The organism is Paraburkholderia sediminicola, from assembly GCF_046027355.1.
Classification (GTDB): Bacteria; Pseudomonadota; Gammaproteobacteria; order Burkholderiales; family Burkholderiaceae; genus Paraburkholderia; species Paraburkholderia sediminicola_B.
Genome location: NZ_JAQQEK010000003.1, coordinates 170,744 through 228,414, shown reverse-complemented (window position 1 = coordinate 228,414; position 57,671 = coordinate 170,744). Strand labels below are relative to the sequence as shown.

Sequence of the window (57,671 nt, the reverse complement as noted above, 5' to 3'; positions counted from 1 at the left end):
CGCGATACGCCCGGTCATCAGGGGACAGGACCGTTCGCTCGAAGAGATGATGTACGACACCGTGCAGATGGCGCTCGCCGATGCCGGTCTCACGATCGACGACATCGACGGTATCGTGGTCGCCTCGAACGATCAGTTCGACGGCCGCGCGATCTCGGTGATGATGGCCTCCGGGCCGGTGGGCGGCGTCGATCGCGACATCCTGTCGACGCCTTCCGCTTCCGAGCACGCATTCGTGATGGGCGCGCTGCGTGTCGCATCGGGCCACTATCGCACGCAGTTGGTGGTGTCGTGGAGCCCGACCGAGGCGTCGTCGTTGTCGGAAGCCGAACGGCTCGGCGCCGACCCGTACTTTCACCGCATCCTGCCGCTCGACGAATTGTCCGCGCATGCATTGCAGGCCGCCACGCTCGAAGCGCAAGTGCCCGGCGTGCGCGATCTCGCGGCGCGTGTCGCGGCGAAGAACCGTCACCACGGCGAACAGGCCCAACCGACCACGCGGCCGGCAGCGGGGACTGCGCGTTGGCCGCTCGCGCCGTCGATGACCTCGCAGCCGGTGACCGGCAGCGTCGCGATGATTCTCGCGTCGCCGGAATTCATCGAAGAGCGTGGTATCGCGAATGTCGCGTGGGTTCGCGGCATGGGCTGGGCGACGGAAACCGGCTTCCTCGGCGATCGCGAACTGGGCCGTGCGCCGGCGCTCGAAAGCGCGTCGCAACAGGCCTACAAGGCGGCGGGTATCAAAGATCCGGCCGCCGAGTTCGATGTCGCCGAAGTGACCGACGCAACGCCGTACACGGAATTGCTCGCCTATGAAGCACTCGGGCTCTGTGCACGCGAGCAATGGGCCGAGCAGATTCGTGCCGGCAAGTTTCAGCGCGGCGGCGCACTGCCGGTTAATCCATCGGGCGGCGTGCTCACACACAACCCCGTGTTCTGCAACGGTTTGATCCGTATCGCAGAGGTGGCTAATCAGGTACGCGGCCGCTCGGGTGACCATCAGATCGATAACGTGCGCTGCGGCCTCGCACATGCGGCAAGCGGCTTTGCAATGCAATATCAGGCGGCGATCGTGCTCGGCCGTGAACAGGGGGTGACGGCATGAGACAGGAACGCGTTGGCATTATCGGCATCGGGCAATCGGCGTTCAAGCCGCGTCGCGACGATGCCAGTTATCCGGATCTGGTCCGCGAGGCGGTCGTGCTCGCGATGGCGGATGCGAAGCTCGACTTCGAGCAGATCGAGGCGATCGTCTACTCGTTGTCACCCGATGCGATGGTCGGCATCGGCAATGCGGAACGTCTTGGCGTCGATGCGGTGGGCGCGCGCAACAAGCCGTTCCTGCGCATCAACACGGGCGGCGCCACCGGCATTTCGAGCGTGATCTCCGCGTATTACCACGTGGCGTCGGGCGCCTGCGACGTCGTCTTGACCGCCGGCGCGGACAAGGTCGGCGAATGCGGCGACTCGCAGACCGTGCTCAACAAGATCTGGGATCCGTCGTACGAACGTCAATTGCCGCTCGGCACGATCAACATGCTGGCGATGTCGGCGGTGCGCTACATGGAGCGCTACGGCATGACCCAGGAAGACATGGCGCGCGTCACGGTGAAGAACCGCCGGCACGCGTCGCTCAATCCGAACGCGCATTTGCGCAAGCAGGTGAGCATCGAGGACGTGCTGACCTCACGCTGCATCTCGTGGCCGATCAAGCTGATGGACTGCTGCCCGCAATCGAGCGGCGGCGCCGCGATGGTGCTCGCCTCCGAGCGCTATATCCGCGAGAACCATCTCGACGCGGTGTGGATCACGGGTCTCGCGCATTGCGCGGAGACCTACTGGCTCGGCGACCGGATGGCATCGAACCCAATCGCCGATCACGCGGATGCGTTCGCGCTGGGCCGCGCATTCGACCGCGCCTATCAGATGGCCGGCATCACGGATCCGCGCACGCAGATCGACGTCGCCGAACTGTACTCGCCGTTCAGCAACACCGAGTTTCATTCGATCGACGCCGCGCGTCTGTGCGAACGAGGCGAGTCGGTCCAGTTGATGCGCGAAGGCTACTTCGAACTCGGCGGCAAGGTGCCGGTGAATCCGTCGGGCGGCACGCTGTGCACAAACGCGATCGCGGTCACGGCGATGGTGCGCGCCGCGGAAGTCGCATTGCAGGTATGGGGCAGGGCCGGCGGCCATCAGGCAGCGGGCGCAAAACGCGGCGTCGCGAGCGGCAACGGCGGCGACCACCAGATTTTCGGCACGATGGTCATTGAGGCTTGAGAGGAGATACGAACATGGCAACAGAACTTTTGCGACGTAAAGAGAACTGGAACATCACTTACGACCACGCACTCGGCGAAACGGCCAGCTGGTTTTACGTGCAGATTCGCGATAACGCGAAAATTTACGGCCGTCGCTGCGCGGAAAGCGGCAAGGTGCTGGTGCCGCCGCGCGCGTTTTCAGACCAGACGCTCAAGCCGACCACCGACTGGGTCGAAGTTGGTCCCGGCGGCACGATCACCGGCTTCACGATCGTCTATGAGCCGTTCCAGAATCTGCCCGATCCGCCATATGCATTCGGCTATGTGCAACTGGACGGCGCCGATACGTCGATCGGCGGCTTCTTTACCGGCGTCGATCTGAGCGACGGAGATGCGGCTGCGAAAGAGTTGAAGATCGGTCGCCGCGTGATGACCCGCTTCTCCGAAGAACGCACGGGCGACGTGCTCGACTTCCGCTTCGAGCCGGAATGATCGAGCCAGGGCGATAGCGGTGCTGCCGCGGCGGACGACGTTCGGCTCCTCGCGCAGTCGCATCGCCTGAATGATTCATTGATTCACGTACGAAATGCACCGCCGCGCCTTGCGCGCGGGCAGGACTTCGTGCATTCGCAAAGCCTCGGCTACACAAAAAAAGAATCATGGAGACGACACAATGAAAAAACTTTTGCTGGCCGCACTGCTGATAAGTCCGGTCTGTACGGTGTACGCGCAAAGCAGTGTGACGCTGTACGGCCTGATCGACGAAGGTCTGACATTCAATAGCAATCAGGGCGGCCATCGCAACTACACGGCGGCGAGCAGCGTGATGCAGGGCAGCCGCTGGGGCGTGTTCGGCACCGAAGATCTGGGCGGCGGCCTGAAAGCGGTGTTCCGGCTCGAAAGCGGTTTCGACATCAACAACGGCTCGATGAGCCAGGGCAGCCGTCTGTTCGGCCGGCAAGCGTATGTCGGGCTCACCTCGAACTACGGCACGCTGACGATGGGCCGTCAGTACGACCCGGTAGTCGACTACGTGCAGCCGATCAGCCTCGTCGCGTTCATGGGGGCATACGGCGGCCATCCGCTCGATAACGACAATCTGCAGGACACGTACCGCGTCAACAACACGGTCAAGTACAAAACGCCGACCTTTGGCGGCGCGTCCGCCGAAGCCATGTACGCGTTCAGCAATACGGCAGGCGGCTTCAACCAGAACAGTGCATGGAGCGTCGGCGCCGGTTACGCGAACGGCGCGATCGCGCTCGGCGGCGGCGTGATCAAGCTCGATCATCCGGGCCTCGGCACCAATGGCGCGGTCGGTGCATCAGGTAGCGGCACGACGTCCGACTATGCCGCGCTGGCCAATACCTTTGTTGCCGGCAGCGTGCAGAACGAGTGGATCGCATCGGCGGCGGGTACATACACCTTGGGCGGCGCGATGTTCGGCATCGTGTATTCGCACGTGCTGTATGAGATGCCCAGCTCGAACGTGCGCTTCGATAACTTCGAATTCGACGGCTCGTATTACTTCACTCCGTTCCTGCGGCTGAGCGGCGCCTATACATTCACGCGCGGCAACGTCGACGTAACGGATGAGCAACCGCGCTGGCATCAGTTCAACCTGGTGCTCGACTACTTCCTGTCGAAACGCACCGATGTGTATCTGATGGGCGTGTATCAACGCGCGGCAGGCGATGCACAGACCGCACGGATTTATCCGATGGCCGCGTCGAGCAGCGTCAACCAGTACCTCGCGCGCGTCGCGATCCGTCACAAGTTCTGAGCGCCAACCATCCGCGCGGCGGCGCGAGCCCAAGGTTCGGCAGCCGCCTTTGCAAGAGTGTCGAGGAGAGCATCATGTCAGCGAACAGCAGTGAGCACACGTTGCAGGCAGGTTATGCGGCACCGGCCGACGAATATTCAGCCGACGCCAAACGACGCCTGGGCATTCGGGTCGTCATGTCGAGCTATGTGGGCAGCACGGTCGAATGGTTCGACTTCTTTATTTACAGCATTGCCAGTGCGTCCGTGTTCAATGTGCTGTTTTTTCCGGAACTGGGTTCGACCGGCGGCACGCTGGTCGCGTTTGCAACAATCGCGATCGGCTATCTGGTCCGGCCGCTGGGCGGCGTGATCTACGGGCATTTCGGCGACCGCATCGGCCGCAAGAAGATGCTGATCTCGAGCATCGTGCTGATGGGCGTCGCGACGATGCTGGTCGGCATCATGCCCACTTATGCGCAGATCGGCCTGTGGGCGCCGTTGTTGCTGATGGCGCTGCGCATGCTGCAGGGCCTCGCGGTGGCCGGCGAATGGGGCGGCGGTTTGCTGATGACGCTGGAACATGCGGGGCCGGGCAAACGCGGTCTGTGGAGTTGCGTGATCGGCATGGGCCAATGTTCGGGCTTGCTACTCGGCACGGCGGCGTTCGGACTCGTGTCGCGTTTGCCGGAAGCGCAATTGCTGTCCTGGGGCTGGCGCTTACCGTTTCTCGGCGCGGTGCTGCTGATCGCAATCGGCTTGTGGATGCGCCTTGGCATTTCGGAAAGCCCCGTGTTCCTCGAACAGAAACGCAAGGACGAAGCGCAACGCAAAGCACCGCGTCTGCCGCTCGCCCAGGTGTTGCAGACGCAATGGCGTCAGGTGCTGCAAGCCGCGCTGATGGTGTCGGGTCCGTTCGTGATTAGCGCCTTGATCAGCCCGTTCAGCATCGCCTATTCAGTGCAAGCCGGCTTCCCGCGCGTGATTGCGCTCAATGCGGCGACCGCCGCCGCGCTCTGCCAGGTGATCGGTATGTTCTGTGGCGGCTGGCTCTCCGACAAGGTAGGCCGCCGGCCGGTATTCATGGCCGCCGCCGTGCTGATGGCGACCAACATCTCCGCGCTGATGTATCTCGCTACGCTGCACGATAGCGGCATGCTGGTGCTCGGTTTCGCGCTGGCCGGCCTCGCGCACGGTTTCATGTTCGGGCCGCTGGGCGCCTTCATCACGGAACTCTTCACGACCAGCACACGCTTCACCGGCGCGTCGCTTGGTTATCAACTGGCGGGCGCGTTGGGCGGCGGCTTCACGCCGCTGATCGCCGGTGCGCTGCTAGCCGCGGGCGGCGGCGTGCCGCACGCGCAGTACGTGATCGCGTTCGGCGCGTTGTTCTGTCTCGTCAGTTTCATCGTCGCGCTGAAGTCGCGGGAAACCTATCGCGAAGACCTGAATGCGGTGGGCGCGGCATCTAGCGCCGGTTCCAGCGCATGAATCGCCGCGGTATCGAAGCGTGAGCATCGGCAGGATGCGTTCACAACGGCAATCACTTCATCACATGAGTTTTATGATGCGAGCACCTTTAAGCAGAAACCTGTTCGATCTTCTCTGCGAAATGGCGGCCCAGGCGCCGGACCAACCCGCGGTGATCGCAAACGACGAGCACGTCAGCTGGCGTGAACTCGAATTCCGCGCGCGGCGTGTCGCGGCTTGCCTCCAATCGTTCGGCGTGGCACGGGGCGACCGTGTCGGGCTGCTGCTCAGCAACCGGACCGAGTGGATCGAGATCTGTTTTGGCGCGGCGCTGCTCGGCGCGGTAACGGTCCCGGTCAGTACCTGGTCCAAACGCGCCGAACTGGATTTCCTGCTGCGCGACGCGGGTCTGAAAGTGGTGTTCACGCTCGAGCGTTTCGGCGACCAGAACTATGCCGCCGATCTTGCCGCGCTGATTCCTGAGCTTGCCGACGCGCGTCCCCGTAGTGCGCTTTGCGCCGCTTATCCCGCGCTGCAACAAGTTGTCTGCGTGGGCGGCGATGGCTTCGCGGGCGCTTCGCGTTACGCCGATCTCTGCCGCCGCGCCGCGCCGCTCGATACGGTTCCACCGCCCGGCGACGGCGCCTGCGCGACTGACGACGCGTTCATTCTCTACACGTCCGGATCGACTTCGTTTCCGAAAGCCGTTCGGCTAACCCATGGCGATGTAATTGAAAACGGCTTCAACATCGGCGAGCGGCAGGGGTATACCCGCGACGACCGCGTGCTGCTGAGCCTGCCGCTCTTCTGGTCGTATGGCTCCGCGAATGCGATGTGCGCGACCTTCACGCACGGCGCGACGCTGGTGCTGCAAAGCCGTTTCGAACCGGCGGGCGCGCTCGATCTGATCGAGCGGCATCAGTGCACCGCGTTGTACACGTTGCCGGCGGCGACTACCGCGCTGGTCACGCATCCCTCGTTTTCGCGTGAACGTACGCGCAGTTTGCGCACCGGCCTCACGATCGGCAGTGCGCAGGACATCGCGACGGCGGCGGATGTGCTCGGCATCCGCGAAATCTGCAATGTGTACGGGCAAACCGAAACGTACGGCAACTGCTGTGTAACGTGGCACCACACGCCGCTCGACGAGCGCAAGCACTGCCAGGGGCCGCCGCTGCCCGGCGTGCGGCTGCGTATCGTCGATACGGAAAGCGGTGAGCCGGTCGCGCAGGGCGAGCCCGGCATGATCGAGGTGGCGGGGCGCGTCACGCCCGGCTACACCGGCAAAAGCGAAACGCTGAACGCGGAATGCCGGACTGCGGACGGCTATTTACAGACCGGCGACATCGGCCGCATTGCGCAAGACGGCAGCCTGCAATTCATCGGGCGCAATACGGAGATGATCAAGCGCGCCGGCATCAACGTGGCGCCCGCCGAAGTGGAAGAAATTCTGCGGCAGCACGAAGGTGTCGCGCTTGCCGGTGCAGCCGGCGTACCCGACGCCGAGCGCGGCGAGATGATCGTCGCGTTCGTCGTGAAGGCGCCGGGCGCGACCGTGACGAGCGAGGAGTTGCGCGCGCATTGCCGGGCGCTTGCATCGAGTTACAAGGCGCCCGACCGCATCGAGATCTGTAGCGAACTGCCGGCCACGCCGACCGGCAAGGTGCTGCGCAAGGAGCTCAAGGCGATGGCGGCCGCGCTGCTGGCGGCCAAGTAGCCGGCGGCCGCGTGAGCGCGTTTTGCTGCGGCTTCGATAAGGGGAAGTGATGAGTATCGACAAGAACTTCCCGTTTGACCCGAACCACGCAGGCGCTTAACGTGAAGACACAACGATAGAAGCCCGCCCGCCGCCGCGCGGCCGGAAAAAGCTGATGAAACTGGAGGAAGACATGTCGACAGCCGCTCCCACGCGGTCGATCGCGGATTTGCCGGCGCAGCGCGCCGCCGCGCCGAAAACCGCCGCGCAACGCACCGCGCGTTATTTCAACACGGGCAACGCGTTCAATATCCAGCTGCCGCCCGTGCCGGACCATGCTTTCACCGCCGAACCGGCGCGCGCATTGAATCCCGCCACGCCGACCGGTTTGATCGATTGCGATCTGTCGTCGCAGTTGCAGATTCCAGTGCCGGCTACCACGCCCCTTTCGCTGGTGCGCTACGCGCGCATCCGCGCCGGCGAGACGCTGAATACCGAATTCGCCGCGAGCGGGGTGATCGTCTATGTGATGGTCGGCAGCGGCCAGACGGTTTGCGGCGACGAACGGATCGACTGGAATGCAGGCGACGTGTTCGTGCTGCCCGGCGGCATCCCGCATCGTTATCAAGCGGCGCCAGACGCCGACGCCGTGCTGTGGATCGTCACGAACGAGCCGCAACTTGCCTTCGAACATCTGCGCGCACCGGTCGACGGTGGCGCGCCGACTCCGGTCGTGCACTATCCGGCCGACGAAATCGAGCGCCAGATCGATCTGATCTACGACGTCGGCCGTGGCCAGGATATTGCCGGCTCAGCGCTGATTTTTTCGTCTGAGCGTCAGGAGGCGATTCGCAACGTGCTGCCGACGCTCACCGTCGCGATGAACTCGTTGCCGCCGGGTGTCGCGCAACGTCCGCACCGGCATAACTCGATGGCGGTTGCATTGATCATTCGCGGCGACGGTTGTTTCTCGATGATCGACGGCAAACGCAAGGACTGGTCGCAATGGGCGACCACGATCACGCCGCCGGTGGCCGTGCATTCACATCACAACGAAGGCGATCAGCGCGCGATGTTCCTGATCGTGCAGGACGGCGGCATCTACTACTACACGCGTGCGATGGGTTTCTCGTTCGCCGATTAGAACGCGAACCATCCACCCAATTCAGGAGACACAAACCATGTCAGTTCAAGCCGTCAATGCTTCCACCGCTACCGCTAATCGCTTCAAGGTCCGCAGGCTAGGCGATGCGCTGGGCGCCGAAGTGCTGGGCGTCGATATGCGCCATCGGCTCGATCCCGCCGCCTATCAGGAATTGCACGACATCTGGATGGAGCATCTCGTGCTGGTGTTCCCCGAGCAGCACGTGGACGACCAGCAGCATGTCGATTTCACACGCAGCTTCGGCGAGCCGGAGATATTCCATCAGGACATCATCCGCTCGAAGCGCGTGCGCGAGATCTTTCGCGTGTCAAACGTGGATGAGGAAGGCACGCTGATGCCGCCGGATCATCCCACCGCGCGGCAAGTGTCGCTCGCGCAGTTCTGGCACACCGACAGCAGTTATCGCGCGGTGCCGTGCACCGGCGCGCTGTTGCACGGAATCGAAGTGAGCCGCACCGGCGGCGAGACGCAGTTCACCAACATGTACGCCGTCTACGACGCGCTGCCTGACGCGTTGAAGAAGCAGGTCGAAGGGCGCCGCGCGCTGCACGACTTCGAGTTCCTGCAAAAGCAGAACAAGCTCAAGCCGCTCACCGACGCGGAACGCGCGGCGATGCCGCCGGTGTGGCAGCCGATGGTGCGCAAACACCCAGTGACCGGGCGCAAGTCGCTCTATATCAGCCCGATCTACAACGAAGACGTGGAAGGCATGCCGCGTGACGAGGCGCGCGCGCTGATCGCCGAACTCGCGGCATTCGCCGGGCAGCCGCGATTCGTCTACTCGCATCGCTGGGAGACGGACGACGTGGTGCTGTGGGACAACCGCTGCACGATGCACCAGGTGACTTCGTTCGAACCGACCGAGCGGCGCGTGATGCACCGCACGACGATCGTCGGCGATCAACCGGTGATCGCAGGCTGAATCCCAAGGACACACGACGCTTTCGAGGACTTTTCATGTCGACTACCGAGCTTCCCGTTTTCAAGCATGTCGAGTTGAACCCTGCATGGCTGGACCGTTTGCACGAAGACATCATCGAACCGGATCTGCCGATCATCGATCCGCATCATCATCTGTGGGAACGCGACGGCGGTTATCTGCTCGATGACTTGCTGGCCGACACCGGTTCGGGCCACAACATCACCGCCACGGTCTACGTGCAATGTGGTTACGCGTATCGCCACGATGGACCCGAGGCGTTCAAGCCAGTCGGCGAGACTGAGTTCGTCGCCTCGGTGGCCAACGAAGCGGCTCGGCGCGGCGTCAAGACGCGCGTTTGCGCGGGCATCGTCGGCTATGCGGATCTGACCTTGGGCGACGAAGTCGACGCCGTGCTGCAGGCGCATGTCGATGCCGGCGGCGGCAGGTTTCGCAGCGTCCGCCATATCGTCGCGCGGCATGAGTCGTTTCAGGCGAGCCTGCTGACGCCGCCGCCGCTGTTCCTGATGAACGACGCCACGTTCCGGCGCGGCGTGGGCCGGCTCGGCGCGTTCAACCTGTGCTTCGACGCATGGCTGTATCACACGCAGATCAAGGAGCTGGCGAACCTCGCGCGAGCCTTTCCGGAGCTTCCGATCGTGATGAACCATCTGGGCGGCCCGCTCGGCGTCGGTCCGTATCAGGGCCGACGCGATGAAGTGTTCCGTGAGTGGCTGGCCGCGATCGACGAACTCGCGCAGTGCCCCAATGCCTATGTGAAACTCGGCGGCCTCGCGATGGCGATTGCCGGTTTCGAATTCCATCGCGAGCCGTTGCCGCCTTCGTCCGGCGAACTGGCGAACGCGTGGAGGCCGTACATGGATGCGTGTATTGAACGCTTCGGCGCCGAGCGCTGCATGTTTGAAACCAATTCGCCGGTCGACAAGGGCATGTGCAGCTATCCGGTGATGTGGAACGCGTACAAGCGGATCGCCTCGGGCGCTTCGGCAAGCGAAAAAGCGGCGCTCTTTCACGACACCGCGACGCGAGTCTATAAGCTCGGGCACTAACAAGCCGTGCGGTAGAAAAAAGAGGTAGCGCCAGAGCGCATCTGGCGGCGGGTATTACATGCCGGCGTCTGAAAGGCGCGTGGCGAAAAAAATGACCGGCAGAGCGGGCCACGCCACAAAGGCGTGGCACCGCGAGTGCCCGGCAATACGGAGACGACGACACATGGGTACAGCATCCCCCCGCGCCGATTTCACCGGCAGGGAAAGATGGAAGGTCATCATCAGTTCGTCACTCGGCACGGCATTCGAGTGGTACGACTTTCTGCTTTACGGTGCACTCGCGCCGGTCATTGCGAAACAGTTTTTCTCCGGCGTCAATGAGACGGCAGCGTTCATCTTCGCGTTGCTGACGTTCTCGGCGGGCTTTGTCGCGCGGCCGTTTGGCTCGCTCGTGTTCGGGATGATCGGCGATCTGGTCGGCCGCAAGCGCACTTTCGTCGCGACGATCATGCTGATGGCGCTACCCACGTTTCTCGTCGGCTTGCTGCCCAACTACGCGACATGGGGCATCTATGCGCCTGCCACGCTGATCGTGCTGCGGGTGCTGCAGGGACTTGCTGTCGGCGGCGAATATGGCGGCGCGCTTGTCTATGTGGCCGAGCATTCCGAGCCGGCCAAGCGCGGCAAGGATACCTCGTGGCTGAGCGCGATGACGCCGGCCGGGATCATTCTCGCGTTGTCGGCCACGCTGGTAACGCGCACGATTTCCGGCGAGAGCGCCTTGGCGGACTGGGCGTGGCGGATTCCGTTTCTTGCCTCGATTGTGCTGTTCGGCATTTCGATGTGGCTGCGTCTGAAGCTGAAGGAATCGCCGGTATTCGAAGAGATGAAAGCGGCCGCGCGCGACAAGCGGCGGCCGGTGCGCGAAGCGTTCGGCGAATGGCGCCACCTGCGCACGGCCATTCTGCTGACGTTCGGCGTCAATACGGCGATCGGCGTGATCGCCTATACGTCCGAGTTTTACTCGCAGTTCTTCATGGCGCGCACGCTCGGCATCGATCCGGTCACGATCAACTGGGTGATGCTGCCGTCGTTGCTACTGAGCATTCCGATGTATATCGTGTGTGGCTGGTTGACCGATAAGTTGGGTCGCAAGCCGGTCTTTCTGATCGGCACGCTGCTCGCGGCTCTGACGCTGCAACCGGCATTCCGTTTGATGACGCACTACGGCAATGAAGCGCTCGAAGCCGCGCAACGTGCCGCGCCGGTGGTCGTGTACGCCGATCCCGCCAATTGCTCGTTGCAGTTCAATCCGGTGAGCGCGGCGGCGCTGAGTTCTTCATGCGATATCGCGAAGGGCTATCTGGCGAGCCGGATGGTGTCGTACGAGAATCAGACGTTGCCAGCCGGTTCGATGGCGTCGCTGCAGATCGGCAATACCAAGCTCCAGGCGTTCGACGGCGCCGGCATGCCGAAGGCCGCCTTCGCCGCGCGGGAAAAGCAGTTCCAGGCGGACGTTCAGAAGGCGCTGACGGCGAACGGCTATCCGGCGCGGGCTGATCCGGCGCACGTGCATCGCGGTGTGCTGATTTGCATCATGACGTATCTGCTTTCCCTGCTGGCGATGATCTATACGCCCGCCGGCGCCTGGATGACCGAACTGTTCCCGACGCGCATCCGCTATACCGCGATCTCGCTGCCGTACAACATCGGCGCGGGCTGGTTCGGCGGCTTCATGCCGAGCGTCGCGTTCGCGATGGTGGCGGCCAACGGCGGCGTGTACTTCGGGCTGTGGTATCCGGTCGGCTTGCTTGCATTGGCCGTGCTGATAGCGGGCTTCGGCTTACCTGATACGAAGGATCGCCGGCTCAATGCACCGATCGGCGATGACGAATCGAGCGATGCAGGGCGCGGTGTCGAGCACGCCGTCGAGCAACGCGCCGTGTGATGAAAAGCGGGGCGGCGCGCGGTCGCGATGGCGCAATTTTTGTGGAGACGAGATATGTCTGCGAGTCCGATGACGACAATGGATGACTTGCCGCTGACGCAAGACAGCGTGCACGGCATGAGCGACGCGGAGCGCACGCTTCGAATCGAACTGGCGGCCGCGTACCGGCTGGTCGATTACTTCGGCTGGACCGAGCAGATCTACGGCCACCTGACCGCACGCATTCCCGGTCCCGAGAACCATTTCCTGATCAACGCGTTCGGCGAGAACTATGACGAGGTCACGGCATCGAGCCTGGTGAAGATCGATGTGGACGGCAACGTGGTGTCGGGCGCGAACAGCTCGGTGAACTACGCGGGCTTCGTGATCCATTCGGCGATCCATATGATGCACGACGAGCGCAACCTGGTCGTGATGCATATCCATTCGCGCGCGGGCATGGCGATCGCCGCGATCAAGGAAGGCCTGCTGCCGATTTCGATGTTTTCGACCGTGTTCTACGAGAACATCGGGTATCACGACTACGAGGGTGCGTCGCTTTATCTCGACGAGCGCGACCGCATTGTGCGCTCGCTCGGCTCGGCGAAAGCACTGATCTTGCGCAATCATGGCTTGCTGGTGACAGGCGCGTCGGTGCCGGAATGTTTTCTGCGGTTGTACCGGCTGGAGCGGGCGTGTCAGATTCAGGTAGATGCCGCGGCCTGCGGGCCGCTCAATCTGATCAAGGCGGACGTGGCGGCCAGATCGCGCGCTGATCTCGGCGAATTCCAGGGCATGCAGCGCGTGCCGGAAGGGACGATCGAGTTCGCGGCACTCAGACGCAAACTCGATAGGATTGATCCGGGCTATCGGGATTAACTGCTCGGCCTCGAAAGCTGCGACTCTCGTTGCCTGAATTTTGCGGCGCTGGTTTCGTTGGTTCGATGGCTTAACGCAACCCGAGCGCGAGCTCCGCAAATTGCATGGCTCGCGCGTTCGCATCGCCGTAACGGTGCGCGATGTACAACGTGGTCGTGGTGTCGGTCTCATCGAGCGTTCTGAACACGACGCCGGGCACCGCGATGGTCTGCAACGTAGCCGGCACCAGGGCGATGCCGAGGCCTGTCGCTGTCAGCCCGATCAACGTCGACGCCTGCTGCGCTTCCTGCACCACCTGCGGCTCGAAGCCGCGTTTCGCGCACAGCGCGAGCGTCTGCTGCGACACCGCCACGCCCGCCGCGCGCGGATACGCGATAAACGGCTCGCCGCGCAAATCCTTGATCTTGATCGAGGCGGCTTTCGCCAGGCGGTGTCCTGCATGCATCGCGACAAGCAACGGCTCTTCCATCAACGGCGTGAAGACGAGTTCGGTCCGCGGCGTATTGTCCGGCAACCTCAACAGACCGACATCCAGCTCACGCTGTTCGATCGCCTCGATCTGCAACGACGACGACAGTTCGAGCAACGAGATATTCACCTTCGGCCGCTGCGTGCGGTAAGCATGAATCAGACGCGGAAAAAGCGGCGACAACGAAGACGCGTTCGTAAACCCGACCCGCAAGCGCCCCACCTCGCCGCTCACGGTCTCCCACACACTCTCTTTCGCATGCTCGATCCGCGCGAGGATAGCCCGCGCGTCGTCGACGAGCGCCAAGCCCGCCTCCGTCAGCGCAACCGTGCGGCGGGTGCGGTGAAACAGCCGCGCCCCCAGTTCCGCCTCTAGCGACTGGATCGCCAGACTCAGCGGGGCCTGCGTAATGCCCAGCCGCTCGGCGCTGCGGCGAAAATGCAGTTCCTCGGCGAGGACCACGAAAAATTCCAGATGACGGATATTCATTGATTTGCTCTGTAAATCAATAACCTTGGTTTAGAGAATAAATCAAAACTGTTTCCCGGGCGATACTGTCTTCCACCAACCTCACTACGGAGACAGCATGAACGGTGCGGAACTCGTTGATCGCCTGCGAGCGCGGCAGAAAATCATTGCGCTGGGCATTCGCGCCTCGCGCACCACGGACGCCGTCCGCTGGGCCAAGGCCGCGGGCTACGACACGATCTGGGTGGACATGGAACATAGTTCGCTGCCGGTCGACACCGTCTCGCAACTGTGCTCGTGCGCCGTCGATCTCGGCCTGATGCCGTGGGTGCGTGTGCCGGAGCGCGACTACGGCACGATCAACCGCGTGCTGGATGGCGGCGCGCTCGGCATCATCGTGCCGCGCGTGGAAACCGCGGAGCAGGCGCGCGACGCCGTGGTCGCGACGCGCTTTCCGCCGCTCGGCCAGCGCTCGCAATTGGCCACGCTGCCGTACGTCGGCTTCGAGAAATTGCCCGCTCGTGAACTCAACCGGCGTCTGAACGCCGCTACCGTGCTCAAGGTGCTGATCGAGAGCCGTGCCGGCGTGGAAGCGGCCGACGCGATCGCGGCGATCGAAGGCGTCGACGTGCTCGCGCTCGGTTGCAACGATCTGTCCGCCGATATGGGTCACACCGGCGAATCGGCGCATCCCGAGGTGGTGGCCGCGTGCCGCAAGGTGATCGCGGCGGCGCAGCGGCACGGCAAGGTGGTGATCGTCGGCGGGATGCCGGAATGCGCGGCGCTCGACGAATTGCGCCGCGACGGCGCGGCGCCGTTCATCTTTGGCGGCATCGACAGCGATGTTTATCTCGCAGCGCTGCGTGAGCGCGCCGAGCAGGCACGTCAACTCTAACTCGACACTCTCACTACTAGATCATGGCAGAGACCCCGCTGATTTCCACGCCGATGCGCGACTACGACACGCTCTCGCGTCCGTCGTTCACCATGCCCGCGCTCGCCTGCGACGCGCATATGCACGTGTTTGGCCCAGAAGACAAATATCCGAAGGTCGAGCATCCGCACTACACGCTGCCCGACGGCAAGCTCTCGCACTATCTGCAGATGATGAGCGTGCTGCGACTGAAGCGCTTCGTGATCGTGCAGCCGAGTTTTTACGGCACCGATAATCGCTGCATGATCGATGCGTTGCATGTGGCGGGTTCGATCGCGCGCGGCGTCGTGATGATCGAGGAGAACACCGGCGCGGCTACGCTCGACAGTTTTCATCATTCCGGTGTACGCGCAATCAGGCTCGATCTGTTCGCACGCGCCGGATTGCCGACCGCGGAGATCCAGCAATACATCACGCGCATGGCGCGTTTGTGCGCGAGCCTCGGCTGGCATGTGCAATTCTATGCGCCGGGTTGGGTCGTGCGTAATCTGATTCCGTTTCTCGCCGACGTGCAGAGCGATTTCGTGATCGACCACATGGGCTACATGCTGGAAGAAGATGGCCTCACTCAGGGCGATTTCGACCGCCTGTTGAGTTTGCTGAAAGACGGCAACTGCTGGCTTAAACTCAGCGCACCGTACCGCATCGCCAAACATCGCGGCTATGAAGCGGTCGCGCCCATGGCCGAGGCAATCATCAAGGCCGCGCCGCACAAAGTGATCTGGGGCTCGGACTGGCCGCACATTCCCGATTCGACGCGCGACACCGGCGAGTTGCTGAATCTGCTTGGCGCCTGGACCGATGATGCCGCGGTTCGCAAGATGATTCTGTCGGACAATCCGGCGCGTCTGTTCGATTACTAGAGAGCACGCAAGCTTATGGTCTATCAACCCGACGCTGCATTTGCAGGTCTCTTTCGCGCGTTCACGTCCGACCCGCAGAGTATCGGCGCGCATCTGACGCAGCGGATGGCGCAGCAAGCCGAAGATGCGCCGATGCTCGTTTCGACCGGCAGCGATATCGCGTTATTTCCGGGCGCGGGACGGGCGCCGTCGATCGAAAGTTTTCGCAAATCGACGCGTGGTTTCATCGAGTTGACTGCGGTGTCGCATTTGCCTCTGGCGTTGGCCTATCTTGCGCGAATGCGCGAAGTGGCCCCGCACGACGACACGTGGAAAAGCGACGCGGCGCGCTTGCGCCAACACGCGCAAGCCGTGCGCGAGGCCAACTCGGTTGCTCTGTGGCGAGAACAGGTTGCGGTGGAGAGCTTCAGCGGCCACGAGTGCAAGATCGCCAACCTCGTCGACTACACCTGCGGCGTGACGATCGACCGGCTCGCGCGAGCCGAGCAGGATCCCGAGTTGCTGAGTTTCGAGCGTTTGAATGCGGAGTACTTTGCCGCGCCCTCAAGCGCCACGTTACCCGTGCCGATGAACGACGTGATGTTCGCCACCTTCGGGCTCGCGTTCCTCGATATCGCCTATCGGATCGGCAACTGGTTGCGCGCGCAGTCGCTCGACTGGCAACGCGCGATGGTGCTGGTGAGCGGTCAATCCGGCCGGCCGACGGCGGGCGCGACGTGGGCGTCGAACAATATGTGCTACTTCGTGTGGCGCGCGTCGGAGCGTGTGCTGCCACCGGATCGTATTCTCGTTGCACCGCACGCGCCGTCGTTCTCGGTGGCCGAGCTCGGCGACGGGGCCGCCCTTGCCGAACGCGAACGCACGTATCGCAGCCTGTGGCTCAACACGCGCTCGAGCATTGACGTGGCGCGTTTGCTGTTTCCGGACCAGCGCGCCTATCACGTCGAGCCGGCGCCCGCCGACGGCATGCCGCCGATCACTTCCATCGACGATCGCGACGCCACCGCCGCGCGGCTGCGCCGCATCATGGAAGATCCCGCGCAACTGCTGTCGAATTGCGTTGCCGACTATATCGTCGATCAGCTTCATGACAACGGCAATCAGCCGCAAAACGTGGCGATTCCGGGTTTCACCAATGTGTCGTATCCGGACGTCGTGAAGCCTTAACAGCACGCTTGCCGACTGATAAAAACCGACCGGCGCGTCAGGGCGCGCGCGCCGGCTGAATCAAATGCCCTTGATGGATGGAGACAGTCATGAATGCTTTTGGGTTGGAGCAATCCGCCGGGCCGCCGTCGAACAACGTGCTGCGCATCACGCTCGTGTGCTTCGCGGTGTCGATGATCGACGGCTTCGACACCTTGATGTTGTCGTTCGTCGCGCCCTTGCTCGCCAAGTCGCTGCAGATCGATCACGCGTCATTGGGACGCGTATTCGGCGCGGGTTTCGTCGGCACCGTGCTCGGTTCGCTGATCGTGGGCCCGCTGGCGGACCGCTTCGGGCGGCGGCCCATGCTGGTGCTTGCGTTGTGCGTGACCGGCATTTTCACGCTCGGCTGCGCGTTCGCCACTTCCGCGACGACGCTGGCCGCACTGCGCTTTATCGGCGGCCTTGGGATGGGTGGCGCGATTCCGCCGGTGGCGGCGATCACCGCCGAGAGCAGTTCGCCGCAACGCCGCTCGTCGCTGGTGATTCTGATGTTCATCGGTTTTCCGCTCGGCGCAGTGGTGGGCGGCGCGATTACCGCGGCATTGATGATGCGCTTCGGCTGGCCGTTCGTATTCGTCATGGGCGGTGCCTCCGCGCTGGTCGCATTGATTCCGGTCTTGCTGGTGATCCCGAAGCAGACCGTTTCTCGCGCGGAACAGGCCGCGGCACGACAGCGCAGCGCGGCGCATCGAACCGGTTTGCCGGGCAAGCTATTCGGCAATCTGTTTGCCGGCGGCCGCCTCGCCGCGACGTTGGCACTCTGGTTCGGTGTGCTGTCCAGCATGATTCTGTCGGGGTTTCTGGTCAGCTTCATGCCGACCATCCTGAACATGAATGGCGTGGCGCCGGCGCGTGCAGCCCTCGGTGCGGTGGTGCTGAACATCGGCGCGATCGCCGGCGCGCTGGTGATCTCCTTGCTGGTCAACAAGCGCGGACCATTCGTGCCGGTGGCGATTTCGTTTCTGTGCGGCGCGCTGTTGACGTTCGCGCTGGGGCACATCATCGGCGCGGGTAACGTCGCGTTCGCCATGCTGTTCGCGGTGGGAGCGTGTCTCGTCGGCGGACAACTGACGTTTCCGGCGATTGCGAGCTGTCTCTTTCCCGCCGACGTCCGCGCCGCCGGCATTGGTTGGGCGATGGCAATCGGACGCACCGGTTCGATCATCGGGCCGCTGGTAGGCGGCATTCTGCTGTCGCAGCATCTGCCGTTCGACACGCTGTTCATGGTCGCCGCGCTGCTCGCGGTGGGCGGTGCGCTCGGCATCGGTCTCGCGAATATGTGGCGGCCGCGCGAAGAGAGTGGACCGGCGCTCGCGTCTGCGTCTTTTGCAATCACAGGTTCGGAGTTAGGGAATGGCAAACACTGAGCGCAGCAGATCCTTGCTCACACCGCTGCAGCAACTACCCACGAGCGGCGCGCGTGCCGTGGAAGTCTTTACGAACGACGAGGGCACCTTCCTCGGCGTGCCGCAACTGGCGCTCGATGTGGCCGGTGAAGCGCCGTACATGAACGGCGGCGACAGCGACATCGATGCGCCGATTTACCGCTGGCAGGATGGCCGCTTTGTCGAGCATGAAGCGTTGCCTTTGCCGGGCGGCGAAGATCTCGCGTACTTCAAGATCGGTGGACGGCAGTTTCTCGCGACAGCCGGAATTCGAACGGGAAAGGGCCCGTACGAGCTCGATTGCGACGCAACCCTGTATGAGCGGATCGAGCGGAAATGGGTACCGTTACAGCACTTTTCGACTTTCGCCGCGAAGCAATGGTTTGCATTTTCGCTCGGTGCACGGCATTTTCTCGCGTTGGCTCAAGGGGTGGTGATTGAAGGCGTCGAGCCGAAAAATCCCCGTACGTCGCGCATTTTCGAGTGGGACGGCGAGCGCTTCGTGCCGTTTCAGACACTCGACGGACAGTGGGGTTACAACTTCGCGTTCGTCTCGTTCGGCGCCGAACACTATCTCGCGTATGCGGACCATGTCGGCGGTTCGCCGATTTATCGCTGGAACGGCGAGCGATTCGAAACGTCCCAGGTGCTCGATGAAAACGGCGGCCGCGCATTCCGTTTTTTCGAAGCGAACGGCGCGCTGTGGATGCTCCACGCGAATCTGCTTGACCACACCACGCTGTACCGATTCGACGGCTCGCAGTTCGTGGCCGTGCAGGTACTCGGAGAAGCGGGCGGACGCGAGCTGTGTCTGATCGACGGCGAGCAAGGCCTTTATCTGGTGCGCGTGTGCTTTATCACCGGCACGCCGAAAGCACCGGTCGTCGTGCCGCAATCGCAAATCTTCAAATGGCGCGAGGACCGTTTCGAACTCGTCGAGACTTTCGAGACTTCCGCTGCAACGGACGCCTGCAGTTTCATGATCGACGGGCAGCGCTATCTTGCCGTCAGCAATAGCCTGAGCGCAGACATTCGCTTTCGTATCGATTCGACGGTGTATCGCTTCAACGGTTAGCAGCTTCGTCGAACACTGACTGGCCCGGCGGCCCGCCGGGCAATCCCCCACGGGAACCGATATCCCTTCGGCACGGGAGGGCGCCGCTTTGCCTTTAAAAAATAAAACCTGGAGACGAGCAATGAAAAAGTTTGCCTTGAGCTTGAGCACGGCCGCAGCGCTGGCATTGAGCAGCCACATCGCGCATGCGCAGAGCAGTATCACGTTGTACGGCATTATCGATGCGGGGTTGACGTACTTCAGCAATCTGAACGGCCACGGCACGTTTGTCGCGAACGACGGCTCGATTCAGTCCAATCGCTGGGGATTGCGCGGCGTGGAAGACATCGGCGGCGGCACGAAAGTCGTTTTCGTTTTGGAGAACGGTTTCAATCTCTATTCGGGCACGATGGTGCAATCGGGCGTCCTGTTCAGCCGCCAGGCGTGGTTGGGACTCAGCGCGCCGAAATACGGCACATTCACGCTCGGCAAGCAATATGACTTCTTCTGGGACAACCTCACCCAGTTCGCGATGGGACAGGTTGCAGGCCAGTATGCGTGGCATCCGGGTGACTTCGATCACCTCGCCGGCACGCTGCATATCAACAATGCGCTCAAGTACACGTCACCGAACTACGGTGGATTTTCCGTGGGCGCGTTGTACGCGTTTCCTTCGCAATCTGTCACCGCGGGTACTGGCCGTGTGATCGCCTTCGGATTGCGTTATTCGAATGGCCCACTGAATCTCGGCGCGGCTTACACGGACACGCATGATCTCGGTGTGAATGCGCCGACGCAGGCCGGCACCACGCTCTTTCCCGATTTGCCCGCCGGCCCGGTGATTGCGAATAGCGTCAGTAGTTTCGGCATTGGCGGCAGTTACCGCTTCGGCCGCAGTCTCACGCGTCTGCTGTTCACGGATACGCATTTCCGTGTTCGCAACGACAGCGGCTCGATGACCACGTACGAGGCTAATGAAGTATTTCAACTCACGCCTGCCACCACGCTGATGGGCGGCTACTGGTACAGCAAACTCGAAGCGCAGAAGTGGCAGAACGTGACGGTGCTGCTCGACTATGCATTGTCCAAGCGCACCGACGTCTACACGAGCGCAACGTATCTGCGAGCGTCGGGTGGCGCGGCGCCCGTGTTTCTCGGCGGTGGTGCGGCGCCTGTGTTTGCGAATGGCGAGTATGTGAGTACTGGGCAATCGTCGACGGCGGTGCGCGTCGGCATTCGCACGTTGTTTTAGGGTTCTGTTCGATACGTTGGCCTGGTTGGCGGTCTATTCTACGATCGGGCGTCCGCGGGTCCGGTCGCAATGGCCGCAAACAACACACACGCATCGTCAGTGCTTTGAAGGCTCACGACCCCGACGCCGCTGAAGCAGCGATGCGCGACCATCTGCGTGAAATTCTGGTGTCCCTCGGGCCGGTCGCCGAGCGCGATCCCGATTGGTTCGAGCCGGACGATGAGGGACGTGTGGCGTTGACGTTCTAATTCTCAGAGAAGATCGGCTGGCTTAGACGGCGCGTGGCCGACAGTTCGCCATCAATAAAAGTCACGATCACACACTGCCGTTTTCAACGACGCGGCCTTCGGCACGCCAGCGCAGCATGCCGCCGGCAAGATTGGCAACCCGCTCGAATCCGGCCTGTCGCAGCATGACCGTGGCTTGGGCCGAGCGTCCGCCTGCCCGGCAGACCGTCACGATCGGGCGCTCCTTCGTGAGTTCAGCGGTCCGCCCGGAAAGCTCGCCCAATGAAATGAGCCTGGCTGCGGGAATGCGCCCCAACGGTCCATTAAACTCGTCAGGTTCCCGCACATCGACGATCTCGACAGCACGCAGATTTTCCTCGAGCCACTGCGCATTGATTTCCCAGATGCCCGCAAAGCTGCATGTCAGTGGCGCCCAATCGGGCTCCGTCATCTGCGCGGGGACACTTGTCGCCAGGCCGCATTTCAGGTTCGCGGGCACCGCTACGTCGATCTGCTTCGGATGCGGCAGGTGCAGGTTCTTCATGTATCCGGTGAAATCGTCTTCGCACAGTTCGCCGCCAAGGCGTGGATTGAAGCGCCGCTCCTCGCCCACACTCGTGACCGTCAAACCGCGATAATCGTGGGCCGGATAAAGCAGGCACGCGGTGGGCAGCGTGAAAATCTGGCCATGCACCGCGCGAAACATGGCGTGCGCGTCACCGCGCTGGAAATCCGTGCGGCCAGTGCCTCTGATCAACAGGCAATCGCCGGTAAACGCCATGGTCTCGTTGTCGAGCACGAGCGTGATGCATCCATCGGTATGACCCGGTGTCGCGCGTATCGTCAGATATCTCGTGCCGAACTCGATTTTGTCGCCGTGGCTCAGATAGCGGTCCGCGCCTTCGGCACCGCTCGCAGCCGAAATCGCAATCCTGCTGCCTATGCGGCGATTCAGCATCCATGCGCCGGTCACGTGATCGGCGTGGACGTGAGTGTCGATCGTATAAAGCAGATGCAATCCAAGTTCTTCGATCAGGGCGGCATCCCGGCGCACCTGCTCAAATACCGGATCGACCAGCACCGCCTCGCGCGTCGTGCTATCGGCGAGAAGATAGGTGTAGGTCGACGATTGCTGATCGAATAGCTGCCGGAAGATCAACACGATTTCGCTCCGCGGCCCGCTCCTGCGAGCGCTTAAAGTTGGCGGCCCGCGCGGCCGCCAACTGCCCTGCAGGCAGTCGAACCGGACGCAGCCCCGTTCAGAGGGCCGGGCGCATCGATGCGCCCGGACTCACATCGAGCGCCGGACTTCGCATTGCCCGGCACTCGCCGCTCCCATCAATGTTGCTTTACTTCGGTTGCGCAACGTACCGCAGATAAGGCTTCACGGTTTTGAAACCCTGCGGATATTTTTGCATGGCGGCATCGTTGGAAACGGATGTTGGAATGATGACGTCTTCACCCGGTTTCCAGTTCACCGGTGTCGCCACCGTATGTTTCGCGTTGAGCTGCAGCGCGTCGAGCAGCCGCATCACTTCGTCGAAATTGCGTCCGGCGCTCATCGGATAGACGAGCATGGCTTTGACCTTCTTGTCCGGCCCGATGAGAAACACCGAACGTACGGTCGCGTTGTCGACCGCGGTGCGCGGGCCGCCGCCGCTCGCCTCGGGGTGAATCATGTCGTAGAGCTTCGCGACCTTCAGGTCCGAATCGCCGATCAGCGGATAACCGACCTCGTGGCCTTGCGTCTCCGCGATATCCTTGACCCACTCCGTGTGGTCGCTGACGGGATCGACACTGAGCCCGATAATTTTCGTGTTGCGCTTATCGAATTCTGGCTTGAGGCCCGCCAGATAGCCGAGTTCCGTGGTGCAAACGGGAGTGAAATCCTTCGGGTGCGAAAACAGGACCGCCCAATGGTCGCCGATCCACTCGTGAAAATGGATCGTCCCTTCGGTGGTTTCCGCGGTGAAATCGGGAGCGTCTTCCCCTAGTCGAATAGACATCATTAGTCTCCATAGGTCGGGTGCACCAAGATTCGAGTGCCGCGGTCGGAGCGACGTCCACCGGGCTGCCGGAGTATTGAGTGGCGATAGGACTGGCTCGAGATCACCTCCGGCCGGTTGCACCGTACCGTGCTGGAGGACCATCTACGGGGTGCAGCAGAGTCAGAGGCTTTCCCGGATAGCCGTGATGCGGGACAGACATCGGGACGCGCTGCGGGCCGCACCTATAGCGTAGAACAAAAAAGACTTTCGCAGTTGGTAGACTGTAGGGAGAATCCGCCGACGTGGCAACAAGCTTGCTTGCACTCCGAAGAAAGGGAAATCGAACTTTGATCTGGGCGGATTGCGATCTTGTCTGGTCAAAGCCCCAGACAAACCGCCCCGGCCGCGACGATCACGCACGCGAGCCAACGCCTTCCATTGACCGCTTCCCGCAGAAACACACGCCCGATCAGCACCGCGAATACCACGCTGGTCTCTCGCAACGCCGATACCGCCCCCATCGCGCCCGACTGCATCGCCCAGATCACGATGCCATACGCCGCGATCGACACCAGGCCGCCGGCGAGCGACGAGCCGACGGCGATCGGCTCAGCCCGGACCGGCGTCCACAGCGCCGCGAGCCCGCGCATCGCGACGAACAGCACCGGCATCAGCCAATAGAACAGGAACATCCACGCGGTGTAGGCGAGCGCCTGGCCGCCGGATAAACGCACGCCGATGCCATCGATCACGGTATAGAGCGCAATCGACGCGCCGGTCGCCAGCGCGGCCAGTGCACCCGCGCGCGACACGCGACCGCCCTGCAGCGCGAGCGCGATGATGCCGCCCGATATCATCGCGATCCCGAGCGCGTGCAAGGGGCCGATCGCCTCATGCGCGAACAGTGCCGCGCCGAGCGTGACGAGCAGCGGCGACGAGCCGCGCGCGATCGGATACGCCTGGGCCAGGTCGCCACGGCGATAGGCCCGCACGAGGCTGACGTTGTAGACGATATGCACGAGCCCCGATGCGGCGATGTACGGCCAGGCCGCGCCGGCGGGCCACGGCGTGAACCAGACCACGACCGTGGCGACTGCCGCAATGGCGATGCTCATCCACGTCATGGACTGGAACCGGTCGCGGTTGCCATGCAGCATCGCGTTCCAACTCGCGTGGAGCACGGCGGCAAAGAGGACGAGACCGCCGGTATAACTGAGCATGCAGGTTCAAGGCCGGAAAGAGTGCGGGAGATCATGCTCCACGCGTGCAAGCGCCACGTGTGGGCGCGAGATGTCAGCGAACTGAACTGGAAAATGCCTTCCAGGTCCGCTCGCCGGCTCGTGATCGCCCACGCTAGGATCGGCGGCACAACAAGAAGAATATCTATCTTGTAGAGGTCCAGCAAACCAGATAAATTGAGGATTCGCGTTAGATAAACTCTTTCGAATGAAACGGATCCTGCCTCCGCTCAATGCACTGCGCGCCTTCGAGGCCGCAGGCCGGCTCGGCAGCTTCAAGGAAGCCGCCGCGGAACTGCACGTGACTCATGGTGCGGTGAGCCAGCACGTGCGCGCGCTCGAAGAGTGGCTCGGCGCATCGTTGTTCGAACGACACAACCGCCGCGTCGCGCTGACACCGGCGGCGAAGGCCTATCTGGCGGAAATCGGTCCTTTGTTCGAGCAGCTCTCGCAAGCAACCGCCAGATATGGTTTCCCCGAAACGGTCTCCCGGACACTGTCCGTGAATGCGCCCGCGACATTCACATTGCGCTGGCTGGTGCCGAGACTGGCGAGATTCCGCGCCGCGCATCCCGATGTTGACGTCAAGGTGGAGACGTCGAACGAGTCGTTGGAGAGTCTGAAAGAGACCTACGACGTCATCGTCCGGGGTGGACCGGATACGTTCTATGGCTACTCGATGCGGCCTTTCCTGTCCGAGGAGCGAATCCCGGTCTGCAGTCCGGCGCTCTTGCAGCAACTGCCGCTTCGAACGCCGGACGATTTGCGGCAGCACACGTTGCTGCATACATCGAGTCTTCCGCGGGTTTGGCCGGACTGGCTGGCGAGCGCCAGGATTCCCGCGCTCAGCCCAACTGCCGCTCTTACTTTCGACCACTTCTATCTGACGTTGCAAGCGGCCATCGACGGAATAGGCATCGCGATGGGGCCGACTGCGCTGATAGCCGACGATCTCGCGGCCGGCCGGCTCGTCGCGCCGTTCGCAGGTCCACGTCTGCCGTCGCGGAGCTATTGCACTTACGTTCCGGATGGGAAGTCGGCGGATGAGTTAGTGGTGCTGTTCCGTTCGTGGCTCGAACGCGAAGGGGTGCGCTCACAAACGGAGACGGCCCCTTAGACGCGGGCTCACCGCAACCTCGCGATGTCCAAACTGGCCATCCACGCACAACGTTCTCTCACACCAGGTCCACGTTTTTTACGAATCTCCCCGCTCTCTTAACAGTGCGTTTACGCGGAGTTTCCTAAATTCGATGGTGCGGAAGTCCGATGTGGGAGGCCACGCCATGGATCTGCTTTACGTCATTGCAATCGTTGCATTCAGCGGCCTCGTCGCCGCGTTCGTGGTTGGCTGCGACAAGCTTCGTCGCGCGCCGGGAGGCCGTCCATGACTACCTGGATGACCTGGCTTGCGGCGGCCTCGACGCTGATTCTGTTCGCCTACCTCGTCTACGCCTTGCTGCGCGCGGAGGCACTCGAATGAACTTCAACAACCTGTTTCAGCCCGGCGTTTTCATCGTCGTGCTGATCGCGCTCGCTATCCCACTCAGCCGCTACATGACGGCGGTGCTTGACGGTTCGTCGATCGTCGTTCGCCGCATTGGACGGCCGATCGAAACAGCGGTGTACAAGCTGGCCGGTGTGGATCCCGCGGCTGAGATGTCGTGGAAGTATTACGCGCTAGCCGTGCTGGTGTTCAACACGCTCGGCGTGCTCGCGGTCTATGCTTTTTTGCGCATCCAGCAATGGCTGCCCGCCAATCCGCAAGGCTTCGGTCCCATGACGCCGGACGCCGCCTTCAACACGGCAATCAGCTTCGTGACCAACACGAACTGGCAGGACTACACGCCGGAATCCACCGTCAGCTATCTGACGCAGATGGCGGCTCTGACGGTGCAAAACTTCTTGTCGGCTGCCACGGGTATCGCCGTCGTGGTCGCGTTGATTCGCGGTTTTGCACGTCATACGACAGCAACGATCGGCAACTTCTGGGTCGATCTGACGCGTATCACGCTCTATATTCTCGCACCGCTCGCGACGGTGATCGCGCTCGTCTTCGTCAGTCAGGGCGTGATCCAGAACTTCGAATCGTACCAGGACGTGCCGACCCTGCAGGTCACGACGTACCAGACGCCGAAGACCGATGCCCAGGGCAACGCCGTCAAGGACGCGAAGGGCAATCCCGTGATGGTGGACAACAAGGCCGACAAGCAGACCATCGCGATGGGTCCGGTTGCGTCGCAGGAAGCGATCAAGATGCTCGGCACCAACGGCGGCGGTTTTTTCAACGGCAATTCGGCGCACCCGTACGAGAACCCGACGCCGTTCGCCAACTTCGTGCAGATGATCGCGATGCTGTTGATTCCGGCTGCGTTGTGCCTCGTGTTCGGCCGGATGGTCGGCGATCGGCGTCAAGGCTTTGCGGTACTCGCCGCGATGACGATTGCTTTCGCGGTGGCCTGCTGGGGTGAGATTGCATCGGAGCAGAGCGGCAATCCGCTGTATTCGACGCTGCATGTCGACCAAAGCGCGTCGGTCACGCAGTCCGGCGGCAACATGGAAGGCAAGGAAACCCGCTTCGGCATCGCGCAATCGGGCATCTTCACGGTCGCGACCACGGCGGCTTCGTGCGGCGCGGTCCTCAATACGCACGATTCGCTCACGCCGATGGGCGGCTTCGTCCCGCTGCTGCTGATCGAACTCGGCGAGGTGATTTTCGGCGGTGTCGGCTCGGGCCTCTACGGCATGCTCGTGTTCGCGTTGCTGGCGGTGTTCGTGGCTGGGTTGATGATCGGGCGAACGCCCGAATACATCGGCAAGAAAATCGAGTCGTACGAGATGAAGATGGTGTCGATTGCCGTGCTGCTGACGCCGCTGCTCGTGCTGGTCGGTGCGTCGATCGGCGTGCTGGCGGCTGCCGGCACGGCGGGTATCTCCAATCCCGGGCCGCACGGCTTCTCCGAGGTTCTCTACGCCTACAGTTCCGCGGCCAATAACAACGGCAGTGCGTTTGCCGGCTTGTCGGTGAATACGCCGTTCTATAACTCCACGCTGGCCATCGCCATGTGGTTCGGCCGCTTCGGCTCGATTGTGCCGGTGCTGGCGATCGCCGGCTCGCTGGCCGCCAAGAAGCGTATCTCCGCGACCGCCGGGACCTTGCCGACACACGGCCCATTGTTCGTCGTGCTGCTGCTCGGCACGGTGGTGCTGGTTGGCGCGCTGACGTATGTGCCGGCGCTCGCGCTCGGCCCCGTCGTCGAGCATCTGATCATGGTCGCGGGACATTGACTGAGAGGACAGCATGAGCAACGGATTTCAACCCCCGGTTCACCAGCCTGGCAACATCGGCCAGGCGCGCAATGCCGCGCGTTCGATGTTCGACCCGGTCATTGCCCGGCCGGCCCTCGTCGACTCGTTCAAGAAGCTCGCGCCACGTCACCAGTTGCGCAATCCGGTGATGTTCTGCGTGTACGTGGGCAGCATTCTTACGACCATTCTCTGGATCGCCGCGCTCGGCGGGCAGGCCGAGGCGCCCGCCGGGTTCATCCTCGCGATTGCGTTGTGGCTGTGGTTCACGGTGCTGTTCGCCAACTTCGCGGAAGCGCTCGCCGAGGGACGCTCGAAAGCCCAGGCCGCGTCGCTGCGCGGCGCGAAGCGCGACGTCATGGCGAAGAAGTTGCAAGACTCCCATCCCAAGTCGCCGATCCGCATCACGACCGCGACCGATCTGCGCAAAGGCGACGTCGTGCTGGTCGAAACCGGCGACGTGATCCCGGCGGACGGCGAGGTGATCGAAGGCGTGGCATCGGTCGACGAATCGGCGATTACCGGCGAATCCGCGCCGGTGATCCGCGAGTCGGGCGGCGACTTTTCGTCGGTGACGGGCGGCACGCGCGTGCTGTCGGACTGGATTGTCGTGCGGGTCAGCGTGAATCCGGGCGAGGCGTTTCTCGACCGGATGATCGCGATGGTGGAAGGCGCAAAGCGTCAGAAGACGCCGAACGAAATCGCCCTGACGATTCTGCTCGTCGCGTTGACGCTCGTGCTGCTGTTCGCGACCGCCACGCTGCTGCCGTTCTCGATGTTTTCGGTCGAAGCGGCGAAAGCGGGACATGTCGTTACGATTACCGCACTGGTGGCGCTGTTGGTGTGCCTGATTCCGACCACGATCGGCGGGCTGTTGTCGGCGATCGGCGTGGCGGGCATGAGCCGCATGATGCAGGCGAACGTGATCGCCACTTCAGGGCGCGCGGTGGAAGCGGCCGGCGACGTCGACGTGCTGTTGCTCGACAAGACCGGCACTATCACGCTCGGCAACCGCCAGGCGTCGGCTTTCACGCCGGCGCCGGGCGTCACTGAGGAAATGCTCGCCGACGCCGCGCAACTGTCCTCGCTCGCGGACGAAACGCCAGAAGGGCGCAGCATCGTCGTGCTCGCGAAGCAGCGCTTCAATATCCGTGAGCGCGATATGCACGCGCTGCAGGCGACGTTCCTTTCGTTCAGCGCGCAGTCGCGCATGAGCGGCGTCGATTTGCCCGACCGCCAGATTCGCAAGGGCGCGGCCGATGCGATCAAGCATTTCGTCGAGACTCATGGCGGCCGCTTTCCGGCCGAACTGACGGCCGCGGTCACGGAAATCGCGCGGCGCGGCAGCACGCCGCTGGTGGTCGCGCAGTTGGGCCAGGGCGAGAGCGTCGCACGTTGCATGGGCGTGATCGAGTTGAAGGACATCGTCAAGGGTGGCATCAAGGAGCGTTTTGCCGAACTGCGCAAGATGGGCATCAAGACCATCATGGTGACGGGCGACAACCGGCTGACGGCGGCGGCCATCGCCGCCGAAGCGGGGGTGGACGACTTTCTAGCGGAGGTCACGCCCGAGGCCAAGCTGACGACGATTCGCACGCACCAGGCCGAAGGGCGCCTCGTCGCGATGACCGGCGACGGCACCAACGACGCGCCGGCGCTCGCGCAGGCGGATGTGGCGGTGGCCATGAACACCGGCACCCAGGCGGCGAAGGAAGCCGGCAACATGGTCGACCTCGATTCCAATCCGACCAAGCTGATCGAGATCGTGGAGATCGGCAAGCAGATGCTGATGACCCGCGGCTCGCTCACCACGTTCTCGATTGCCAACGACGTCGCCAAGTATTTCGCCATCATCCCGGCGGCATTTGCCACCACTTATCCGCAGTTGCGCGTGCTCGACGTGATGCATCTGAGTTCGCCTTCGTCGGCGATTCTGTCGGCGGTGATTTTCAACGCGCTGATCATCGTCGCGCTGATTCCGCTTGCGCTCAAGGGCGTGAAATACCGGCCGCTGGGCGCCGCGTCGCTGTTGCGCCGCAATCTTCTGATCTACGGGCTGGGCGGGATTCTGCTGCCGTTCCCGTTCATCAAGCTGATCGATATGGTGCTGAACCTGTTCGGCTGGGTTTGACCACAACGGAGTGGACCTCATGAAAACGCTGATTCGCCCGGTACTCGTCCTCTTCATCCTGATGACCGTGATCACGGGCGTGGTCTATCCGGTCGTCGTCACGGCCCTGGGCCGCGGCGCCTTCGCGGCACAGGCCAGCGGCAGTCTGATCGAGAAGAACGGCAAGCCGGTCGGCTCGAAACTGATCGGTCAGCAGTTCGACGCGCCGTACTATTTCTGGGGACGCCTGTCGGCCACCAGCCCCATGCCGTACAACGCGCAGAGTTCGGGCGGCTCGAACCTCGGGCCGACCAACCCCGCGCTCGCGGACGAAATCAAAGGCCGTCTCGATGCCTTGAAAGCCGCGGGTAACGACATGTCGCAACCGGTGCCGGTGGATCTGGTGACGTCCTCGGGCAGCGGGCTCGACCCGCAAATCAGCCCGGCGGCCGCAGCCTATCAGGTCGCACGTGTGGCGAAAGCGCGAGGCCTGCCGGTCGATCAGGTTCGCGATCTTGTCGCCAGCAATACGCAGGGGCGGCAGTTCGGCATTTTCGGCGAGGCGCGCGTGAACGTGCTTCAGCTCAACCTTGCGCTGGACGACATGAAGCCCATGCATTGATGTCGACGCTCGCGGCCTCCATGAGGGACCCCACCATAACAGTCGTCGTGATAGACGATGACACCACCATAAGCCGCTTCATTCGCACGCACCTCGAAGCGGACGGGATGAGCGTGTTCGGAGCGCAGACCGGCGCACAAGGTCTCGCGCAGGCCGCGACACGGCGCGCGGATCTCGTCATCATCGATCTGGCCTTGCCTGACATGGACGGCATCGACGTGATCCGTCAGTTGCGCGCCTGGTCGGCGATGCCGGTGATCGTTTTGTCGGCGCGCAGCCGCGAGGAAGACAAGGTCGCCGCGCTCGATGCCGGCGCCGACGACTATCTGACCAAGCCGTTTGGATTGCCCGAGCTAGGCGCACGGATTCGTGCCCATTTGCGCCGACAGGCCGCATGCGGGCGGGCCGGCTCGCCACAGGTCCGGTTCGGCCTGGTCACGGTTGATCTTGGCGAGCGGCAAGTGCTGCGCGATAGCCGTATCGTCCATCTCAGTCCAATCGAATACCGGCTTCTCTCGGCGCTGGTGCGTCATCCGGGGCGGGTATTGACGCATGCGCAACTGCTCGGCGAGGTATGGGGTCCGTTGCAAACCGATAACCACCATTACCTGCGGATCTACATGGGACATTTGCGCCACAAGCTCGAAAGCGATCCGGCGCGCCCCGAACACATCATCACCGAGTCGGGCGTGGGGTACCGGCTGGTCGGCGTGAGGTGAATTTCACACAATATTTATGGCATCGCCAGCAATCGTTGCGCGGTCTTTATCGCGGACTTCGTATAGTGGGTGACTGGCTTTGCGCTGCAAAGAGATGAAGAGATCTATTGGAGTCGATATGGCATTCAAACAAACACAGGGTCGCGTGACCGTCGGGTTCGGCGTCTGACTTCCATGACACCCTCAAGACCCGCGATGGTATTCAGGGGGCTGTGCAAGGTGGTGGCCATCGCCTTCGTCACGAACCAGATTCTCACGACCATTTTCACGTATGTCGTGCAGCAACTCGATTCCGCGCCACCGCATCAAGCCGTTTGGCTTTTCAGCTGTGTGACGTGCGGGATGGTGACGTTATGGCTGCAGGCCGACGCGCGGCGCGCATTCGGCTTCGCGCGCGAGAAGGGATTCGTGAAGAAGGGCGCCGAGGGCATGCAGGAGTTGCAGATCGCGGACGACTGCCCGAAGCGGTGGCTCGTCATCCTGCATATCGAATTGAACCCCACGGCGATACAGGCCTAGCGGAGGCGGCACGTCGGGTTGGCCGTATCCGTGTAATTGCGCCCAAAAGCCTAGTACTTTTACACCGTATTAACGTGGCTTTAGCTAAGCTGAAAGCGATACCGGCTTCCAGGAGTTCTGGATGATACGAATGCTGATCCCCGTCCTCGACCACGGCGGTGCAGTCGAAGCAGCCCGCTATGCCGCGTTTATGTTTCTCGAGCACGGCGTAACGGAAGTCGAATTACTGGAAGTTCTCGAGCCCGTCGCACAAGGACGCGCAGCCGCTTTCCACACTCGAAGCTCACTGGTACGCCACGAGAAGCATGCCATGCTGAAGGCTTTGATCGACGCTCGAACCATTCTCGAAGAAGCAGGGGTGCCGTACCGCTGGAAGCGGGTCTTTGGTCACCGCGCCAAAGCGATTGCTGACTATGCAGCCACGACCCGGCCTGACGTCATGGTGATCGACGCCAGTCATATGGGTTTTTTCCGCCGGCTTGCCATGCTCGCTTCGTTATCGAGGCGAACGGTTACGCCGGTGACAATGGTTCACTGAAAAGGATCATCTCCTCCGCTAGCCTTGCGCCGAACCTCCGCTTTCATCAAGCCACTGAACGATGTTACGCACCGTATCGCCATAGAAGGTGCGATATAGCTCCTTCGATACATAGCCGACATGAGGCGTCGCAAGCACGTTGGGCAACTCGCGCAGAGGGTGCGGATTGTCGAGCGGTTCAACGTCGTATACATCCAGTGCTGCGCCGGCAATCTGGCCGGTCGTGAGTGCCGTAAGCAGCGCGACCTGGTCGACGATCGGACCTCTGGACGTATTGATCAGCCGGCTCGTGGGTTTCATCTGTGCGAATTCCGTCGCGCCGACCAAACCTTGGGTTCGCTCGCTAAGCCGCACGTGGATCGACAAGAAATCCGCCGTGGAGAACATCACATCCCTGCTGACTCGCTGCACGCCCTTTTCCACGGCGCGCTCCTCGGTCAGGTTCTGGCTCCACGCGATGACGTTCATTCTGAATGCACGCCCGATGATGCCGACCGCCGAGCCGACGCGGCCAAGACCCAGCAATCCGAGCGTCTTGCCCGCGAGTTCATCGCCAAGCGAAAGCTGCCAGCCTCCCTGACGCAGTGACTGATTCTCGAGGGGAATATTGCGGGCCATCGCGAGAATCAACGCCCACGTCAGCTCGATCGTCGGCGTGGAGGAATAGCCCGTATGACGAATTTCGATGCCGCGTTCCGCAGCCGCATCCTGATCGATCGACGTATTCCCTGCGCCGGTCGAGGCAATCAGCTTGAGGTTTGGCAGGCTTTCGATGACCTCGCGGGGCAACGGTGTGCGTTCCCGCATCACGCATACGACGTCGAAAGGCTGCAGGCGTTGAATCAACTTCCCGATATCAGCGACGTGGTCGTTGAACACCGTCAGGTCCGCGCGGCTTTCAAGGGCCGACCAGTCTGCCATGCTCAGCGCGACGTTCTGATAGTCGTCGAGGATCGCGACCTTGATGGGGGATTTGGCGTTCATATTGCGCACTCCGGGAATTGAAACGCTTAGTACTGTGATCTGAACTTTCGAACTGAATGCTATGAAACCCGGCCGACGACGTAAATCAATAACTCGCGACGCCACCCATCGCGAACCGCGATGGCGCAGTCGGTGAGTTATCAGGCCATGCGCGGCGCTGGAAGAAACTTTGAGTGCTGGCGGTCCTCACGAGTCATTCTCATGATGCGCTTCGAGGTGATCGACCAGCATGCGTGCGGGAAGCGGCAGGGTGTCAAAATTGCGCGCAATGATGGACAGCGGCCGCAGCGACCACGGTTCGTCGAGCTCAACGACGCGAAACGGCGCCGAATGCATATAAGGTGTCACGCTTCCCTTGGGCAGCACGCCAATGCCGAGTCCCGCGCTGACCATGTTGCGCACGCCCTCGAAGCTTGTCACCTCGATGCGCACGCGTAGCCGGCTGCCGTCACGCTCGGCGGCGGCGCGGCACAATTTGGAAATGGACGTCCCGTAGGGCATGCTGACGAAGTCGTCCTCCAGCGCTTGCGCGAAGCTCACGCTTGCGCGCCCGGCGAGCGGATGATCCGACGGCACGATCACGACCAGCTTATCCACCCTGTACGGGCGCCACTGCAGATCGCCGAGGGAGTCCTCGGTCGCCGAGCAGATGCCGAGATCGGCGACGCCGCTTGCGATCGCCTGCACCACCTCATCGCTCGACTTCTCGACCATGTCGATCCGCACGTTTGGATTGGCGCGTAGAAAGGAACGCAGCACGCCGGGCAGATACTGAACCATGGCGGTAAAGTTCACGTAAATCCGGGTATGGCCCCTCAATCCCGCCGAATACTCAGACAGTTCATCCGAAATTTGCTGCAGGTGCTCGCTCAGCCGCTTCGCGTGATGATAGAGCGCCTCGCCCGCAGGCGTCGCTTGAACCCCGCGGCTGTGCCGGTATAAGAGCGGCGTGCCGGCGTCGTCTTCGAGATCCGATACGCGCTTACTGACGGCCGATGCCACGATGTGCGTGCGGGCCGCCGCCGCGGCGATGCTGCCCTCCTCGATGACCGCCACGAAAATGCGCAGGGACTCCATGTCGAGTCGCAACGGCCGATCTGCTGAAACACGCATCCTCACTCCTTCGGGTGGAATATCCGGTCGGTTGGCACCCATCGCATTTGACGATGCCTGCATTGAACATTGGGAAGTTTTCAAGCCGCCCGGCAACCGGCATCCTATGTGTCATACAGATCGATCCTCGCAGGACCAGATCAAGACGCGGGACCGGCAGCGTGCAGCGCGATTTTATGTCGAGGGAGGCGGCGTTGTTCTGGCCGCCGCCGGTGGAACATGGTACACCGCCGCTCAATTGCACGATATGTTGCAGCGCCGCGCGTACCGGCGCTGCGAGACCGGAACACCTGACAAAACTCGGTTGAAAATATGAAGGAGACGAGAGATGGAACACAAACAGCTAGCGATGGGCTCGCAAACGCACTGGTACGACGGTCTCACGGCGATGCACTGGCGTGTACTGAAAGCTAGCTTCCTCGGCTGGATTTTCGACGGCTACGAGGCGCTGGCGCTCGTCGTTGTTCTTGGACCGATGCTGCATTCAGTGTTGTCGCCTGAGCAAGCCGCCTCCCCCACGACTTACGCCGGTCTGGTAATCGGCATCACGTTGCTCGGCTGGGGAGCGGGCGGTCTGATCGGCGGGATTCTCGCGGACTATGTCGGACGCAAGCGGATGATGCTCTGGTCCGTATTTCTCTATGCGTTGTTTTCGGGGTTGACTGCGTTCTCGCAAACCTTCTGGGTGCTGTGCGGGCTGCGGTTCCTTACCGGCCTCGCAATGGGCAGCGAATGGAGCACGGGCGTCGCGCTGCTGTCGGAAACCTGGCCGGAGCGGGCTCGCGCGAAAGGGGCCGGCTTCCTGCAATCGGGCTTCGGTTGGGGCACGCTGATCGCGGCGGTCGTATGGTATGCGCTTTCGTCGACACATCCATTCGGCGCCGAAACCTGGCGGCTGATGTTCGTGCTTGGCGCAGTCCCGGCGCTCTTTGTGCTGTACATTCGCCGCGGGGTCAGTGAGTCGGAGAAATGGCAACGCGCGGTGCGCGAGAAGCGCTGGAGCGCGACGAGCAACGAGCAGGCCGCGGGCGACGCAACCGCATCCGAGAAGCGGCCCTTCACGCTCACGCAACTGTTCAATGAACCCGAAGCGCTGCGCCGCACGCTGCTCCTGCTCGTGCTGTCGATCGTCACGACCGTCGGCTGGTGGGCCATTTCAAGCTGGCTGCCGACCTTCACCGTGTCGCTCGCCAAAGCCGAGGGGATTCCCGACGCGTTGTCGTGGGGCTCGAAGATATCGATTGCTTACACCGTCGGCGCGATTGCGGCCTACATGATCGCCGGTTTCGTGGTGGATGCCATCGGACGGCGGGCCTTCCTGTCACTCACGTTCGTCGGTTCGCTGATTACGACGTTCGTCACGTACAAGCTGACCACAAGCGTCGAAGCGATGATGATCGTGGCGCCGATCAATGGTTTCTTCACGTTGGGCTGCGCTTATGTCTGGATGGCGATCTACCCGTGTGAACTCTTCGGTTCCAGCGTGCGTTCCACTGCGATCAGCTTCGTGTTCAATGCGGCGCGCCTGATCGCGTGGGTCTTCCCGATCATCGCGGGCAGCATGATCAAATCGTTTGGTGGCGTGTCGCAGGCGGCGTTGGCGCTCGGCTCCGTGTATTTGATCGGCATCGTGCTGCCCTGGTTCTTGCCCGAGACGCGTGGCGCGGGGATGCCGGACTGAGACCGCGATTTTTTCACGCGAATCAGGACGTCATGAAAATCCTTTAAGCATTTTGGATGCCGAACTTTATTTTGGAGATTTAAAAGATGCCTCAAAGCTTTCGCATTGGACAGATCGTTCCAAGCTCGAATACGACCATGGAAACCGAGATTCCGGCCATGTTTCGTGCCCGTGAAGCCATTCGCCCCGAGCGGTTCACTTTCCATTCGAGCCGGATGAGAATGCACAAGGTCACGAAGGAAGAATTGGTCGCGATGAACAAGGAGGGCTTGCGCTGCGCGGCGGAACTTGCCGACGCTCGTGTCGATGTCATGAGCACGGCTTGCCTGGTCGCGATCATGGCGATGGGGCCCGGCTATCACCGTGAAACTGAACGTGATCTGTTGGAGGTTGCGCGCGCCAATCATTGCCTCGCGCCAGTCATGACCTCCGCGGGCGCTTTGGTGGAAGGTCTGAAAATCATGGGCGCTCGTCGCATTTCGCTGATGGCACCGTATATGCGCCCGTTGACTGACCTGGTTGTCGCTTACATCGAAAACGAAGGAATCGAGGTGATCGATTCCCTCTGCTTTGAAATTCCCGACAACCTCGAAGTCGGTCTGCGCGATCCGATGCAACTGGTCGACGACGTGCGGCGCCTGAACACGGAAGGTGCTGACGTCGTGGTGGCGTCCGCATGCGTCCAGATGCCTTCATTGCCGGCGATTCAGCGCATCGAAGACATGTTGGGAATCCGCACCGTCTCGACCGCGGTATGCACCGTGCGGCGCATGCTGGATCATCTCAAGCTCGAGCCGATCGTCCCCGGCGCGGGAGCGTTGCTTTCCGGCGCGTGATTGGCGCCACAGCCCATTTCAGCTACGAGCCATCGCTTTTCCTACATGGTCGACGAACGCTCTGACCTTGGCAGAATGCCGTCGCTCCTGTGGGCTCACCAGGTGGATCGGAATAGGGATCGCTTCCCAATCCGGCAATATCCGTTGCACTTCGCCACTGGCTAGTTCGTCATCGAACAGCCAGTTCGGCGAATATCCAATACCCATGCCCGCGAGAACTGACGCTCGCATGACTTCACTGCTGTTGGTTTGGAGATTACCTTCGACCCGCACGATGCGGGTGGTTCCCACCGGCTCCGCCGCGCCGGGGCCTGCCGTAAAACTCCACGCGTTGCGCATCGCCAGTTCGGTGTAGACGATGCAGTTGTGATCGACCAGGTCGTCGGGAACGCGCGGCGCCTTCGTGCCCTTCGGCAGCGAACGCACGTAGTTGCGATGCGCCATCAACATCCGGTAGGAAGTCCCCACGCGACGCGCGATCAGGCTGCTGTCCGGCAGGTCGCCGAGGCGCACCGCGACGTCGATCCCCTGTTCCACGAGATCGATAAAACTGTCGCTAAGGCGCAGGTCGATCTTCACGGCCGGATGCTCCGCCAGAAAAGACTGAACCAGCGGCATGAGCTTGAGACGCCCGAAGCCGACCGAAGCCGCGATCCGCAGCCAGCCCGTCAGTTGCTGCTCGCCGCGTCGCAGCGCACCCTCAGCCTCCGCGATTTCCGCGACCAGGCGCCGCGCCTGTTCGAAATAGCGTTCACCTTCTTCCGTCAGTGCCAGTGAACGCGTGGTTCGCGTCAGCAGCCGCGCGCCCAGCTCGCGCTCGAGAGCCGCGACCTGTTTGCTCACTGCGCTTTGCGTCGTGTCGGCCTCGTGTGCGACCGCGGAAAAACTGCCCGCTTCCACCACGCGCACGAAAGTCTTCATTGCCTGCAGCTTGTCCATTTTGCTCAATATATTCCTGCATGGAATCAGTTATATGAGCATACACCGTCTATATCGCCCGCCAGGAATCATTCAAAGTTCAGTCATCGCAAACGCGATTGGAAGCAACCCAACTCAAGGAGCACTGACATGAACTCACCCGTCGTCCTTATCACTGGCGCTCTGACCGGTATCGGCCGCGCCACCGCTCTTGCCTTCGCTCGCGAAGGAAACCGCGTGGTCGTCAGCGGCCGTCGCGAAGAGGCAGGCCAGGCGCTGGCCGCCGAACTGCGCGCGCTTGGCGCTGAAGCCGAATTCCTGCGCGCCGATGTGCGCTTCGAGGCCGAAGTGCGCAGCGTCGTCGAGCAGACCGTCGAACGTTTCGGGCGCATCGACGTGGCGGTCAACAACGCCGGCACGGAAGGTCAACTGGCGCCGATCGTCGAGCAGACAGCGACTAACTACGAAGACACGTTCTCGGTCAACGTGCTCGGCACGCTGCTGTCGCTCAAGCACGAGATGCGCGTGATGCTGGCGCAGGGCGCCGGCTCGATCATCAACCTCTCGTCGATCGCGGGTCAGGTCGGCTTCGCGGGTGCGTCGGTGTACGCGGCCAGCAAGCATGCGGTCGAAGGCCTCACGAAGAGCGCGGCGCTCGAAGGCGCTGCCGCAGGCGTGCGCGTCAACGCCGTGGCGCCGGGCCCAGTCGCCACCGAAATGCTCGACCGCTTTGCCGGCGGCACCGAGGAGGGCAAGGCCGGTTTCCTCGCGACGATACCGGCGCGCCGCGCCGCGACGCCGGACGAGATCGCTCAGACCATCGTCTTTCTTGCGAGCGATAAGGCGCGCTACCTCACCGGACAGAACATTGCAGTCGACGGCGCCTACACGGCGCAATAACACGCGATTTTTTCCTATCTTTTCTACTCAGGAGCCTCACCATGACCACCATCAATGTCCCGACGCGCGACGAAGTGTCCCCGGCTAACCAGGCGATCTTCGACAAGCTCAAGAGCAGTCTCGGCACTGTGCCCAACCTGTATGCCACGTTCGCTCATTCGGAGCACGCGCTCGGCAACTACCTTGCGTTCCAGAACGCGAAGAGCAGCATCACCGGCAAGGCGCGCGAAATCGTGAACCTCGTCGTGAGCCAGGTCAACGGCTGCGAATACTGTCTGGCCGCGCATACCGTGATCGGCAAGATGAGCGGCTTTACCGACGAACAGATTCTCGAAATTCGCAGTGGCAAGGCAAGTTTCGATGCGAAGTTCGACGCGCTCGCACGGTTGGTGAAGAACATCGCGGTTAACCGTGGGCACGCCGATCAGGCGCTCGTCGATGCGTTCTTCGCTGCGGGCTGGACCAAGGCCAATCTGGTCGACACGATCGTCGTGATCGGCGACAAGACCGTCACTAACCATCTACACGCAACGACGCACGTACCGGTGGACTTCCCCGCCGCGCCGCAACTCGTCGTGTGATGGTTACAGCCGGGCAGGGCGCGGAGTTCATGCGATGTCCGCGTCGTCCGGCTGATTGAAGTTGTCCTGAATCGGAGGATGTGATGTCTCAAACTGAACATTTCGACACCGTTATTCTCGGCAGCGGCCAGGGTGGCAAGCTACTGGCGTGGCACCTGGGGCGATCGGGCCAGCGGGTGGCCGTCGTCGAGCGTCAATGGGTGGGCGGCTCGTGCCCGGCCGTCGCGTGTCTTCCCAGCAAGAACGAAATCTGGAGCGCACGTGTTGCGCATCTTGCGCAACATGCCGGGGACTTCGGCACGATCACCGGCCCAGTCGCGGTCGATATGGCGAAGGTCCGCGAGCGCAAGCGCGGCATGATCGAACGTGAGGTTGCGTTTCACCTGCAGGCGTATGCGGCGAGCGGCGCGGAGCTGATCATGGGCAGCGGACGTTTCGTTGCGCCGAAAACCCTCGAGGTGCAACTGAACAATGGCGAAACGCGCACGCTGAGCGGCGACCAGATTGTCGTCAATGTCGGATCGCATGCGGCTATTCCGGACGTTCCGGGTCTGAGTGCGGCGCAACCGCTCACGCATATCGGTGCTCTGGACCTCGACTACACACCGGCTCATCTGATCGTGTTCGGCGGCGGCTATACCGGTATCGAAATGGCTCAGGCGTATCGGCGCTTCGGCAGCCGGGTGACGATCGTCGAACACGGGCAGCAATTGATGGGACGCGAAGACGCCGACGTCGCCGATGAGATGTCGCGCGTGCTGAGCGGCGAGGGCATCGACATCGTGCTCGGCGCCGAGACGCTCAACGTGGAAGGCCAATCCGGCAAGCACGTTGGCATCACCGTGCGCACGGCCGCCGGTGAGCAGACGATCGAAGGCAGCGACATTCTGGTCGCCACGGGCCGCATTCCGAATACCGCCGGTATCGGATTGGACAAAGCCGGTATTGCACTGGACGAACGTGGCTACATTCGCGTCAATGACCGCCTGCAAGCGAGTGCGCCCGGCGTGTGGGCGATCGGTGAAGTGGCCGGGAGTCCGCAGTTCACGCATGTTTCCGTCGACGATTTCCGCATCGTGCGGGATAACCTGGCAGGCGGCCATCGCAGCACGCGTGATCGTCTTGTGCCGTACACGATGTTCAGCGATCCGCCGCTCGCGCACGTCGGGCTCAGCGAACGCGAAGCACAGAAGCAGGACATTGCCGTGCGGGTCGCGAAGCTGCCGATGAGCAACGTGTTGCGTACCGAAGCCACGGACGAGACGCAAGGCTTCATGAAAGTGCTCGTGTCCGCCGCCGACGACCGCATTCTCGGCTTCACGATGATCGGCTCGGAAGCCGGCGAGGTGATGGCCGCGATGCAGACGGCGATACTGGCGGAACTGCCCTATCCGAAGCTGCGCGATGCGGTGATCACGCACCTGACTTTCGCCGAAGGCTTCGGCCCGCTGTTGGCGAACGTGCCGCCGCGAGCGACGGTGCAGTGAGCCAGCCGACGCGGGCACCGGCTACTCGTCGGTGCCCGCGTCACGCGACTTGATCGATACCGCTTGACGGCGTATTCCCGACGGGAATGACAGCTATTGCCCGGTGGTCCCTTCTGCGTCACCCCGACTCGCGCGATCATTCCTCCGTCCCAATCTGGATATCCCAAGGATGAAGCAATGAACCAACTCTTTTCACCCATCTCCGTTGGCCCGTTCGAACTGAAACACCGCGTCGTACTGGCGCCGCTGACGCGCATGCGCACTGAAGCGGGCAACGTTCCCGGCGATCTGATGGTCGAGTACTATTCGCAGCGCGCATCCGATGGCGGTTTGCTGATCACCGACGCGACCGCTGTCTCGCCGCTGGGCATCGCGTATGTCGACGCTCCCGGCATTTACACGCAGGCGCAGGTCGACGGCTGGAAGCGCGTCACCCATGCGGTGCACGCCAAGGGCGCCCGCATCTTTCTGCAGCTATGGCATGCCGGCCGGCAGGCGCATCCCGCCAACACGAACGGACAGGCGCCCATCGCGCCGTCGGCGATTCGTGCATATGAACATGCTGCAATCCGCGACGAACAGGGCAATATCGTCGAAGTCGAGCAACTCGTTCCGCGAGCGCTGGACACGCACGAGATTGCAGACGTCGTCGAGCAGTTTCGACAGGGCGCTGCGCGTGCGAAGGAAGCCGGTTTCGACGGCGTCGAACTGCATGCGGCGAACGGCTATCTGATCGATCAATTCCTGCTGGATGGTTCGAACCATCGGACGGACGCTTACGGCGGCTCGATTGAGAATCGAGCGCGTTTTCTGTTCGAGGTCGTGGAGGCGGTCGTATCGGTGTGGGGTGCGGGGCGCGTTGCCGCACGTCTATCGCCAAGCGGTGCGTACGGGACCATGTCCGATAGCGATCCGCACGCGACCTTCGGCTATGTGGCGAGCCGGCTCAACAGCTACGACCTCGCTTACCTGCACGTGATCGAGCCGCGCATTCGCGGCAATGAAGATACCGAGGCGAGCGAGTCCGCTGTCTCATCGAAGGATCTGGGCCGGCTGTTCACTGGCACGATTGTGGCCGCCGGCGGATTCAATGCTGAAAGCGCCGAGCAGATTCTTCATACGGGCGACGCCGATCTGGTCGCCTTCGGCCGGATGTTCGTCTCCAATCCGGACCTGCCGGAGCGTTTGCGTACGGGTGCGCCTCTCAATGCTTACGACCGTTCCACGTTTTATGGCGGCGATGGGCGTGGCTACATCGACTACAGTACGCACAGCGCAGCGGCCACGGCCTGAACACGGGCATCCATCGACGCTGCTTCAAGGCGCTGGCCGTTGAACCGACGGCCGTCCCCCAGCATGCGACACGCGAACCACGATGATTCGTTCCCGGAGAGAAGCAAGTGGACCGACTGACAGCGATGGAAACGTTTGTATGCGTGATCGAGTCGGGTTCTTTCTCGGCCGCAGCCCGCCTGCTCGATGTAGGGCAGCCAGCGGTTTCAAAGTCGATTGCACAACTCGAAGAGCGGCTTGCGGTCCGATTGCTTCTGCGCTCTACCCGCGGGCTGACGCCGACCGAGGCGGGTCAGGTTTTTTACGAGCGCGCGAAACGAGCGATCGAAGAAGCGGACGAAGCAGAACTGGCGGCACGGGGCTCGGCGGGCGCACTCTCGGGCCGTCTCAGGGTGTCAGCGGCAGTGACTTTTGCACGGCTTCATATCATCCCGCGACTGCCGTCCTTTCTCGAGCGACATCCTGATCTGAACATCGACATCATCCTCGATGATGAGAACATCGATCTGCTGGAACACGGCGTCGATGTCGCGTTGCGAATGGGTGTGCTGGGCGACTCGGCCATGACGGCGCGCAGGCTCACCCGTGGCAGGCGTTGTGTCGTCGGCTCGCCGGCGTGGTTCGCGAAAGCTGGCGAACCGCGCACGCCTGCCGATCTGGTTTCGCATCAGGCGATCGTGTACGAGCAGGGCGGCGGTGGAAGCGCGTGGTCCTTCAAGCGGGGCAATACGGAGACGTCCGTTGCGGTCGCGGGGCGCATTCGTGTGAACGCGGCGGAGGGCGTGCGCGCAGCGGTGCTGGCCGATATGGGCGTCGCGATCGCGTCCGAGTGGATGTTCGCATCCGAAATCGCAAGCGGCGCGGTAAAACAGGTGCTTGCCGATTGGGAATTGCCCAGCATCGACCTTTGGGCCGTGTTTCCGAGTGGGCGGATGGTGACGGCAAAGGCGCGTGCTTTTGTCGCGTGGGTCGAGGAGATATTCGGCGCATCGGATTCGATGGCCTGACTGAACGCGGATGATCTTTGATGCGCTCGCTCCCGGCACGTGAAGTACCGGGAGCGAAGCAGGTCCGGCTTACGAAGCCGAGGCCGTCTTCCGGCGAAGAACGGGCAACATGTCCTGCGGCTCTGGCCGGTGGGTGTAGTCCGGATTCACTTCGGCATACAGGATCGTGCCGTCTTGCCCGACCACGTAACGCGCGGGCATCGGCAGAGTCCAGCTATTGTCGCCGTTGAATGCCGGCAGGTCGTTCTTGAGGTTCTTGTACAACTCGACCAGATAGTCGGGCAAGGCAAAGCGGATGCCGAACGCCGCCGCCACATCGTTGTGCGTATCGCTGAGGATCGGGAAGTTCAGCTTGTTGGTGCGGACCGACTTGCGGCTATTCACGGCATTCTGCGGCGAGATCGCGACGAGGCTGGCACCTTCGGCCTTGAACGACGGCAGCGCTTCCTCGAGAGCCATCAGTTCAAGATTGCAATACGGGCACCACACGCCACGATAAAAGCTGATCACGAGCGGTCCGCGCTTCAGCAGTTCGGCAGACGAGACGGGTTTTCCGTCCGGGTCGTTGAGGATAAATTCCGGCGCTGCGTCGCCCGCTTTGAGTGCGCGTTCGGCTTGACCGGACGCGACGAGTTCGGCGGTAGCGCGTTCCATGACCGGATGGATTTCAGGCGGTGCGAAGTACGGTGCTTTACCGCCTTTGAAATCCGCTTTGAATGCGTCGAGTTTCGCTTGAAGTGACATGACAATCTCCTTCTTCAGACAGGGTGATGTGTTGAAGTTGTGTTGCGGTGGAGAGATAGTCGGTCAATGCAAACGAATGAAGAAGACAGGTCGGCCGCATAACAATCATTCCGGCGAGGCATGGAGGACCGGGGGGCGGTACCTTGCTACGCAGGCCGAAATGATGGCTCGGATGCAAATAACGGCCGGGTCAGCGCGGAAAACTATTCCCGAACATGGGCAGGCCGCTATTCGATTCGGCCTCGGTTGCCTCGTCCTGCAGCACGTCCCAATGCTCGGCGAGCACGCCGTTCGCAAAGCGCAGGATATCGGCGGCGATCCATGCGGCGGGACGCCCATGACCTGAAAAGCGCCCATGCACGATCACGTAGTCGCCATCCGCCACGATCACGCCGGGTTCGTATCGCAAGGTCGGCGGCAGGGTCTTGATCAGGTTGAACAGACCGTCGCGCCCCGGTGCGATATGCGCACTGTGCTGGATATAGTCGGGCGACCAGAAACGCTCGGCTGCGGCGTAGTCGCGTTGGTTGAAAAGCGTGTCGAACGCTTCGAGTACAAAGGCCTTGTTGGCTGCTTCGGTCGTGGTAGTCATGATGGTTCTCCTGATAGGTGGGTGGCGTGGCGGCGCGTCATGCCGCGACGGCCTGAAAGGACGGATAGTCGGTGTAGCCCTCGGCTGTCGCGCCGTAGACCTTCGGCCAGTCGACTTCGGCAAGCGGCGCATCGACGGCGAACCGTGCCGGCAGATCCGGATTGGCAATGAACGGCCGGCCAAAGGCGACCATATCGGCGAGCCCTGCTTCGATCAGCCGATTGCCGCGCGCACGATCCATATCGACGTTGGCGATGATCTTGCCGCGGTAGAGCTCGCGGAAGTGGCGGAACATGCCGTCTCCGCCCAGCTTGGCCAGCGGTGTCGCCGACAGGTCGGCCATTGCGCCCATCAGCAGCAGATGAGAGAGATCGAATTCGTTGAGCCGGCCGATCACATATTCGGAAGTGGCAAGCGTTTCGTCATTGGAAACGAATGCGCCCGTCTCCGACGTCGCAGGTCCCGTCTTGATGCCGGTGCGCTGCGCCCCGACTGCCTCGACCACGGTTTCCACGACCTCGAACAGAAAGCGCGCCCGGTTCCGCGTCGAACCACCGTATGCGTCCGTACGCAAATTGGTGCGAACGTTGAGGAACTGATTGAATAGGTAGTGATAGCCGCCCTGAATCTGCACGCCGTCAAAGCCGGCGGCGATCGCGTTGCGAGCGGCCCGGCCGAAGTCGGCGACCGTGCGACGGATCTCGTCCTTCTCCATGGCACGCGGGACCACGGTGTCCTTGCGGCCGGCCGCGGTTACGCTCTGCTGCTCTGGATTGACCGCTGACGCGGAGCGCGGCGCCTTGCCGGCGTGGAAATCCGGATGCCCCAACGAACCGGTATGCCAGAGTTGCGCGACGATCCGCCCGCCCGCGCGGTGCACGGCGTCCGTCACCATGCTCCAGCCGCGCACTTGGGCTTCGCTCCAGAGTCCGGGCACGTCTGCCCAGCCAACTGCCTCGGGGCTCACAAAAACGCCTTCGCTGACAATCAGCCCCGCCGAGGCGCGCTGCGCATAGTACTCGGCGTGCAAGGCCGGCGGGACAAGCTCGGGATTCGCCGCGCGCATGCGCGTCAGCGGCGCCATGACGATGCGGTTGGGCAGATCGAGGTCCCCCAGCCGAATCGACTTGAGCAGGGGCTGGTTGCTTTCGATGTTCATGGACATTTCCTACGACGTTTGAGGGATTCACCCAGCACAATGGTGATTGACATCGAGTTTGATGGAGCGATTCTGAAAAGTCAATGTCGATCACCATTGTATTTTTCGAAGACGGTTATAATCGAGCTGACAACGGGCGTGGGAGCATTGAGCGATGGGCGTTTCAAAACAGCAGGCGGTGGAGAACCGGAAGACCATCATTGCGGCTTCGGAGAAGTTGTTCCGTGCGCATGGAATCGATGGTGTGGGCCTGAGCGCGCTGATGAAGGCCGCGGGCTTTACTCAGGGCGGGTTCTACAACCACTTCGAATCGAAGGAGGCGCTGGCCGCTGAAGTCGTGGCGACTGCGATGGACAAGTCCAACCGCGACCTGACAGAAGCCATTGCCGCGCCGCTCGAGCCGGGCGGGAATCGCCTGAAGCGGCAGGTGGACTTTTACCTGTCCGGGACGCATTGCAGCGATATCGAGCAGGGTTGCGCGATAGCCGGCCTCACCGCGGACGTGCGCCGGCTTGGGCATGAGGCACAGTCGCACTTTGCAAGCGGCTTGCAAACGATGCTTGAAACATTGACAGCGCTTGTCGCGGAACAGCGCGACGAAAGCGGAGATACGGGCGAAGCGCGCAGGGAGGCAATCGCGTTCTACAGCGAGATGGTCGGTGCGCTCATCCTGTCGCGGGCGGTAGCCGACGCCAATCCCCAACTCGGAGAGGAAATACTGAACGCGAACCGTCAGATGCTGCTCAGCAAATTCGCGCTGGAAGAGGGGCAGGGCAAACGCTGACTTTCTGGCCACGTTTCAACGGTGTATTCGCGTGCGAAAGAGGGGCTACCACGCCAGGTGGCGTCAGGGAAACCGACAATGCGTCTATCAAAGATTGATCTAAATCTGTTTGTTGTTTTCGAAGCAGTCTATAAAACGCGCAACCTGACGCGCGCAGCGGAGATGCTATTCATCACGCAGCCTGCTGTCAGCAATGCATTGGCGCGCGTGCGCAAGGCGTTCGATGATCAACTCTTCGTGAGCACGTCGGCCGGCATGGTGCCGACTCCGGTTTCCGAAAACATCATTGGGCGCGTGCGCGAGGCACTGCTGCTGCTCGATTCGAGTACCAATGCCGGCGAGTTATTCGATCCGGCGTCGTCGGAACGGACATTCCGGCTGAGCATGAACGACCTGACCGAGGCGTTGCTGCTCCCTGCGCTGGAGGAAGTTCTGCAGCGCCTCGCACCCGGCATACGCATCGAGAGCTATTTCACGACGCGCAGGGATGTGCCTGAAGCATTGGCGAGCGGTGCGGTCAATCTCGCGATCGATGCGCCTCTGATTGACGACCCCTACCTCGAACAGGAGCCGTTGAGCCGGGACCGGTATGCATGCATGCTGCGTCGGGACCACCCGTTTTCGAAGAAGAAGCTAACCATCGATGACTACCTCGGGTTCGGTCACATCCACGTGTCCAGCCGCCGGCAGGGGCCCGGTCTCGTCGACGCGGAACTCAACAAGCTGGGTCTCAGGCGCACGATCCAGACCCGGGTGCAGCACTATCTGGTCGCGCCGTTGATCGCGATGCGGACCGATCTCGTCCTTACGGCACCTCTTACGCTCCTTCAGCGTTATGACGCACGCATCCTCGAGCTGCCGTTCGATCTCCCCAATCTCGAGTCGCATTGCTACTGGCACCGAAGCGTCATGGGAGATCCGGCGCATCGTTGGCTACGCGAGCAGATCGGCGTTCTCATGCGGGAAGCGAACCAATCATAGTCGGACGACCCGAGTCGAGGCTATCGAAGCATCGACATCAGGTGTCACGAAAAGTTATTGCCAGCTATCACAACAATAAATTTCCTGAATGAGGCGGGGCTCGGTATTGTTCTAGTCATGTTTAGACGAGGATGGCATGGCGGAACTCTACCTTGTACGGCATGGTCAGGCGTCGTTCGGCGCAGACAACTATGACGAGCTATCACCTTCCGGTTATACGCAATCACGCTGGCTCGGCGAGTACTTCGCGCACAGCGAATTGGAGTTCGATCGGGTTGTCATCGGCACGATGCGACGGCATGAGCAAACCGCTGACGCAATTCTCGCAGCGATGCGAGGTGTGCAAGTCGAGGTCCTGCAAGACTCAGGTTTGAACGAATACGATTTCCAGGGCTTGTTTGCAGCTCTTGGCGAAGACGAGTTTCCGCCGGACACTTCTGCCGAAAGTTCGAAGAAGAACTTCTACAAGCGGCTCAAGAAGGTCCTGCAACTTTGGTCCGACGATCTCCTGCCCGGGCGAGCTCCCGAAACGTGGCAACAGTTCCAGGCGCGCGTTGAGCGCGCACGTCTCGCCATCCAGCATGCGGGTGGCAGGCGGGTTCTGGTGGTGAGTTCTGGTGGCCCGATTGCCGTCTTTGCCCAGCAAATTCTGCAGGCGCCGGCGGCGGCCGCCATTGCGCTCAACCTGCAGATTCGAAATAGCAGCGTTTGCCAATATGTCTTTAACGACACTGCAATGTCGTTAGTCAGCTTCAACTCACTGCCTCATCTCGACCCTATCGAGAGGCGCGAATTCGTCACCTACGGTTGATTTGAATCGGGACTCCCGCAACGCTATGAATACTGGCCTTCAATTCGACATCGAAAAACTCACGCGTTATTTGACGGCGCACGTGCCCGGGTTTCAGGGGCCGTTGTCCGTCGAGAAATTTGTTGGCGGACAATCCAATCCCACTTTTCTCCTGAAAGCGCAGAGCGGCAGCTATGTCTTGCGGCGTCAGCCGCCCGGAACGCTGCTCAAGTCCGCGCATGCGGTGGACCGTGAATTCCGCGTGCTAACCGCGCTCGGTCAAACGCCGGTCCCTGTCGCGCGCGCATTTCATCTTTGCGAGGATCGTGACGTCATCGGCAGTATGTTTTATGTCATGAGCTTCGAGGACGGCCACATCTTCTGGAATCCGGCATTGCCGGAAGTGGCCGTCGGAGAGCGCGGCGCCATCTACGATGCTCTACTCGGGACGATGGCGGCCCTTCATGACGTGGATGTCGAGGCGGTTGGTTTAGCCGACTACGGCCGCCCCGGAAATTATTTCGCGCGCCAGATCGACGTATGGACCAAACAGTATCGCGCAGCGCAGACCGACGCGCTGGATTCGATCGAGGCACTGATCGAGTGGCTGCCCGCGCACTGCCCGGCCGAAGCCGGCAAGCCTTCGCTCGTGCACGGCGATTTCCGTATCGACAACCTGATTTTCACGCGCGGTTCGTCGCAGGTTCGCGCGGTTCTCGACTGGGAGCTCTCCACGCTCGGGAATCCTTTGGCCGACCTCGTGTACTTTTGCATGTGCTTGCGACTGCCTCCCAACGGTCATATCGCCGGGCTTGAAGGGTTGAACCGAGCAGAGTTGGGCGTGCCGGATGAGGCAGTGATCATCGAACAGTATTGCAGGCTGCGGGGCATTGCGTCGATTGAGAACTGGAACTTCTATCTTGCGTTCAGCTTCTTCCGGCTTGCCGCCATCGCGCAGGGCGTTAAGAAGCGGGCTTTGGGCGGCAATGCGTCGAATGACAAGGCGCGCCAGGTCGGGGAGATGGCAGGGGCGCTTGCAAAGATGGGCGTTGCCCTGATCTGACGGCAGCCGGAAGACTGGAAACCTGAAAAAACACATGGAGGCAGATTGTGACTACTAATTTATTTAGTCTGAAAGGAAAGATTGCACTGGTGACTGGCGCCAGCCGAGGTATCGGGGAAGAGATTGCCAGGTTGCTCGCCGAGCAAGGCGCCCACGTCATCGTGTCGAGCCGCAAGCTCGAAGATTGCGAGGCGGTGGCGAACGAGATCAAGAATGCAGGCGGGAGCGCAGAGGCAAAACCCTGCCACGTTGGCCGTGTCGAGGACATTCTCGCGATCTTCGAGCATATTCGTGCGCGGCATGGTCGTCTGGATATCCTGGTCAACAACGCGGCGACGAATCCCTATTTCGGCCACATTCTCGATACCGATCTGGCGTCGTTCGAAAAGACCGTGGAAGTCAACTTGCGCGGTTACTTCTTCATGTCCGTGGAGGCCGGCAAGTTGATGCGGGAAAACGGCGGCGGCGCGATTGTCAACACGGCTTCCGTCAATGCGTTACAGCCAGGCGACAAGCAAGGGATCTACTCGATCACGAAAGCCGCCGTCGTCAACATGACGCGGGCGTTCGCGAAAGAGTGTGGGCCATTGGGGATTCGGGTGAATGCGCTGCTCCCAGGCTTGACCAAGACCCGATTTGCCGGGGCGCTGTTCGACGATCAGGCCACGTATGAAAGCTGGATGTCCAAAATTCCGCTGCGCCGTCACGCGGAACCTCGCGAGATGGCGGGTACCGTGCTTTATCTGGTCTCCGATGCCGCGAGCTATACCAATGGGGAGTGCATTGTCGTCGACGGTGGACTGACGATTTAGTGACCAGGTCGATGCGCGGTATTGGACGATGCATCGACGACATTTACCAGGAATCAGGAAGATTAGAAATGGACTTTGCCTATACCCCGAAAATTGAAGCGCTGCGCGCGCAGGTGCGCGCGTTCATGGACACACATATCGTTCCACGCATCCGGCAATGGCACGAAGAAGTGAGCGCGGGGCAATATCCCGTCTCCTTCATGGAAAGCTTGAAGGAGCAGGCGCGTGCGGAGGGTCTCTGGAATCTTTTCCTTCCGCATCTGCGGGATGACGAGCCAGGCACCCGGCTGACCAATCTCGAGTACGCCCCGTTGGCTGAGATCATGGGCCGCGTGCCGTGGGCGTCCGAGGTATTCAACTGCAATGCTCCGGACACGGGCAATATGGAACTGCTCCATATGTTTGCCACACCGGCTCAGCGCGAAGAGTGGCTCAAACCTCTGCTCGACGGCAAGATCCGCTCGGCGTTTGCAATGACGGAGCCGGCAGTGGCTTCCTCTGACGCGACCAATATCACCACGTCGATTCGTCGTGATGGAGACGACTATGTCATCGATGGCCGAAAGTGGTTCATCACGAACGCGGCGCACCCGAATTGCAAGCTCTTCATCGTGATGGGAAAAACGGACCCTGATGCACCGGCCCACCGTCAGCAAAGCATGATTCTCGTGCCTCGCGATACGCCGGGCGTCAAGATGATCCGCAATATCACGGTAGTCAATCACGTGGCGCCGGAAGGCCACTGCGAGATCGAGTTCAAAGGTGTGCGCGTACCTCGGTCGAATCTACTCGGCGAAGAGGGGAGCGGCTTTGCGCTCGCCCAGGCGCGCCTTGGACCGGGACGGATTCACCACTGCATGCGTTCGATCGGCGCCGCTGAACTGGCGCTCGAATTGATGGTGGAACGGGCCCAGGCGCGCACGGCATTTGGCAAGATGCTGCATGAGCAAGGTACGGTCGCCGAATGGATCGCGAAGTCGCGAATCGAAATCGATCAGGCGAGGCTGCTGGTTCTGAAGGCTGCGTGGATGATCGATAACGTGGGCGCGAAGGAAGCACGCAAGGAAATCGCGATGATCAAGGCGCTCGTACCGAGCGTGCATACCGCCGTTTGCGACCGGGCGATGCAGGTATTCGGCGCGATGGGGCTGAGTCCCGACACGCCGCTGGCGGATAGCTGGACTTGGGGGCGTGCATTGCGCTTTGCTGATGGCCCGGATGAGGTTCACCTGCAGAGCATCGCTCGCATGGAAATCAAGGCCCAGCGATACGATCCGGGAAGCGTCAATCCCTACCTGATGACGCCAGTGTAGGGCATAGGCCGGGCCGTTTCGGACATCCTCTGCGGGCGACGCAACGTCGCCCCAGTCGTCGCGCACGTGACGCTTCGAGTAATGAATACGCCAACGCGGTCGCCAGTGTGTTAGCGCGACGACTGGCCGCCGTCCTCCGACCCACTCAGCAGGGACCGCGTCTCTTCTGACGGCTCGGTGGCGAGTACGTTTTCAAAGGTATCCATCAAGCTGGACACAGCGTATGCGGGCGACCAAAGCCGTCCCGACTCGCCACTGTCCCGACTCGCTTCCCACGCCGCCAGCGCTGCATTGCCATAGATGCCGACGAGCGACAGTCTGTGATCGAGTATTGCCGGCGGAACATCCGGAAGCAGGTCTCGGAGCTGCGCGTTGCAACGCTGATAGCCCAGATTCCACTTGTTTTCTAACGCCTCGCGCAAGAACGCGCGGTTGTTCAGCTGCAAGTTGGCGATCATGCGAATGTAGGTCGCCTGACCCGTGCGATCCGCCAAATCAAGCATCGGAAAGATCAGCGCGCCCAAAACCGCTCGCACGGTGATTTCCCCCTCTGCCTCCAATCTGTCGAGCCGCGCCTGACGGTCTTCGTCGATGAGCTGCGCGCCGTCGACGACCAGTTCGCGTGCCAGTTCAAGTTTGTTCCCAAAGTAATAGCGCAACGACGCGCTATTACGCTGTCCCGCGGCGGAAATGATGTCCTGCACGGACACGCCGTCCAATCCACGCAGCGCGAACAGTCGCTGCGCTTCCTCTTTCAAGCGAGTTCGGGTCTCAGCCCCATCCGATCGAAGGGTTTTCCCTGATGTAACCATTACTTTACCGTTTCGAGTTAATTAACTAAACTGAGTTAACTAACCCAGTTGGAGAAACTTAGCATGAAAATAGTCATTGTTGGAGGAGGCATTGGTGGGCTCACCACCGCCCTGGCGCTGCTGCGCCATGGCATCGAGCCGATTGTACTGGAGCGTGCGCCGCAGTTGACCGAGGTGGGGGCGGGCGTCCAGATCGCTGCGAACGGCACGATCGTACTCCGTGAACTGGGGCTTGGACCGGCGCTGGCGAGCATTGCGACCGTGCCGGAGCGCTTTGACTACCTCGAGTTGTCGACGGGGCGTTTGCTATACGTCGCACCGCTCGGCAAGGAAGCCGAGGCGCGTTACGGCGCGTTGCTCTACAACGTTCACCGCGCCGATCTGGTCGATTTGCTCGCGAAGGCGTTGCCGCCGCATGTGGTCCGGCTGGGGGCAGAATGTGCGTTGGTTTCGCAGGACGAAGACGGCGCTTACGTCACACTGCAAACCGGCGAAGTGATTCGCGGCGATGCCGTGATCGGCGCGGATGGCATTCACTCGGCCGTTCGAACGGCCCTTCGGGGACCCGAAGAGAAGCAGTTCGCCAACATTCTGATGTGGCGCTCGCTGATCCCCGCAAACCGGCTCACAGGGCTGAAGCTGCCGGTGGCGGGGAACAACTGGTTCGGTGTTGGCCGAAATATCGTTTCGTACTGGGTTCGTAAGGACCTCTACAGCATTCTTGCATCGGTACCGGCGACAGAAGTGAGTCGCGAGTCGTGGACGCAGTCGGGGGACGTCGCGCAACTGCGGCGCTCGTTCGAGGGTTCCGAGCCGACCGTCCAGGCAATGCTGGAAGCCGTCGATTCGGCATTCATCACCGGGATGTACCACCGGGATCCAATCGAACACTGGAGTACCGGACGGATCGCCCTGCTCGGCGACGCCGCGCATGCAATGGTGCCCTACCTTGCACAAGGCGCCTGCCAGGCGATCGAAGACGCCTGGGTCCTCGCCAGCTGTCTCAACAAGCATGGACCGGCTGGCATTCAGGACGCGCTTCTGGAATACGAACGGCGTCGTCAGCCGCGCACCACGCGGATTCAGGCTGGAGCGCGATTTGTCGTCGACTGGGCGCACGAGCCTGACGAGGCGCGTGTGCGTCAACGTAACGGACGCCTGAAGGGACTCTCGCGTATCGATCCGCTGGCAGAAGCTTCGTGGTCGTTCGCATGGGGGCACGACATCCTCAAGGCCGCCAGGCTGCCGCCGGGCGAGGTCGTGGGCTTGAGCGCGGCGCGCGAAGGAAAGCGGATGCAGCGGCCCGAGAGTCAGCGCGCTTTCGATTTTTGGAAGGGCATGTTCGCGCCAGATGACATCGCTCGTGGCGACCTCGGGCAACGTGCGGCCTACGAACGGTTCCTTCTGGAGCAGTTCCCCGCGCCCGCAAACACAGACGTGACGGAAGTCGATCTTCACGGCGTGAGTTCGTTACGGGTGGTCGCCGCGGGCGCAGGGCAAAAAGCCACCGTATTGCACTTCCACGGCGGTGGCTATGTACTCGGTTCGGCGAAGAGCTCGGTGGAATACGCGAGCCGTCTTTCGCGCGCGCTGAACGGTCCGTGCTACACGGTCGACTATCGTCTCGCCCCCGAGCATCCCTATCCGGCCGCATTCGACGACGCATTCAGTGCCTATCGCGGCTTGCTCGCTTCGGGCGTCGATCCGTCGACGGTGTTCCTGAGCGGCGAATCGTCCGGGGGCGGCCTGGCCCTGGCTCTGGCTGCCGCGTTACGTCGCGCGGGCCTGCCGTTGCCGGGCGGCGTCATCGCAATCTGCCCGCTCACAGACCTCACGCTTGGCGGCCCCTCCGTCATGGCGAATTCGGGCGACGACCCGGCCGCGAATCGCGAGACGCTTTCCAACCTTGTCGCGTCCTACTTCCAGGGCCACGAGCCGACAGATCCGATGGTCTCGCCGCTGTTCGCGGACCTGGCAGACCTGCCGCCGGTGTTTATTTCTGCCGTGGAAGGAGAGGTACTGGAAAGCGACACGACTCGTTTTGCGGAGCGGGCCAAGGCTGCCGGGGCGAATGTGACGTTGAAGATGGTGGCCGATTCGGTTCACGTCTTCACGCTCTTCCCATTCCTGCCGGAAACCGCCGAAACGCTCGAAGCGATAGGCCAGTGGAGTCGCCGACTGCTTCAGGCGTAACGAGTTGCAAACGCCTGGTGCTCGGCACCATGCCTGAACGCGGCAACTTGCGAAAACGTCTTTGGCGTAGGTCGATCCTGCGTGCCGTCACGGGCGATTGGCCCGTGACGGAAGCAAACAGCGTCAACGCGTCACGCCATACCACTGCATTTCGTCTCACGCTCGGAGTAGACATGACGGCAACATCAACGCATCGGCCGGTCGGCGAGCCGCGCCATTTATCCGCGCCGCGGACATCGCTGTACACGAATCTCGAAGTCTCCGCGAACCGCCATCCGGAGAAGGCCGCCATCGCTTATTACGGTAATTCCGTGAGCTACAGGCAATTGCGGCATGAAGTGGAAATCATGGCCGGATTCCTGCAGCAACACTGCGGCATCGCCCGAGGCGACCGCGTTGTCCTGTATATGCAGAACAGTCCGCAGTTCGTCATTGCCTTCTATGCGGCCCTGCGCGCCGATGCGGTAGTCGTGCCTGTCAATCCAATGAACCGGACTTCGGAGCTGCAACACATTTTCGAGGATAGCGGCGCAAGAGTCGCCTTTGTCGGCGAAGAACTCATGGAGCATGTGCGGGCGCTCGCAGGCCGCTACGTGGACCATGTTATCTCTGTACGCTATGCAGACTACCTGCGCGACCGGACCGATTTGCCGCTGCCCGACGTTCTGACTTCGGTTGAGCCGCGGCTTCATACCCTAGCTATCGACGGTCCTGCTGCCGCGATCGGCTGGAATGACGCGCTTGCTCGTGCGTGCGTTCCGCGCGACCACAAATCCGGGCCCGACGATCTGGCGGTTATTCCGTACACGTCCGGCACGACCGGGCGTCCAAAAGGATGTGTCCATACACATCGTAGCGTGATGCATTCAACCGTCTCGTGCGGTGAATGGCCGAACCTGCCGAACGAGAGCGTGACGCTGTGCTCCGTGCCATTGTTCCATGTCACCGGCATGCAGAACTGCATGAATATGCCGATCTACATCGGCGCGACCATGGTGATCATGACCCGCTGGGACTCGGCATGTGCCGCACATCTGATCGAACGCCACCGGGTGAGTGCGTGGGTAACCGTTCCCACCATGCTCATCGACCTGCTGAACTTTGCGGACGTCGGCAAGTTCGATCTGAGTTCAATTACATACCTGAGCGGGGGCGGCGCCGCGATGCCACAGGCTGTTGCGCAACAGATTCAGGAGCGCTGGGGCATTCCGTACGTAGAAGGGTATGGCCTCACCGAAACGATGGCGGCGACCCACATCAATCCGCCGCAGCACAGCAAGCAGCAGTGCATGGGCGTGCCGATCTTCAGCACATATTCACTCGTTGTCGATCCAGAGACCCTGGAACCTCTTGCCGAAGGAGAAACGGGGGAAATTCTCGTGAGCGGACCTCAAGTGTTCGACGGGTATTGGCATTCTCCGGAAGCCACACGAGATGCATTCGCTTCGATCGATGGCAAGCGGTATATGCGGACAGGCGACCTCGGCTATGTGGACCACGACGGCTATTTCTTCGTCGTCGATCGGCTGAAACGCATGATCAACGCATCCGGCTACAAGGTATGGCCGGCTGAAGTCGAGTCGATGCTATTCGAGCATCCCGCCGTCCAGGAGGCATGTGTTTATCGCGACTCACGATCCGCGTCGAGGCGAGTCGGTAAAGGCCGTCATCGTGCTTCGGAACGGCGTCCATGCGACGGAAGAAGACATTGTGTCTTGGGCGCGCGAGCACATGGCGTCCTATAAGGTGCCGCGCGTCGTTCAGTTTGCCGACAGCTTGCCCCGTACAGCGAGCGGGAAAATCCAGTGGAGACTGTTGCAAGAAGCTGAAAGACTGTGTCGAAACGCTTGATCCGAAGGCGGCAGGTCAACTGATCTGCCGTCTGTCGCTACAACAGGTGAGCATGATCTAAATAGTTCGTAGTGCAACTTAAACATAAAACTGGAGCTTGCATATGAGGACGGTTGGGAGATTATTCTGCAGGGTCGTCCGGAGCAGCGGTTCGCGCACATTGAAAGTCCTCTGTTCGGGTAAAGCAGGACTGTTCGTCAGCGTGCTATCCACTGCGACCCTGTACTCCGTCTCAGTGACCGCGCAGTCGTCGGTGATCCTCTATGGACTCGTGGATGCCGGGATTCGCTATACGACGCACGCGAATCCTTCCGGCGATTCCAGAACTCAACTCGCTGGCGGCGAGAGCGAGAGCCACTTCGGACTCAAGGGCGCCGAAGACATTGGCGGCGGCACGAAGGTCCTGTTCCAACTCGAGGATCGCTTTTTTCTGAACTCGGGGATCACTGACCCGGCCTATCCTTTCTTCAATACGGCTCTCGTTGGTCTGCAATCGACCACCTTCGGAAAGTTGACGATGGGGCGTCAACTCAATCCACTTTCTGACGCCGTTCTGAGTGCCTTCGTGACCAATCCATGGCTGCCGACCTTCTACCAGTTCCGGCCGGAAGTCATGATGGCTCAGGGCGTATGGACAAGCAACATGGTCAAATACGCGGCGCGATGGCAATACCTCACGGCCGAGGTGTCTTACGCGTTTGGCGGCAACGCCGGCGCATTCGGCGCGGGCAGCCAACTTGGGGCATCGGTCCTCTATTTGCCCGGTGCGCCGTTGCGCCTCGGCGCCGCATACCTGGACTCACGCGATGCGGTGAACAGTTCCGCGCACTTGAAATCCTGGACCGCCGGCGGCTCCTATACATTCGACAGTACGACGTTCATTGCCGGCTGGGCCGTGAATCGACAGGATGCCGGCTTTGTCGGCAACTTCCCTAACGGCCCATTCAGCGCGCCGGAATTGACCGCAATTAAATTCAATACATTCAGTTCGCGGCAAATGTTTTTCGGCGGAGTGACGCAGGCAGTGGGCGATGCGACTCATCTTTCTGCCAATGTGTGGCGGACGATCCAGAGCGGGAAAAAACAGTCAGCCGATGGCAACGCAACGCAGTTCCAACTGCTTGCGGACCATAACTGGTCGAAACGCACGGATGCGTATCTCGAAGTCGACTATTCGCTGTACCGGGGCGGACTGGTCGGAGCCCAGTTCCAGGGAGTCAATGCCCTGAGTTCCGCATACGGTACGACTCAACTCGGCGTCATGGCTGGGTTGCGGCATATGTTCTAGGCTGCCGCCGGCAGCCAGCACCCCATCGCTCTCCCCCGTTCAGGGGATGGTCCCGCATGTCCGATCGCCGCGATCATGGCACTACTCGGGGACGCCACCGTATGCGAAACGCAACGACGGTCCGGTGCCAGCCCGCCATCCATTCATAGATGCGAGGAGACACAGATGCAGGACACCGTACAGAGCGCGGCGCCATCCGCCTATGCCTATCCATTGTTGATCAAGCATTTGCTGCACACGCCATTCGCTCAGGCACCGAATCAGGAAATCGTCTACCGCAACCAGCTGCGGATGACCTACAGCCAGCTGCAGGAACGGATCGCGCGGCTCGCCAACGGTCTCGCCGGGCTGGGCGTACGCCACGGCAGCACGGTCGCGGTGATGGACTGGGACAGTCATCGCTATCTCGAGAGCTACTTCGCCGTGCCGATGATGGGGGCCGTGTTGCAGACGGTCAACGTGCGGCTGTCGCCGGCGGAGATCGTCTACACGATCAATCACGC

General features: G+C 61.8%; 55 protein-coding genes (2 of these 55 running past the window's edge). 44 read left to right on the top strand and 11 right to left on the bottom strand.

Annotated features, from left to right (window positions below; genetic code table 11):
- The 11 genes from PQR42_RS06895 to PQR42_RS06845 form a co-directional block, all read left to right on the top strand.
- Positions 1–1,105: the 3' portion of a thiolase family protein gene (locus PQR42_RS06895; protein WP_408204583.1), read on the top strand. 35 nt of this gene lie to the left of the window's left edge; only the last 1,105 of its 1,140 coding nucleotides appear in the window; its start codon lies off the left edge, out of view; it ends in the stop codon at positions 1,103–1,105.
- Positions 1,102–2,280, top strand: coding sequence for a thiolase family protein (locus tag PQR42_RS06890; RefSeq protein WP_408204584.1), 1,179 nt, complete (start codon positions 1,102–1,104; stop codon positions 2,278–2,280). Before PQR42_RS06895 ends, PQR42_RS06890 begins: the two co-directional genes overlap by 4 nt.
- 14 nt (positions 2,281–2,294) lie before the next feature.
- Positions 2,295–2,753 carry a Zn-ribbon domain-containing OB-fold protein gene (locus tag PQR42_RS06885; RefSeq protein WP_408204585.1) on the top strand — a complete coding sequence of 153 codons (459 nt, stop codon included), beginning with the start codon at positions 2,295–2,297 and terminating at the stop codon, positions 2,751–2,753.
- Positions 2,754–2,934: 181 nt separating this feature from the next.
- Positions 2,935–4,044: a porin gene (locus PQR42_RS06880; protein ID WP_408383354.1), complete on the top strand. Its 1,110-nt coding sequence runs from the start codon at positions 2,935–2,937 to the stop codon at positions 4,042–4,044.
- Between the two features lie 74 nt (positions 4,045–4,118).
- Positions 4,119–5,513, top strand: coding sequence for an MFS transporter (locus tag PQR42_RS06875; protein WP_408383356.1), 1,395 nt, complete (start codon positions 4,119–4,121; stop codon positions 5,511–5,513).
- Positions 5,514–5,589: 76 nt separating this feature from the next.
- Positions 5,590–7,209 carry a class I adenylate-forming enzyme family protein gene (locus PQR42_RS06870; RefSeq protein WP_408383358.1) on the top strand — a complete coding sequence of 540 codons (1,620 nt, stop codon included), beginning with the start codon at positions 5,590–5,592 and terminating at the stop codon, positions 7,207–7,209.
- A 154-nt stretch (positions 7,210–7,363) separates the two neighbouring features.
- Complete coding sequence (locus PQR42_RS06865; RefSeq protein ID WP_408383360.1) at positions 7,364–8,332, top strand: cupin domain-containing protein; 969 nt, start codon at positions 7,364–7,366, stop codon at positions 8,330–8,332.
- 37 nt (positions 8,333–8,369) lie between these two features.
- Entirely contained in the window at positions 8,370–9,275 is a 906-nt protein-coding gene (locus tag PQR42_RS06860) for a TauD/TfdA dioxygenase family protein (RefSeq protein WP_408383362.1), read from the top strand.
- A gap of 35 nt (positions 9,276–9,310) precedes the next feature.
- On the top strand, positions 9,311–10,342 hold the full coding sequence (locus tag PQR42_RS06855) for an amidohydrolase family protein (RefSeq protein ID WP_408383364.1): 1,032 nt from the start codon (positions 9,311–9,313) through the stop codon (positions 10,340–10,342).
- Between the two features lie 163 nt (positions 10,343–10,505).
- Positions 10,506–12,230, top strand: a complete 1,725-nt coding sequence (locus tag PQR42_RS06850) for an MFS transporter (RefSeq protein WP_408383366.1) — start codon at positions 10,506–10,508, stop codon at positions 12,228–12,230.
- A gap of 54 nt (positions 12,231–12,284) precedes the next feature.
- On the top strand, positions 12,285–13,088 hold the full coding sequence (locus PQR42_RS06845; RefSeq protein WP_408383368.1) for a class II aldolase/adducin family protein: 804 nt from the start codon (positions 12,285–12,287) through the stop codon (positions 13,086–13,088).
- A 70-nt stretch (positions 13,089–13,158) separates the two neighbouring features.
- Here PQR42_RS06845 and PQR42_RS06840 read toward each other — a convergent pair whose 3' ends face one another.
- A complete protein-coding gene (locus PQR42_RS06840; RefSeq protein ID WP_408221977.1) occupies positions 13,159–14,046 on the bottom strand; it encodes a LysR substrate-binding domain-containing protein in 888 nt (295 codons plus the stop codon).
- A 97-nt stretch (positions 14,047–14,143) separates the two neighbouring features.
- Here PQR42_RS06840 and PQR42_RS06835 point away from each other — a divergent pair, with 97 nt between their 5' ends.
- From PQR42_RS06835 to PQR42_RS06805, 7 genes are all read left to right on the top strand, one after another.
- Positions 14,144–14,920: an HpcH/HpaI aldolase family protein gene (locus PQR42_RS06835; RefSeq protein ID WP_408383371.1), complete on the top strand. Its 777-nt coding sequence runs from the start codon at positions 14,144–14,146 to the stop codon at positions 14,918–14,920.
- 23 nt (positions 14,921–14,943) lie between these two features.
- Complete coding sequence (locus tag PQR42_RS06830; RefSeq protein WP_408383373.1) at positions 14,944–15,822, top strand: amidohydrolase family protein; 879 nt, start codon at positions 14,944–14,946, stop codon at positions 15,820–15,822.
- A 15-nt stretch (positions 15,823–15,837) separates the two neighbouring features.
- Positions 15,838–16,989 carry a DUF5624 domain-containing protein gene (locus PQR42_RS06825; protein ID WP_408383375.1) on the top strand — a complete coding sequence of 384 codons (1,152 nt, stop codon included), beginning with the start codon at positions 15,838–15,840 and terminating at the stop codon, positions 16,987–16,989.
- 89 nt (positions 16,990–17,078) lie between these two features.
- Entirely contained in the window at positions 17,079–18,398 is a 1,320-nt protein-coding gene (locus PQR42_RS06820; protein WP_408204598.1) for an MFS transporter, read from the top strand.
- Positions 18,385–19,491, top strand: coding sequence for a hypothetical protein (locus PQR42_RS06815; protein ID WP_408383379.1), 1,107 nt, complete (start codon positions 18,385–18,387; stop codon positions 19,489–19,491). Before PQR42_RS06820 ends, PQR42_RS06815 begins: the two co-directional genes overlap by 14 nt.
- A gap of 121 nt (positions 19,492–19,612) precedes the next feature.
- Complete coding sequence (locus PQR42_RS06810) at positions 19,613–20,722, top strand: porin (RefSeq protein ID WP_408383381.1); 1,110 nt, start codon at positions 19,613–19,615, stop codon at positions 20,720–20,722.
- Positions 20,680–20,970 carry an FCD domain-containing protein gene (locus PQR42_RS06805; protein ID WP_408493613.1) on the top strand — a complete coding sequence of 97 codons (291 nt, stop codon included), beginning with the start codon at positions 20,680–20,682 and terminating at the stop codon, positions 20,968–20,970. Before PQR42_RS06810 ends, PQR42_RS06805 begins: the two co-directional genes overlap by 43 nt.
- 67 nt (positions 20,971–21,037) lie before the next feature.
- Here PQR42_RS06805 and PQR42_RS06800 read toward each other — a convergent pair whose 3' ends face one another.
- The 3 genes from PQR42_RS06800 to PQR42_RS06790 all read right to left on the bottom strand — a co-directional run bounded on the left by PQR42_RS06800 (position 21,038) and on the right by PQR42_RS06790 (position 24,157).
- Positions 21,038–22,108: a rhodanese-like domain-containing protein gene (locus PQR42_RS06800; RefSeq protein WP_408204788.1), complete on the bottom strand. Its 1,071-nt coding sequence runs from the start codon at positions 22,106–22,108 to the stop codon at positions 21,038–21,040.
- Positions 22,109–22,298: 190 nt separating this feature from the next.
- Positions 22,299–22,955: a peroxiredoxin gene (locus PQR42_RS06795; protein ID WP_408204789.1), complete on the bottom strand. Its 657-nt coding sequence runs from the start codon at positions 22,953–22,955 to the stop codon at positions 22,299–22,301.
- Positions 22,956–23,314: 359 nt separating this feature from the next.
- Positions 23,315–24,157 carry an EamA family transporter gene (locus PQR42_RS06790; protein WP_408383383.1) on the bottom strand — a complete coding sequence of 281 codons (843 nt, stop codon included), beginning with the start codon at positions 24,155–24,157 and terminating at the stop codon, positions 23,315–23,317.
- A gap of 226 nt (positions 24,158–24,383) precedes the next feature.
- On the opposite strand from PQR42_RS06790, the gene gcvA reads away from it, so the two are divergent.
- The 8 genes from gcvA to PQR42_RS06750 all read left to right on the top strand — a co-directional run bounded on the left by gcvA (position 24,384) and on the right by PQR42_RS06750 (position 31,986).
- Positions 24,384–25,292, top strand: coding sequence for a transcriptional regulator GcvA (gcvA, locus tag PQR42_RS06785; RefSeq protein WP_408383385.1), 909 nt, complete (start codon positions 24,384–24,386; stop codon positions 25,290–25,292).
- Between the two features lie 267 nt (positions 25,293–25,559).
- Positions 25,560–25,655, top strand: coding sequence for a K(+)-transporting ATPase subunit F (kdpF, locus tag PQR42_RS06780; protein ID WP_028193906.1), 96 nt, complete (start codon positions 25,560–25,562; stop codon positions 25,653–25,655).
- Entirely contained in the window at positions 25,652–27,460 is a 1,809-nt protein-coding gene (gene kdpA, locus PQR42_RS06775; RefSeq protein ID WP_408383387.1) for a potassium-transporting ATPase subunit KdpA, read from the top strand. The genes kdpF and kdpA overlap by 4 nt, the downstream gene beginning before the upstream one ends.
- An 85-nt stretch (positions 27,461–27,545) precedes the next feature.
- Positions 27,546–29,609: a potassium-transporting ATPase subunit KdpB gene (gene kdpB, locus PQR42_RS06770; protein ID WP_408383672.1), complete on the top strand. Its 2,064-nt coding sequence runs from the start codon at positions 27,546–27,548 to the stop codon at positions 29,607–29,609.
- Between the two features lie 19 nt (positions 29,610–29,628).
- The gene (kdpC, locus tag PQR42_RS06765) at positions 29,629–30,210 is read left to right on the top strand and encodes a potassium-transporting ATPase subunit KdpC (RefSeq protein WP_408383389.1); all 582 of its coding nucleotides are present in this window, start codon (positions 29,629–29,631) and stop codon (positions 30,208–30,210) included.
- A 20-nt stretch (positions 30,211–30,230) separates the two neighbouring features.
- Positions 30,231–30,929 (top strand): response regulator, encoded by a 699-nt coding sequence (locus PQR42_RS06760; protein ID WP_408383391.1) that lies wholly within the window; start codon positions 30,231–30,233, stop codon positions 30,927–30,929.
- 174 nt (positions 30,930–31,103) lie between these two features.
- Positions 31,104–31,448: a hypothetical protein gene (locus PQR42_RS06755; RefSeq protein WP_408204606.1), complete on the top strand. Its 345-nt coding sequence runs from the start codon at positions 31,104–31,106 to the stop codon at positions 31,446–31,448.
- A gap of 121 nt (positions 31,449–31,569) precedes the next feature.
- Entirely contained in the window at positions 31,570–31,986 is a 417-nt protein-coding gene (locus tag PQR42_RS06750; RefSeq protein WP_408204607.1) for a universal stress protein, read from the top strand.
- An 18-nt stretch (positions 31,987–32,004) separates the two neighbouring features.
- Here the strand turns inward: PQR42_RS06750 and PQR42_RS06745 are convergent, their stop codons facing one another.
- Complete coding sequence (locus tag PQR42_RS06745; protein WP_408383394.1) at positions 32,005–32,970, bottom strand: D-2-hydroxyacid dehydrogenase family protein; 966 nt, start codon at positions 32,968–32,970, stop codon at positions 32,005–32,007.
- A gap of 186 nt (positions 32,971–33,156) precedes the next feature.
- Positions 33,157–34,179, bottom strand: a complete 1,023-nt coding sequence (locus PQR42_RS06740) for a LysR family transcriptional regulator (RefSeq protein WP_408204609.1) — start codon at positions 34,177–34,179, stop codon at positions 33,157–33,159.
- 232 nt (positions 34,180–34,411) lie between these two features.
- Between PQR42_RS06740 and PQR42_RS06735 the strand changes: the two genes are divergently transcribed.
- Both PQR42_RS06735 and PQR42_RS06730 read left to right on the top strand, forming a co-directional pair.
- Positions 34,412–35,764, top strand: coding sequence for an MFS transporter (locus tag PQR42_RS06735; protein WP_408383396.1), 1,353 nt, complete (start codon positions 34,412–34,414; stop codon positions 35,762–35,764).
- Between the two features lie 86 nt (positions 35,765–35,850).
- Complete coding sequence (locus PQR42_RS06730) at positions 35,851–36,600, top strand: maleate cis-trans isomerase family protein (RefSeq protein ID WP_408204611.1); 750 nt, start codon at positions 35,851–35,853, stop codon at positions 36,598–36,600.
- A gap of 18 nt (positions 36,601–36,618) precedes the next feature.
- Here the strand turns inward: PQR42_RS06730 and PQR42_RS06725 are convergent, their stop codons facing one another.
- The gene (locus tag PQR42_RS06725) at positions 36,619–37,539 is read right to left on the bottom strand and encodes a LysR family transcriptional regulator (protein ID WP_408383398.1); all 921 of its coding nucleotides are present in this window, start codon (positions 37,537–37,539) and stop codon (positions 36,619–36,621) included.
- Between the two features lie 129 nt (positions 37,540–37,668).
- Here PQR42_RS06725 and PQR42_RS06720 point away from each other — a divergent pair, with 129 nt between their 5' ends.
- The 5 genes from PQR42_RS06720 (at position 37,669) to PQR42_RS06700 (ending at position 42,786) form a co-directional block, all read left to right on the top strand.
- Positions 37,669–38,418: an SDR family NAD(P)-dependent oxidoreductase gene (locus tag PQR42_RS06720; RefSeq protein WP_408493595.1), complete on the top strand. Its 750-nt coding sequence runs from the start codon at positions 37,669–37,671 to the stop codon at positions 38,416–38,418.
- A 41-nt stretch (positions 38,419–38,459) separates the two neighbouring features.
- Positions 38,460–38,999 (top strand): carboxymuconolactone decarboxylase family protein, encoded by a 540-nt coding sequence (locus PQR42_RS06715; protein ID WP_408383402.1) that lies wholly within the window; start codon positions 38,460–38,462, stop codon positions 38,997–38,999.
- Positions 39,000–39,082: 83 nt separating this feature from the next.
- Positions 39,083–40,486, top strand: coding sequence for a mercuric reductase (locus PQR42_RS06710; RefSeq protein WP_408383404.1), 1,404 nt, complete (start codon positions 39,083–39,085; stop codon positions 40,484–40,486).
- A 177-nt stretch (positions 40,487–40,663) separates the two neighbouring features.
- On the top strand, positions 40,664–41,779 hold the full coding sequence (locus tag PQR42_RS06705) for an alkene reductase (RefSeq protein ID WP_408383405.1): 1,116 nt from the start codon (positions 40,664–40,666) through the stop codon (positions 41,777–41,779).
- A gap of 107 nt (positions 41,780–41,886) precedes the next feature.
- On the top strand, positions 41,887–42,786 hold the full coding sequence (locus PQR42_RS06700) for a LysR family transcriptional regulator (RefSeq protein WP_408383406.1): 900 nt from the start codon (positions 41,887–41,889) through the stop codon (positions 42,784–42,786).
- A gap of 69 nt (positions 42,787–42,855) precedes the next feature.
- Here the strand turns inward: PQR42_RS06700 and PQR42_RS06695 are convergent, their stop codons facing one another.
- From PQR42_RS06695 to PQR42_RS06685, 3 genes are all read right to left on the bottom strand, one after another.
- Positions 42,856–43,530, bottom strand: a complete 675-nt coding sequence (locus tag PQR42_RS06695) for a peroxiredoxin-like family protein (protein WP_408383408.1) — start codon at positions 43,528–43,530, stop codon at positions 42,856–42,858.
- Positions 43,531–43,720: 190 nt separating this feature from the next.
- On the bottom strand, positions 43,721–44,122 hold the full coding sequence (locus PQR42_RS06690) for a nuclear transport factor 2 family protein (RefSeq protein WP_408383410.1): 402 nt from the start codon (positions 44,120–44,122) through the stop codon (positions 43,721–43,723).
- A gap of 37 nt (positions 44,123–44,159) precedes the next feature.
- Positions 44,160–45,281: an alkene reductase gene (locus PQR42_RS06685; RefSeq protein WP_408383412.1), complete on the bottom strand. Its 1,122-nt coding sequence runs from the start codon at positions 45,279–45,281 to the stop codon at positions 44,160–44,162.
- Between the two features lie 154 nt (positions 45,282–45,435).
- Here PQR42_RS06685 and PQR42_RS06680 point away from each other — a divergent pair, with 154 nt between their 5' ends.
- The 6 genes from PQR42_RS06680 to PQR42_RS06655 all read left to right on the top strand — a co-directional run bounded on the left by PQR42_RS06680 (position 45,436) and on the right by PQR42_RS06655 (position 51,024).
- Positions 45,436–46,065, top strand: coding sequence for a TetR/AcrR family transcriptional regulator (locus PQR42_RS06680; protein WP_408221998.1), 630 nt, complete (start codon positions 45,436–45,438; stop codon positions 46,063–46,065).
- Positions 46,066–46,143: 78 nt separating this feature from the next.
- Positions 46,144–47,046 (top strand): LysR family transcriptional regulator, encoded by a 903-nt coding sequence (locus PQR42_RS06675; protein ID WP_408493612.1) that lies wholly within the window; start codon positions 46,144–46,146, stop codon positions 47,044–47,046.
- Between the two features lie 136 nt (positions 47,047–47,182).
- Positions 47,183–47,857, top strand: coding sequence for a histidine phosphatase family protein (locus PQR42_RS06670; protein WP_408383414.1), 675 nt, complete (start codon positions 47,183–47,185; stop codon positions 47,855–47,857).
- 25 nt (positions 47,858–47,882) lie between these two features.
- Positions 47,883–48,899, top strand: coding sequence for a phosphotransferase (locus PQR42_RS06665; RefSeq protein ID WP_408383416.1), 1,017 nt, complete (start codon positions 47,883–47,885; stop codon positions 48,897–48,899).
- A 47-nt stretch (positions 48,900–48,946) separates the two neighbouring features.
- The gene (locus PQR42_RS06660; protein ID WP_408383418.1) at positions 48,947–49,711 is read left to right on the top strand and encodes an SDR family oxidoreductase; all 765 of its coding nucleotides are present in this window, start codon (positions 48,947–48,949) and stop codon (positions 49,709–49,711) included.
- 68 nt (positions 49,712–49,779) lie between these two features.
- The gene (locus PQR42_RS06655) at positions 49,780–51,024 is read left to right on the top strand and encodes an acyl-CoA dehydrogenase family protein (protein ID WP_408204625.1); all 1,245 of its coding nucleotides are present in this window, start codon (positions 49,780–49,782) and stop codon (positions 51,022–51,024) included.
- Between the two features lie 110 nt (positions 51,025–51,134).
- Here PQR42_RS06655 and PQR42_RS06650 read toward each other — a convergent pair whose 3' ends face one another.
- A complete protein-coding gene (locus PQR42_RS06650) occupies positions 51,135–51,782 on the bottom strand; it encodes a TetR/AcrR family transcriptional regulator (RefSeq protein WP_408383419.1) in 648 nt (215 codons plus the stop codon).
- A gap of 117 nt (positions 51,783–51,899) precedes the next feature.
- Between PQR42_RS06650 and PQR42_RS06645 the strand changes: the two genes are divergently transcribed.
- From PQR42_RS06645 to PQR42_RS06630, 5 genes are all read left to right on the top strand, one after another.
- Positions 51,900–54,029: an alpha/beta hydrolase fold domain-containing protein gene (locus tag PQR42_RS06645; RefSeq protein WP_408383421.1), complete on the top strand. Its 2,130-nt coding sequence runs from the start codon at positions 51,900–51,902 to the stop codon at positions 54,027–54,029.
- A 17-nt stretch (positions 54,030–54,046) separates the two neighbouring features.
- Positions 54,047–55,774 carry a long-chain-fatty-acid--CoA ligase gene (locus tag PQR42_RS06640; RefSeq protein WP_507028578.1) on the top strand — a complete coding sequence of 576 codons (1,728 nt, stop codon included), beginning with the start codon at positions 54,047–54,049 and terminating at the stop codon, positions 55,772–55,774.
- Entirely contained in the window at positions 55,701–55,880 is a 180-nt protein-coding gene (locus PQR42_RS45850; protein ID WP_507028577.1) for an AMP-binding enzyme, read from the top strand. Before PQR42_RS06640 ends, PQR42_RS45850 begins: the two co-directional genes overlap by 74 nt.
- A 103-nt stretch (positions 55,881–55,983) precedes the next feature.
- Complete coding sequence (locus PQR42_RS06635) at positions 55,984–57,168, top strand: porin (RefSeq protein WP_408383423.1); 1,185 nt, start codon at positions 55,984–55,986, stop codon at positions 57,166–57,168.
- 165 nt (positions 57,169–57,333) lie between these two features.
- On the top strand, positions 57,334–57,671 hold the 5' portion of the coding sequence (locus tag PQR42_RS06630) for a fatty acid--CoA ligase (RefSeq protein WP_408383425.1). It continues 1,306 nt past the right edge of the window; only the first 338 of its 1,644 coding nucleotides appear in the window; its start codon is at positions 57,334–57,336; its stop codon lies off the right edge, out of view.

Bases quoted from the DNA above. Each gene is read 5' to 3' on its own strand.
- PQR42_RS06890 (WP_408204584.1), top strand. From the start codon at position 1,102: ATGAGACAGGAACGCGTTGGCATTATCGGCATCGGGCAATCGGCGTTC.
- PQR42_RS06885 (WP_408204585.1), top strand. From the start codon at position 2,295: ATGGCAACAGAACTTTTGCGACGTAAAGAGAACTGGAACATCACTTAC.
- PQR42_RS06880 (WP_408383354.1), top strand. From the start codon at position 2,935: ATGAAAAAACTTTTGCTGGCCGCACTGCTGATAAGTCCGGTCTGTACG.
- PQR42_RS06875 (WP_408383356.1), top strand. From the start codon at position 4,119: ATGTCAGCGAACAGCAGTGAGCACACGTTGCAGGCAGGTTATGCGGCA.
- PQR42_RS06870 (WP_408383358.1), top strand. From the start codon at position 5,590: ATGCGAGCACCTTTAAGCAGAAACCTGTTCGATCTTCTCTGCGAAATG.
- PQR42_RS06865 (WP_408383360.1), top strand. From the start codon at position 7,364: ATGAAACTGGAGGAAGACATGTCGACAGCCGCTCCCACGCGGTCGATC.
- PQR42_RS06860 (WP_408383362.1), top strand. From the start codon at position 8,370: ATGTCAGTTCAAGCCGTCAATGCTTCCACCGCTACCGCTAATCGCTTC.
- PQR42_RS06855 (WP_408383364.1), top strand. From the start codon at position 9,311: ATGTCGACTACCGAGCTTCCCGTTTTCAAGCATGTCGAGTTGAACCCT.
- PQR42_RS06850 (WP_408383366.1), top strand. From the start codon at position 10,506: ATGGGTACAGCATCCCCCCGCGCCGATTTCACCGGCAGGGAAAGATGG.
- PQR42_RS06845 (WP_408383368.1), top strand. From the start codon at position 12,285: ATGTCTGCGAGTCCGATGACGACAATGGATGACTTGCCGCTGACGCAA.
- PQR42_RS06840 (WP_408221977.1), bottom strand. From the start codon at position 14,046: ATGAATATCCGTCATCTGGAATTTTTCGTGGTCCTCGCCGAGGAACTG.
- PQR42_RS06835 (WP_408383371.1), top strand. From the start codon at position 14,144: ATGAACGGTGCGGAACTCGTTGATCGCCTGCGAGCGCGGCAGAAAATC.
- PQR42_RS06830 (WP_408383373.1), top strand. From the start codon at position 14,944: ATGGCAGAGACCCCGCTGATTTCCACGCCGATGCGCGACTACGACACG.
- PQR42_RS06825 (WP_408383375.1), top strand. From the start codon at position 15,838: ATGGTCTATCAACCCGACGCTGCATTTGCAGGTCTCTTTCGCGCGTTC.
- PQR42_RS06820 (WP_408204598.1), top strand. From the start codon at position 17,079: ATGAATGCTTTTGGGTTGGAGCAATCCGCCGGGCCGCCGTCGAACAAC.
- PQR42_RS06815 (WP_408383379.1), top strand. From the start codon at position 18,385: ATGGCAAACACTGAGCGCAGCAGATCCTTGCTCACACCGCTGCAGCAA.
- PQR42_RS06810 (WP_408383381.1), top strand. From the start codon at position 19,613: ATGAAAAAGTTTGCCTTGAGCTTGAGCACGGCCGCAGCGCTGGCATTG.
- PQR42_RS06795 (WP_408204789.1), bottom strand. From the start codon at position 22,955: ATGTCTATTCGACTAGGGGAAGACGCTCCCGATTTCACCGCGGAAACC.
- PQR42_RS06790 (WP_408383383.1), bottom strand. From the start codon at position 24,157: ATGCTCAGTTATACCGGCGGTCTCGTCCTCTTTGCCGCCGTGCTCCAC.
- gcvA (WP_408383385.1), top strand. From the start codon at position 24,384: ATGAAACGGATCCTGCCTCCGCTCAATGCACTGCGCGCCTTCGAGGCC.
- kdpF (WP_028193906.1), top strand. From the start codon at position 25,560: ATGACTACCTGGATGACCTGGCTTGCGGCGGCCTCGACGCTGATTCTG.
- kdpA (WP_408383387.1), top strand. From the start codon at position 25,652: ATGAACTTCAACAACCTGTTTCAGCCCGGCGTTTTCATCGTCGTGCTG.
- kdpB (WP_408383672.1), top strand. From the start codon at position 27,546: ATGTTCGACCCGGTCATTGCCCGGCCGGCCCTCGTCGACTCGTTCAAG.
- kdpC (WP_408383389.1), top strand. From the start codon at position 29,629: ATGAAAACGCTGATTCGCCCGGTACTCGTCCTCTTCATCCTGATGACC.
- PQR42_RS06760 (WP_408383391.1), top strand. From the start codon at position 30,231: ATGAGGGACCCCACCATAACAGTCGTCGTGATAGACGATGACACCACC.
- PQR42_RS06755 (WP_408204606.1), top strand. From the start codon at position 31,104: ATGACACCCTCAAGACCCGCGATGGTATTCAGGGGGCTGTGCAAGGTG.
- PQR42_RS06750 (WP_408204607.1), top strand. From the start codon at position 31,570: ATGATACGAATGCTGATCCCCGTCCTCGACCACGGCGGTGCAGTCGAA.
- PQR42_RS06745 (WP_408383394.1), bottom strand. From the start codon at position 32,970: ATGAACGCCAAATCCCCCATCAAGGTCGCGATCCTCGACGACTATCAG.
- PQR42_RS06735 (WP_408383396.1), top strand. From the start codon at position 34,412: ATGGAACACAAACAGCTAGCGATGGGCTCGCAAACGCACTGGTACGAC.
- PQR42_RS06730 (WP_408204611.1), top strand. From the start codon at position 35,851: ATGCCTCAAAGCTTTCGCATTGGACAGATCGTTCCAAGCTCGAATACG.
- PQR42_RS06725 (WP_408383398.1), bottom strand. From the start codon at position 37,539: ATGGACAAGCTGCAGGCAATGAAGACTTTCGTGCGCGTGGTGGAAGCG.
- PQR42_RS06720 (WP_408493595.1), top strand. From the start codon at position 37,669: ATGAACTCACCCGTCGTCCTTATCACTGGCGCTCTGACCGGTATCGGC.
- PQR42_RS06715 (WP_408383402.1), top strand. From the start codon at position 38,460: ATGACCACCATCAATGTCCCGACGCGCGACGAAGTGTCCCCGGCTAAC.
- PQR42_RS06710 (WP_408383404.1), top strand. From the start codon at position 39,083: ATGTCTCAAACTGAACATTTCGACACCGTTATTCTCGGCAGCGGCCAG.
- PQR42_RS06705 (WP_408383405.1), top strand. From the start codon at position 40,664: ATGAACCAACTCTTTTCACCCATCTCCGTTGGCCCGTTCGAACTGAAA.
- PQR42_RS06695 (WP_408383408.1), bottom strand. From the start codon at position 43,530: ATGTCACTTCAAGCGAAACTCGACGCATTCAAAGCGGATTTCAAAGGC.
- PQR42_RS06690 (WP_408383410.1), bottom strand. From the start codon at position 44,122: ATGACTACCACGACCGAAGCAGCCAACAAGGCCTTTGTACTCGAAGCG.
- PQR42_RS06685 (WP_408383412.1), bottom strand. From the start codon at position 45,281: ATGAACATCGAAAGCAACCAGCCCCTGCTCAAGTCGATTCGGCTGGGG.
- PQR42_RS06680 (WP_408221998.1), top strand. From the start codon at position 45,436: ATGGGCGTTTCAAAACAGCAGGCGGTGGAGAACCGGAAGACCATCATT.
- PQR42_RS06675 (WP_408493612.1), top strand. From the start codon at position 46,144: ATGCGTCTATCAAAGATTGATCTAAATCTGTTTGTTGTTTTCGAAGCA.
- PQR42_RS06670 (WP_408383414.1), top strand. From the start codon at position 47,183: ATGGCGGAACTCTACCTTGTACGGCATGGTCAGGCGTCGTTCGGCGCA.
- PQR42_RS06665 (WP_408383416.1), top strand. From the start codon at position 47,883: ATGAATACTGGCCTTCAATTCGACATCGAAAAACTCACGCGTTATTTG.
- PQR42_RS06655 (WP_408204625.1), top strand. From the start codon at position 49,780: ATGGACTTTGCCTATACCCCGAAAATTGAAGCGCTGCGCGCGCAGGTG.
- PQR42_RS06645 (WP_408383421.1), top strand. From the start codon at position 51,900: ATGAAAATAGTCATTGTTGGAGGAGGCATTGGTGGGCTCACCACCGCC.
- PQR42_RS06635 (WP_408383423.1), top strand. From the start codon at position 55,984: ATGAGGACGGTTGGGAGATTATTCTGCAGGGTCGTCCGGAGCAGCGGT.